The 57,671-nt window shown below is 44.0% G+C and carries 40 protein-coding genes and 1 tRNA gene (1 of these 41 cut by a window edge); 26 read left to right on the top strand and 15 right to left on the bottom strand.

All coding sequences use genetic code 11. The features are described from left to right. From L976_RS03075 to L976_RS03040, 8 genes are all read left to right on the top strand, one after another. Positions 1-245, top strand: partial view of a tetratricopeptide repeat protein gene (locus tag L976_RS03075; RefSeq protein ID WP_047534057.1) — the 3' portion only. It extends 376 nt beyond the left edge of the window; only the last 245 of its 621 coding nucleotides appear in the window; the start codon falls outside the window, past its left edge; the stop codon is at positions 243-245. An 11-nt stretch (positions 246-256) separates the two neighbouring features. After that, complete coding sequence (gene bamB, locus L976_RS03070) at positions 257-1,444, top strand: outer membrane protein assembly factor BamB (RefSeq protein WP_037424915.1); 1,188 nt, start codon at positions 257-259, stop codon at positions 1,442-1,444. Positions 1,445-1,523: 79 nt separating this feature from the next. Then, positions 1,524-2,990 (top strand): ribosome biogenesis GTPase Der, encoded by a 1,467-nt coding sequence (gene der, locus L976_RS03065; RefSeq protein WP_037420678.1) that lies wholly within the window; start codon positions 1,524-1,526, stop codon positions 2,988-2,990. Positions 2,991-3,504: 514 nt separating this feature from the next. Further along, positions 3,505-5,019: a flavocytochrome c gene (locus L976_RS03060; RefSeq protein ID WP_231570468.1), complete on the top strand. Its 1,515-nt coding sequence runs from the start codon at positions 3,505-3,507 to the stop codon at positions 5,017-5,019. 12 nt (positions 5,020-5,031) lie between these two features. After that, positions 5,032-5,403 carry a cytochrome c3 family protein gene (locus tag L976_RS22205; protein WP_231570467.1) on the top strand — a complete coding sequence of 124 codons (372 nt, stop codon included), beginning with the start codon at positions 5,032-5,034 and terminating at the stop codon, positions 5,401-5,403. 96 nt (positions 5,404-5,499) lie between these two features. Next, positions 5,500-7,149: an HAL/PAL/TAL family ammonia-lyase gene (locus L976_RS03050; protein WP_047534051.1), complete on the top strand. Its 1,650-nt coding sequence runs from the start codon at positions 5,500-5,502 to the stop codon at positions 7,147-7,149. A 139-nt stretch (positions 7,150-7,288) separates the two neighbouring features. Further along, positions 7,289-8,413: a hypothetical protein gene (locus L976_RS03045; RefSeq protein ID WP_144344735.1), complete on the top strand. Its 1,125-nt coding sequence runs from the start codon at positions 7,289-7,291 to the stop codon at positions 8,411-8,413. Between the two features lie 122 nt (positions 8,414-8,535). Further along, complete coding sequence (locus L976_RS03040) at positions 8,536-9,381, top strand: LysR family transcriptional regulator (protein WP_047534045.1); 846 nt, start codon at positions 8,536-8,538, stop codon at positions 9,379-9,381. Between the two features lie 162 nt (positions 9,382-9,543). On the opposite strand, the gene xseA is transcribed toward L976_RS03040, so the two are convergent. Next, a complete protein-coding gene (xseA, locus tag L976_RS03035; RefSeq protein WP_047534042.1) occupies positions 9,544-10,881 on the bottom strand; it encodes an exodeoxyribonuclease VII large subunit in 1,338 nt (445 codons plus the stop codon). A 122-nt stretch (positions 10,882-11,003) separates the two neighbouring features. On the opposite strand from xseA, the gene guaB reads away from it, so the two are divergent. From guaB to tadA, 4 genes are all read left to right on the top strand, one after another. Further along, positions 11,004-12,470, top strand: coding sequence for an IMP dehydrogenase (gene guaB, locus L976_RS03030; protein WP_037420671.1), 1,467 nt, complete (start codon positions 11,004-11,006; stop codon positions 12,468-12,470). A gap of 116 nt (positions 12,471-12,586) precedes the next feature. Then, on the top strand, positions 12,587-14,164 hold the full coding sequence (gene guaA / locus L976_RS03025; protein WP_047534040.1) for a glutamine-hydrolyzing GMP synthase: 1,578 nt from the start codon (positions 12,587-12,589) through the stop codon (positions 14,162-14,164). Positions 14,165-14,536: 372 nt separating this feature from the next. Next, the gene (locus L976_RS03020; protein ID WP_047534038.1) at positions 14,537-18,385 is read left to right on the top strand and encodes a hypothetical protein; all 3,849 of its coding nucleotides are present in this window, start codon (positions 14,537-14,539) and stop codon (positions 18,383-18,385) included. Positions 18,386-18,666: 281 nt separating this feature from the next. After that, on the top strand, positions 18,667-19,194 hold the full coding sequence (gene tadA / locus L976_RS03015; protein ID WP_081990946.1) for a tRNA adenosine(34) deaminase TadA: 528 nt from the start codon (positions 18,667-18,669) through the stop codon (positions 19,192-19,194). A gap of 453 nt (positions 19,195-19,647) precedes the next feature. Here the strand turns inward: tadA and mltF are convergent, their stop codons facing one another. Next, the gene (mltF, locus tag L976_RS03010) at positions 19,648-21,084 is read right to left on the bottom strand and encodes a membrane-bound lytic murein transglycosylase MltF (protein WP_037420663.1); all 1,437 of its coding nucleotides are present in this window, start codon (positions 21,082-21,084) and stop codon (positions 19,648-19,650) included. A 278-nt stretch (positions 21,085-21,362) separates the two neighbouring features. Here mltF and purL point away from each other — a divergent pair, with 278 nt between their 5' ends. The 4 genes from purL (at position 21,363) to cydX (ending at position 29,329) form a co-directional block, all read left to right on the top strand. Then, a complete protein-coding gene (purL, locus tag L976_RS03005) occupies positions 21,363-25,244 on the top strand; it encodes a phosphoribosylformylglycinamidine synthase (RefSeq protein WP_047534036.1) in 3,882 nt (1,293 codons plus the stop codon). Positions 25,245-26,482: 1,238 nt separating this feature from the next. Continuing rightward, positions 26,483-28,039: a cytochrome ubiquinol oxidase subunit I gene (locus L976_RS03000; RefSeq protein ID WP_037420657.1), complete on the top strand. Its 1,557-nt coding sequence runs from the start codon at positions 26,483-26,485 to the stop codon at positions 28,037-28,039. Positions 28,040-28,054: 15 nt separating this feature from the next. Then, a complete protein-coding gene (cydB, locus tag L976_RS02995) occupies positions 28,055-29,194 on the top strand; it encodes a cytochrome d ubiquinol oxidase subunit II (protein WP_037420654.1) in 1,140 nt (379 codons plus the stop codon). 18 nt (positions 29,195-29,212) lie between these two features. Further along, complete coding sequence (gene cydX, locus L976_RS02990) at positions 29,213-29,329, top strand: cytochrome bd-I oxidase subunit CydX (RefSeq protein ID WP_011622029.1); 117 nt, start codon at positions 29,213-29,215, stop codon at positions 29,327-29,329. Positions 29,330-29,876: 547 nt separating this feature from the next. Here the strand turns inward: cydX and L976_RS02985 are convergent. Then, positions 29,877-31,880, bottom strand: a complete 2,004-nt coding sequence (locus L976_RS02985) for a methyl-accepting chemotaxis protein (protein WP_047534031.1) — start codon at positions 31,878-31,880, stop codon at positions 29,877-29,879. A 270-nt stretch (positions 31,881-32,150) separates the two neighbouring features. Between L976_RS02985 and L976_RS02980 the strand changes: the two genes are divergently transcribed. Beyond that, complete coding sequence (locus L976_RS02980; RefSeq protein ID WP_047534029.1) at positions 32,151-32,396, top strand: YdcH family protein; 246 nt, start codon at positions 32,151-32,153, stop codon at positions 32,394-32,396. Here the strand turns inward: L976_RS02980 and L976_RS02975 are convergent. Together L976_RS02975 and L976_RS02970 are read right to left on the bottom strand one after the other, a co-directional pair. After that, complete coding sequence (locus L976_RS02975) at positions 32,381-35,461, bottom strand: efflux RND transporter permease subunit (protein WP_047534027.1); 3,081 nt, start codon at positions 35,459-35,461, stop codon at positions 32,381-32,383. The two genes, L976_RS02980 and L976_RS02975, sit on opposite strands and share 16 nt — an antisense overlap. A 2-nt stretch (positions 35,462-35,463) precedes the next feature. Further along, on the bottom strand, positions 35,464-36,591 hold the full coding sequence (locus L976_RS02970) for an efflux RND transporter periplasmic adaptor subunit (protein WP_047534025.1): 1,128 nt from the start codon (positions 36,589-36,591) through the stop codon (positions 35,464-35,466). Positions 36,592-36,728: 137 nt separating this feature from the next. On the opposite strand from L976_RS02970, the gene L976_RS02965 reads away from it, so the two are divergent. Next, positions 36,729-37,349, top strand: a complete 621-nt coding sequence (locus tag L976_RS02965; protein WP_037420637.1) for a TetR/AcrR family transcriptional regulator — start codon at positions 36,729-36,731, stop codon at positions 37,347-37,349. Positions 37,350-37,465: 116 nt separating this feature from the next. After that, positions 37,466-38,401 (top strand): DUF6268 family outer membrane beta-barrel protein, encoded by a 936-nt coding sequence (locus L976_RS02960; RefSeq protein WP_047534023.1) that lies wholly within the window; start codon positions 37,466-37,468, stop codon positions 38,399-38,401. Here the strand turns inward: L976_RS02960 and L976_RS02955 are convergent, their stop codons facing one another. From L976_RS02955 to L976_RS02945, 3 genes are all read right to left on the bottom strand, one after another. Next, a complete protein-coding gene (locus L976_RS02955; RefSeq protein WP_037424887.1) occupies positions 38,402-38,962 on the bottom strand; it encodes a chalcone isomerase family protein in 561 nt (186 codons plus the stop codon). A gap of 244 nt (positions 38,963-39,206) precedes the next feature. Then, the gene (locus tag L976_RS02950) at positions 39,207-39,686 is read right to left on the bottom strand and encodes a DUF2947 domain-containing protein (protein ID WP_037420630.1); all 480 of its coding nucleotides are present in this window, start codon (positions 39,684-39,686) and stop codon (positions 39,207-39,209) included. A 104-nt stretch (positions 39,687-39,790) separates the two neighbouring features. Beyond that, the gene (locus L976_RS02945) at positions 39,791-42,259 is read right to left on the bottom strand and encodes a motility associated factor glycosyltransferase family protein (protein WP_047534020.1); all 2,469 of its coding nucleotides are present in this window, start codon (positions 42,257-42,259) and stop codon (positions 39,791-39,793) included. A gap of 378 nt (positions 42,260-42,637) precedes the next feature. Between L976_RS02945 and pseB the strand changes: the two genes are divergently transcribed. Then, positions 42,638-43,633, top strand: a complete 996-nt coding sequence (pseB, locus tag L976_RS02940; RefSeq protein ID WP_047534019.1) for a UDP-N-acetylglucosamine 4,6-dehydratase (inverting) — start codon at positions 42,638-42,640, stop codon at positions 43,631-43,633. Next, complete coding sequence (pseC, locus tag L976_RS02935) at positions 43,630-44,775, top strand: UDP-4-amino-4,6-dideoxy-N-acetyl-beta-L-altrosamine transaminase (protein ID WP_047534017.1); 1,146 nt, start codon at positions 43,630-43,632, stop codon at positions 44,773-44,775. The genes pseB and pseC overlap by 4 nt, the downstream gene beginning before the upstream one ends. 15 nt (positions 44,776-44,790) lie before the next feature. On the opposite strand, the gene L976_RS02930 is transcribed toward pseC, so the two are convergent. After that, on the bottom strand, positions 44,791-46,515 hold the full coding sequence (locus tag L976_RS02930; RefSeq protein ID WP_047534015.1) for a glycosyltransferase family protein: 1,725 nt from the start codon (positions 46,513-46,515) through the stop codon (positions 44,791-44,793). Further along, positions 46,512-48,428 (bottom strand): glycoside hydrolase, encoded by a 1,917-nt coding sequence (locus tag L976_RS02925; protein ID WP_047534012.1) that lies wholly within the window; start codon positions 48,426-48,428, stop codon positions 46,512-46,514. Before L976_RS02925 ends, L976_RS02930 begins: the two co-directional genes overlap by 4 nt. 206 nt (positions 48,429-48,634) lie before the next feature. Here L976_RS02925 and L976_RS02920 point away from each other — a divergent pair, with 206 nt between their 5' ends. From L976_RS02920 to L976_RS02900, 5 genes are read left to right on the top strand one after another with little or no spacing between them, the layout of a single operon-like run. Then, positions 48,635-49,546, top strand: a complete 912-nt coding sequence (locus L976_RS02920; protein ID WP_047534010.1) for a class I SAM-dependent methyltransferase — start codon at positions 48,635-48,637, stop codon at positions 49,544-49,546. A 21-nt stretch (positions 49,547-49,567) separates the two neighbouring features. After that, positions 49,568-50,773, top strand: a complete 1,206-nt coding sequence (locus L976_RS02915) for a class I SAM-dependent methyltransferase (protein ID WP_047534008.1) — start codon at positions 49,568-49,570, stop codon at positions 50,771-50,773. A 15-nt stretch (positions 50,774-50,788) separates the two neighbouring features. Beyond that, positions 50,789-52,567, top strand: a complete 1,779-nt coding sequence (locus tag L976_RS02910; RefSeq protein WP_047534006.1) for a 1-deoxy-D-xylulose-5-phosphate synthase — start codon at positions 50,789-50,791, stop codon at positions 52,565-52,567. After that, positions 52,568-53,323 carry an SDR family NAD(P)-dependent oxidoreductase gene (locus L976_RS02905; protein ID WP_047534004.1) on the top strand — a complete coding sequence of 252 codons (756 nt, stop codon included), beginning with the start codon at positions 52,568-52,570 and terminating at the stop codon, positions 53,321-53,323. Continuing rightward, the gene (locus L976_RS02900; protein WP_052183957.1) at positions 53,313-54,530 is read left to right on the top strand and encodes an ATP-grasp domain-containing protein; all 1,218 of its coding nucleotides are present in this window, start codon (positions 53,313-53,315) and stop codon (positions 54,528-54,530) included. The genes L976_RS02905 and L976_RS02900 overlap by 11 nt, the downstream gene beginning before the upstream one ends. A 57-nt stretch (positions 54,531-54,587) precedes the next feature. On the opposite strand, the gene L976_RS02895 is transcribed toward L976_RS02900, so the two are convergent. From L976_RS02895 to L976_RS02875, 5 genes are all read right to left on the bottom strand, one after another. Then, positions 54,588-55,448 carry an N-acetylneuraminate synthase family protein gene (locus L976_RS02895; protein ID WP_047534002.1) on the bottom strand — a complete coding sequence of 287 codons (861 nt, stop codon included), beginning with the start codon at positions 55,446-55,448 and terminating at the stop codon, positions 54,588-54,590. A gap of 67 nt (positions 55,449-55,515) precedes the next feature. Next, positions 55,516-55,785: a hypothetical protein gene (locus tag L976_RS02890; protein ID WP_047534000.1), complete on the bottom strand. Its 270-nt coding sequence runs from the start codon at positions 55,783-55,785 to the stop codon at positions 55,516-55,518. Further along, positions 55,785-57,110 (bottom strand): motility associated factor glycosyltransferase family protein, encoded by a 1,326-nt coding sequence (locus tag L976_RS02885; RefSeq protein ID WP_047533998.1) that lies wholly within the window; start codon positions 57,108-57,110, stop codon positions 55,785-55,787. The genes L976_RS02890 and L976_RS02885 overlap by 1 nt, the downstream gene beginning before the upstream one ends. A gap of 47 nt (positions 57,111-57,157) precedes the next feature. Further along, positions 57,158-57,233, bottom strand: a tRNA-Arg gene (locus L976_RS02880). Between the two features lie 55 nt (positions 57,234-57,288). Continuing rightward, positions 57,289-57,671, bottom strand: a 383-nt coding sequence (locus tag L976_RS02875; protein ID WP_331377319.1) for a FlgT C-terminal domain-containing protein, incomplete at its 5' end; no start/stop codon positions are given.

Genomic DNA, 57,671 nt, shown 5'->3' with positions numbered 1-57,671 from the left:
TTGCAACATTGCGTTTAGCGCGTATTCAGGCTGAACAAGGTCAAGTTGACACTGCGTTAGCCACACTAGACCAAGTGACTGATAAAGCCTTTTTAGCACAACGTGAAGAACTGAAAGGTGACTTCTTTGTTCGTCAAGGCCAAGCCGATAAAGCGAAAACTGCTTATCAGGCAGCAATGGATAACGGCGGTGTTGTGACCAGCCCTGCACTTAAAATCAAACTTGATAACTTAAATCAAGCATAAGGGATCCCTTGATGAAGTCTTGGTGCAAGAACCTGCTAGCCGCTGGGTTAAGCCTAGCCATGTTATCCGCCTGTTCTTCTAGTGATGTAGAAGAAGAACCGGTAAGTGAGTTAACTGCGATTCAGGCGACAGTATTTCCTGAAGTAAGTTGGAGCGCCTCTGTAGGTGACGGTGTCGGGGATTACTATTCTCGTCTCACACCAGCAGTTCGTTACGGTAAAATTTTTGCGGCCGACCGTTATGGTGAAGTCGTTGCTTTTGATGAAGCAACGGGTGAACAGGTTTGGAAAAAAGATTTTAGTGAAGAGTTCCGTGATAACGCCTTAGCCAAAAACAAAGGCGCACGTTTGGCCGCTGGTGTAACAGCAGCACGTAATAAGCTCTTTATCGGCGGTGAGAGTGGCCTTTTGGCTGCGCTGAATGCAGAAGACGGCCAAGTATTATGGCATGTGATTGCGGGTGGCGAATTGTTATCTAAGCCAACCGTGGCTGACGACGTCGTGGTGGTGAGCACCAGTTCAGGTTCATTTGAAGCCTATAACGTTGATACTGGCGCAAAACTGTGGGTTTATAACATGCAGTTGCCTAACCTGACGCTCCGGGGAACGGGGTCAGCAGCTTATGAAGCGGGAGGTTTCTTTATTGGTACCGCCGATGGCAAAGTGGCTGTTGTCGTCAAAAACAACGGTCAAGCTGCGTGGGAGCAAGCCATCTATAATCCTACAGGTGGCAATGAGTTTACCCGTATGGCCGATGTGGATATGACACCGTTGATCCTCGGCGATAATTTATATGCGGTCAGCTACAACGGTAACTTGGTGTCAATGGAACTGCGCACCGGACGGATTATTTGGACTCGTAAGTACTCAAGCTTCAATGAGTTAGCTACGGCGGGTTTAAGTTTGTTCTTGGTTGATGACCACAGTCGTATCTATTCAGTAGATAGACGTAACGGTTTAGAGTTGTGGAGCAACTCTGAGCTGGTCAATCGCACACTCACTTCACCAGAGGTATATAAAGACTATTTGGTCGTGGGTGATTTTGAAGGTTATCTGCACTTTATCGACCGTAGCACAGGCAGTATTGTCGGTCGTATCCAAGTGGACAGCTCTGGATTATTCAGCCAGCCATTAGTGGTGGATGATAAAATCTACGTGCAAGGTCGCAGCGGAAAGTTAGCTGTTGTAACACTTCCTTAGTTAAAAGTGTTATCCTTGTAGAGCCCCTGGAAGTGTGTTCCGGGGGCTTTTTATTGAAAAGTTTTTTAGAGGCGAAATCATGATCCCTGTAGTGGCCCTTGTTGGTCGGCCGAACGTCGGTAAATCCACCTTATTTAACCGCCTTACGCGTACGCGTGATGCGCTGGTTGCTGACTTTCCTGGCCTAACACGTGACCGTAAATATGGTCGAGCATTCTTATCCGGCTATGAGTTTATCGTGGTGGATACCGGCGGTATCGACGGCACTGAAGAGGGGATCGAAACTAAGATGGCCGAGCAGTCCCTTGCCGCTATCGAAGAAGCCGATGTTGTCTTATTTATGACCGATGCGCGTGCTGGGTTAACCGCTGCGGATTTGTCTATCGCTCAGCATTTACGTAGCCGCCAAAAAACCACCTTTGTGGTGGCTAACAAGATTGACGGTATTGATGCCGACTCGGCCTGCGCCGAATTTTGGTCTTTGGGTTTAGGTGAAGTCTATCAAATGGCTGCCGCCCAAGGCCGCGGTGTAACCAATATGATTGAGTACGCCTTAACTCCTTACGCTGAAGCCATGGGCATTGAGCGCCAAGGCGAAGAGGAAGAAGTTGACGAGCGTCAGTACACTGAAGAAGAAGCTGAGGCTGAGCAAAAGCGTCTGCAGGACTTACCGATCAAACTCGCCATCATCGGTAAACCTAACGTGGGTAAATCGACTCTAACCAACCGTATCTTAGGTGAAGAGCGTGTGGTGGTTTATGACGAACCAGGCACCACTCGTGACAGTATTTACATTCCGATGGAACGCGATGGTCGCGAATACGTGATTATCGATACTGCTGGTGTACGTCGCCGCAGTAAAGTCCATGAAGTGATTGAAAAGTTCTCGGTGATTAAAACCCTCAAAGCGGTTGAAGATGCTAACGTGGTGTTACTTATCATCGACGCCCGTGAAGGCGTTGCCGAGCAAGATCTTGGCCTATTAGGGTTTGCCCTAAACGCAGGCCGCGCGTTAGTGATTGCCGTTAACAAGTGGGATGGCATCGACCAAGGCATTAAAGACCGTGTTAAGAGTGAACTCGACCGTCGTTTAGGCTTTATCGACTTTGCCCGTATTCACTTTATTTCGGCGCTGCATGGCACGGGTGTTGGCCATCTGTTTGAGTCGATTGAAGAAGCTTACGACAGTGCGACTCGCCGCGTGAGCACCTCAATGCTGACCCGCATTATGCAAATGTCGCAGGATGACCATCAGCCACCATTGGTGAACGGTCGCCGCGTGAAACTGAAATACGCCCACGCTGGTGGTTATAACCCGCCAATCGTGGTTATTCACGGTAACCAAGTCAGCAAGCTGCCGGATTCTTATAAGCGCTACATGATGAACTACTTCCGCCGTTCATTAAAAGTGGTCGGTACGCCAATCCAACTGCGTTTCCAAGAGGGTGATAACCCGTTTGAAAACAAAGTGGAAAAGCTGACCATGAGCCAAGAGCGTCGCCGTAAACGCGCCTTGAGTCATATTAAAGACCGCAAGGCAAAATAAGACTCAAACGAAAAACCGAGTCATTTATTTAAGTGAATCAATAGAAAAGGAACCCTAGGGTTCCTTTTTTTTTAACTGAGCTGTCATAAATAGCCTTAACACTTTCCAATAATTATTTGGAAATTAATATCAAATAATGTATTAGCTAATTCAGGAAATCTTTAAGTTACCCCTCTTGAACTGAAGACGTTATTTGCTGTTTACACTAAATTTTTGTCTGATGCTAAAAAGTTATTCATCAATATTTATCTCACGACTTTTCCTATAGATAGATCTAGATCACGCTCAGATTATAAGAAAAACTTATGGACATAAATGGCGGTCGTTAGTCACATTAACAAATGTTTAATAAAAATAATATGCTCATACATCGTGATAATTGTTAGCCTGTTTTAAATGTTGCTTACAAGATTATCGATTTTTTAATTAGCAGTAAAATTAATTCCAAAAATTAGATTTATTGCGATTTATTATTTCTATTAATTTGTTTTTTGATTATTAAATAGAATATTTAATGGGTGAGGGTATTATGGCCGGAAGAAGAGATTTCCTTAAGTTAGCAACAGGCGTCACCGCCGCTATGGCATTTCCAATTAAAGCATCGAACGATAATTATGGAAGAGCTTGGGATAAAGAATTTGATATTATCATTATCGGCAGTGGTTTTGCTGGCCTGTCGGCTGCTTATTCAGCTCATAAAGCAGGAATAAAAAATATCATAGTGCTAGAAAAAATGGAGGCATTTGGTGGTAACTCAGCTATATGTGGTGGCTTGATGTGTATGCCATTAACACCGATGCAGAAAAAATTAGGAATTAAAGACTCCGCAGAATTAATGATCAAAGATATGCTTAAAGCTGGGCGTGGTTTTAATCATCCTGAACTATGTCGCACTTTAGCTACAGAAGCGCACAAAGCCTACGATATGCTGATGGAATGTGGCGTAAAGTTTCAAGACAAGGTAATTCGTCTCGGTGGGCATAGTGCTCCACGTGCACATTTACCCGAAAGTGCATCCGGTGGTGGCATTGTCGTTCCTATGCATAACTACCTTCGTAAGGCTGGGATCATATTTCAAAATAGAACGAATGTTGAAGAAGTCATTCGTGGCGACAGTGGTGTGACAGGTATTGTCGTCAGTGAAAAATACGATTTTAAGAGTGGTTCCAATAGAGGTCAATTCGCTTATAAGGCTAAAAAAGGGGTAATTGTTGCTTCTGGTGGATGGGGACAAGATCACCAGTTTATTAAAACAACAATGCCTGCATATCAGGAACTTGAAAGCACTGCTCAGCCTGGCGCTTCAGCAACCATGATTAAGTCATTATTGTCTATTCGAGCCCTGCCGGTAATGTTAGACATGTACCAGTTAGGTCCTTGGGCTACACCAGATGAGAAGGGCGCAGGCCCTGCGAGTTTCTTTGCGGATTATGCTTTTGCAGAAGGGATCGCAATTGACCCTAAAACTGGCGCGAGATTCATGAATGAATTAGCAGACCGTCGAACTCGTGCGGATGCGCAGTTGGCAGTATTGGCCTCAGGTACGAAAGAAAAACCTAATATGCCATTTGTATTTTGTGGTGAAGCAACGGCAAATCATGCTGAAGGTTTTAAAGCGGCTTACCGTGATGGTGCAATTAAAAAGTCAGAAACGCTTGATGAATTAGCTAAACGTTATGATGTTGATATTGATGCATTAAAAAATTCAGTAAATGAATGGAATGAGATTGTTCAAGGTAAAGCAAAAGATCCGTTTAATAAACCTTTAGATGAGAAAACAATTTTAAAACCTCCATTTTATTCAATCCGATTGTCACCCAAGTTACATTATTGCATGGGGGGCGTTGCTATTACACCTAATGCAGAAGTTATTGATTCTAACACTTGTGAACCAATTTCAGGCTTATTTGCTGCTGGTGAAGTTACTGGTGGTACACATGGAATGGACCGATTAGGCGGTTGCTCTTCTATTGATGGTCTCGTGTTTGGACAAATTGCAGGAAATCAAGCTGCGATTAGAAAAGTGTAATAGGTGATAATGATGAAATATATACATAAATTAGGTTTGGTTAGTGCTTTATTAATGACATCTTTATCAGCCTACACAACGGAGAATACTTTAAGTGGAGTCCCCATTAAAGAACATCATTTTAAGTTGATGGGAAAAGGTGGCAGTTGTAAAACATGTCACGGTAGCGGTATCCCGAATGAAAGACCAGATTCAAGTTTTTGTATTCGATGCCATGGTACAATGGACGAAATTCCAACGAAAGAAAATAAATACGATAAATTACCCCATGACTCTGCTCACTATCGGAATACATTGGAGTGTACAGCTTGTCATTCAGAGCATAAACCATCACATGCTATATGTAGTGATTGCCATATAGTGGAGTTTCCAAATTTAAAGTAATTCCAATTTAATAGACTCTATTTGTTGATTCTTAATTAAGCTTGATTCGAAAAATAACTAGGTATTTTTATATTAAACTAATAATAGGACGTTGCCATGAAATTAAAAACTATACCGCTTGTAATAGCCGCTATATTACCTATGACATCAATCGCAGCAACTCATACGCTTGATGGTACTTCATTGACTGTAGATAAACTTTGGGAAATATCTAAGTCCGGTGAAGATGTTAACATTTCGAAAGAAGGTTGGGAGCGTATTCGAGCGTCTTATAAAGCACCTATTGATGCAGCTGAAGATGGGCGTTCTATTTATGGATTAACGGTTAATTATGGTGCGCTGAAAGACCAGCGTGTCGCGGGGTCTTCGGTCGAAAATGAGCCGAATCGTTCAGAGTCGATTAAATTTAATGAGCGGCAAATGCGAATTCAAGCAGCAGGGATGGAGCCATTTTTACCTGAAGCTGAATCTAAAATGGCGATGGTTATCCGTTTGAACCAGATGGCTGCTGGATTTACTGGGATGAGTGTTGAGGCTGCCAATGCCTACATGGAATATATCAACAATGATGTTTATCCATTAATTCCTTCACGAGGTTCAGAAGGTGCAAATGATTTGAGTATGGTGACACATGTCGGCTTAGCCTTAATGGGTGAGTGGGATGTCATGTACCAAGGAAAGCGTCGCTCTTCAGCTGAGGTACGTAAAGAGCTTGGATTGAAAAAATATCAGCCATTTGGGATGGATGGTATTTCAATTCTCTCAAATAGTAATGTAGCTGAAGCACAATCGGTTACGGCAGTGAAAAAAGTGGAGCATCTGCTCGATCTATCATCTGTGATAATTGCGTCTAGTTTAGAAGCGTTAAATGGTAACGTGTCTCCTTTTCTATGGCATACAGTCGATACAAAAGGGTGGCCACAGGGACATGAAGCGGCAGAATCTATTTTATCTCATTTAAAAGGTTCATATCTTTGGAGTGTTGATGCTAAGCGAAATTTACAGGACCCGTTAAGTTTTCGATCATCAGGTCAAATCTTAGCAGCAGCGAAAGAAGAATTACGCCAAGCAAAAGAGTTACTCAATACCGCAATCAACCATACGACAGATAATCCAATAGTGCATACAGATGCAAGAGATGATTTATGGTACAGCAATAGCGATTATGTTAATGGTTTACGGGTTGGTGGAAAAAATGTTTTTGTAAACTCAGGTTCTAATTTTGATAATACCCAGCTAGCAGTGCAGCTGGAGTCTTTGAGTCGTGCACTTGCTCAAGTGATTCATATTTCAGCCTGGCGTACTACCCAATTAGATGACGGTCACCGTACAAAATTAACAACATACTTAATTTCTAAGGAAAATGTCGGTGGTGATGGTTTTGCTAATATTGCACAGTCAATGTCCGGTCTTTATGCTGAAGCAATGTCTCTGACCAATAGTGCTGCAATTTATGGCGTACCAACATCTGTTGGTATTGAGGAAACTTTTAGTAACGTCAATTTAATTGCAAATCGCTTAGATAAAATTGCAGATATTGCTTATGAAATTTACTCTTATGAGGTGTTGCATACCACACAAGGTATGGATATCAGAACAAAAGAATATAGCCAAAAAATGGGGAATGGTACGAGTGAATTTCTTCATGAATACCGTAAATATGTTCCATTTGTATCTAAAGATAGAATTTACACTCCTGATATAAATAACGGTGTTAAATTTTTAAAAACCTATAGTACAAGATAGTTTTTGTTACTTTTTAAATGATGGTTATCGTGCAAGGCATTTTATATATGCTTTGCACGCTATAATTCGACCTAGTATAACTATTTCATTTTTCGATGAATAATATAATTCTATCAGTTTAATGTCTTTGGAGTAATTGATGAACATTAAGTTATTATGTAAGTTTATTTCTGTAATTGTTGGATTGTCTGCGTTTAGTATTTATGCGGATACGCCAGATGAAGGAATTAAATTTGGCGGTTCGGTTAGAGCGAACTATGCTTATAGAGATTATGACCAAGCTTCAAAAGATAAAGGGGGGGATTTTTATTTTGATGTTGCAACTTTAACGTTAAATGGAAAAATAGGAGACTGGGGGGTATCTGCAGATTATAGACTGTCATCAAAAACGAATTTCATTAAACATGGTTATGGTTTCTATGATGTAAATGATGATCTGCAAGTTCAAGTTGGTATTAATAAGGTTCCTTTTGGTAATCGAGAGTTAATATCAAATAGTTGGTGGTTTGGTTTGCCATATTACTTAGGGTTTGAAGATGACTCTGACGTAGGTGTTAAAGTGGTTTATGAAAACCAAGGTTGGCATACAGATGTCGCCTTTTATAAAAGTGCTGAGTATGGTGCGACCGAGAACAAGCGTTATTCGACCGATTTGTATACCGGTACCATCAATGGCACTGAGTATCACAATGAAGAGACTAACCAGTTAAACGTGCGACAAACTTATACAACAGAATACGAAGGCGGTTCGACTACCTTTGGTGGCTCTGTGCAGTATGGTCAAATCTACAACAGCGAGACGGGCAACAATGGCGATCGCTATGCCGTAGCATTGCATTTAGACAGCAGCTACAAAGGCTGGAATTTACAAATGCAAGCCATGCAATATGAATACGATGCTGCAGATGCTATTGACTCTAATAAAATTGGCGTGTCAGTAGTAAGCTGGCAGTATGAAATTGCTTCTAAGGGCCAAGCCTATAACATCAACATTGCCAAAACCGTGAACACAGATTGGGGTAGCATTAAGTTCTACAACGACTTTGGTTTAATGACGCCAGATGTTGATGACGATAGCTACGATAACAGTATGCAAAACGTCACTGGTATGGCGATTTCTGCAGGTCCTACCTACACAATGATCGACTTTATTATGGGTAAAAATATGACCTTCTCTACCGCCAATAATGATCATATAGGTTTACCTGAAGTAGGTGATGATTGGGATAAAAGAGTTAATATAAACTTTGGCTTCTATTTTTAATGGTAGATCTAGTTCACCATATTTTGATATTTGTTACTTTTGACACGTGTTGTGATATTTTTGTTGGGCAGAAGTAGGTTTTTGACTATATTGTCATTATTTTAAATCAAGGTTTTTAATCTATGATTAGCAGTGGCACTGTTCATGCTTTCTATTTTTCAGCAAAATATTCCAGCTTTTCACGGGCTGCGGAGATATTGGAGACAACGCAGCCTAATATAAGTGGACAAATAATAAAATTAGAAAAAGATCTTGATACAATACTATTTATTAGAAAGCAAGGCCGCGTTTCACTGTCTAAAGAAGGTGAGAAGCTGTATTTGGTTGCAGAAAAAATAGTCAATAGTTATAAAGAGTTTGATAGTGTTGTAGAATATTTTTTTGAAGAAGAACCAATAGTAATTGTTACTCAACCTAGGCTTTACACAAAGTATGTTGCACCTTATTTGACAGATGAGTTGATAAACAATAATTTATTTCATATTAAAACTGGCGAGTTGACAGCAATTAAAAGTTGGCTGGATAAGGAAGATGCTGACATAGTGATTACTGAAGGGTTATTTGATAGTCATTCTAGATATATTAATGAAGGTGTTATTGATGTATTAAAGTTTAGTTGGGCTAAAAAAGTTAATGAACAGTTTGATATCCCCTGTCCAACACTCGTTCATTCAAAAGTCTGGGATCATTGGCATGATTTATCATCAGCTTTAAATCGAAACAAAGAGTTTAAGCGTAAGTTAATTATTGATACGCCAGATTTTGCTGAGCGTTTGATTGAGTCTGGTGTTGGTATTGGACTGCTACCGAACATTATGATTAGTAATAATGCTAATTTAGAAGTATGTCATGGTCCAACTAGAAACAATGTTCTCGGGCCAATATGCCTTTATTCAAAGAAATATTCACAACATAAAAATTTAAGGTCATTGGTTAATATGTTTAAAAAGGAATCAAGTGACAGTTAGTCGTTTATATAAAGATAATATTTTTAGCCTTTAGGACTAAATCTTTAGTTTATTAACTGCACGTCATGCGTGGCAGCTAATGCTTGAAGAGTAAATGGCAGAAAGCCTATCACTTTTTGCCACATACTCCCCAATAAACTGCAAAATAATAAAGGCTTAATATTATGGGAGACGAGTAACGGTAGACATTAGACGCTCGTTGGACAGTTGAGTTGTAATTGTATCACCAAGACTGATTTGACTTGCAGATGTGATAACTTCACCGTTTTTGTCAGTTGTGATGCTATAGCCGCGACTTAAGGTGGCTAATGGACTGACAGTTTCCAGTTGATGGGCGGCATATTTAATTCGCTGCTCGCTTTGATTGAGTGTATCTTGCATTGCGTCCCGCAAACGCGTTGCTAAATAGCTCAAACGATTGGCCTCAAGTGCGAGTTTATGTTTTGGTGATTGTTGCTCGAGGCGACTTGCCAGTTGCTGCTGACGGCGACTTAAGCCATGCAGTTTGTTAGAAAGTGCGGCTTCGAGCCGTAATTGCATCTCATCGAAACGCTGCTCAAATTGCTGTAAGGTGCGTTTAGGGTCTAAGCGTTGCAGTCTGTGCTCGAGCAAACTTAAGCGTCTCTCTTGCTTGAGTTGATAGTGGCTTGCGCTTTGTTTAAGGCGGGCAAGTACTGTGGCTAAACGTTGGCTTTTATTGTCACTGTCCTGTGAGAGCAGCTCTGCACCTGCTGAGGGCGTGGGGGCACGCACATCGGCGACATAATCGCTTATTGTGGTATCGACTTCATGGCCCACGGCACTCACTATGGGCAGTGCGCTGTTATAAATGGTATGGGCGAGCGCTTCGCTGTTAAAACACCATAAATCTTCTAACGAGCCACCGCCGCGGGTAAGTAGTAATACATCCACCTCAAGCCGTTGATTGGCGATATTTATCGCTTGGCAGATATTCATATCCGCATTTTCACCCTGTACTTGTGTCGGATAAATAATCACTTCAATCGATGGATCACGGCGGGCAAGCACATGCAAGACATCACGGATCGCCGCGCCCGTGGGGGAGGTGATGACCCCGATGCGTTGAATATTTTTCGGTAACTGACGTTTAGTGTCGGCGGCAAATAATCCCTGCGCGGCGAGCTTCATTTTCAACGCTTCAAATTGTTGTGCCAGTAAGCCATCTCCTGCGGGGAGCATTGACTCAATCAATAATTGATAGTCGCCCCGCGGCTCGTAAACGCTAATCGCACCTTTTACGATCACCTGCTGGCCATTTACGGGTTTAAAGCTAACGCTTTGGTTGCGCCCCTTAAACATGGCACAGCGAATTTGTGAATAATGATCTTTAAGGGTTAAATACCAATGGCCTGAACTGGGGGCTGAAAAGTTGGAAATTTCCCCATTTAGCCAGATCTTACCCAGTTGCCCCTCAAGAATTTGTCTGACTTCACCATTGAGGCGTGAGACGGTATAAATATTATTTTTAGGGACTTGCATGTGTTTTCTCGCGCAAATGGGATTTTTTCACTATTTTCCATTTACCGCTCCCTAGATGCAAGGTATAATCCCGCCGCAATATTTCACCTCTAAAATCCTACTCAACTGGGGAGATGTTGCCTATGCTACGTTTAATTAAAGAAGCGCTAACTTTTGACGATGTGTTACTTGTTCCTGCGCATTCTACTGTACTCCCAAATACCGCCATTCTTAAAACTCGCCTGACCAATACCATTGAACTGAATATTCCGCTTGTGTCTGCCGCTATGGACACTGTGACCGAAGCGCGTCTTGCGATCGCCATGGCACAGGAAGGTGGCTTAGGTTTTATTCATAAAAACATGAGCATAGAAAAGCAGGCCGAAGAAGTTCGTAAAGTAAAAATTTACGAAGCAGGTGTAGTTCAACAACCTGTGACGGTAACGCCTTCAACCACGCTGGCTGATTTAAAAGTACTGACCGCCAAGAATGGTTTTGCGGGTTACCCTGTGGTCAACGAAGCCAATGAATTGGTGGGTATTATCACTGGCCGTGACGTACGTTTCGTGACTGATTGGAGCAAAACCGTAGAAGAAGTGATGACGCCTAAAGCGCGTTTAGTCACGGTTGCCGAAGGCACTAAGTTAGATGAAGTGCAAAAATTAATGCACTCAAACCGTATCGAAAAAGTGTTAGTTGTCGATGATAATTTCAAGCTGAAAGGCTTAATCACAGTTAAAGACTTCGAGAAAGCCGAGCGTAAACCTAACGCCTGTAAAGATGAGTTAGGTCGTTTACGTGTGGGCGCCGCTGTGGGTGCGGGTGCGGGTAACGAAGAACGTGTCGATGCGCTGGTGAAAGCCGGTGTCGACGTGCTACTGATTGACTCTTCCCATGGCCATTCTGAAGGCGTACTCCAACGTATCCGTGAAACCCGCGCTAAATACCCAGATTTACAAATTATCGGTGGTAACGTGGCGACAGCGGAAGGCGCATTGGCCTTAGTTGAAGCCGGCGTTAACGCAGTTAAAGTCGGTATTGGCCCTGGTTCTATCTGTACCACACGTATCGTGACGGGTGTGGGCGTGCCACAAATTACTGCGGTTTCTGATGCGGCCGAAGCCGTAAAAGGATTAGGTATCCCTGTTATCGCCGACGGCGGTGTGCGTTTCTCTGGCGACTTAGCCAAAGCGTTAGCGGCGGGTGCATCATGCATTATGGCGGGCTCAATGTTCGCAGGTACTGATGAAGCGCCGGGTGAAACCGAGCTTTATCAAGGTCGCGCCTATAAGTCATACCGCGGTATGGGTTCACTCGGTGCCATGTCTCAAGGTTCTTCCGATCGTTATTTCCAATCTGACAATGCTGCCGACAAGCTTGTGCCAGAAGGCATTGAAGGCCGTGTACCTTACAAAGGTAAGCTGAAGGAAATCATCCATCAGCATATGGGTGGTTTACGTTCATGCATGGGCTTAACAGGCTGTGCCACTATCCAAGAGCTGAATGAAAAAGCCCAGTTTGTGAAAGTAACTTCAGCGGGCATGGGCGAGTCCCACGTGCACGATGTGACTATCACTAAAGAAGCGCCGAACTATCGTTCAGGTTCTTAAGCGTTTGTAATACCGGGGCGGCAGTTAGCCGCCGCGGTATTAAGATCCGTATGCCCTCAAGATTGCACCTCTCGTCTTGAGCTAAGTTAAAACAATAGATGAAATAAAGGTTATCCATGAGCGATATTCATGAGCATAAGATACTGATCCTCGATTTTGGATCTCAGTACACCCAACTGATTGCCCGTCGTATCCGTGAAATTGGTGTTTACTGTGAGTTATGGGCATGGGATGTGACAGAAGCCCAAATTCGTGAGTTTGCCCCGAATGGCATTATCCTCGCGGGCGGCCCTGAAAGCGTGACTGCGGATAACTCTCCCCGCGCACCTGAATATGTGTTCAATGCTGGCGTACCTGTTCTTGGTATTTGCTATGGCATGCAAACCATGTCTGAACAGCTTGGCGGTAAAGTGATCCAAGGTGTGGGTGAAGGCGAATTTGGTTATGCCCAAATTGAAATGCTTACCGAATCTGCCCTGTTTAAAGGTATTGAAGATGCCGTTAGCAGCGAGGGCAAGTCCCTGCTGGATGTGTGGATGAGCCATGGCGATAAAGTGTCGGCGATCCCAGAAGGCTTTGTGGCCGTAGCTAAAACCGATACTTGCCCATTCGCGGCCATGTCTTGTGAGGAAAAACGTTTCTACGGCGTGCAGTTCCACCCTGAAGTAACCCATACCCGTCAAGGTATGCGTATGCTGTCGCACTTTGCCTTAGATATCTGTGGTTGTGCAGCCAACTGGAAACCTTCTTCAATCATCGAAGACGCTATTGAACGCTTGAAAAAGCAAGTAGGTGACGATGAAGTGATTTTAGGTCTGTCTGGCGGTGTGGATTCATCTGTCGTGGCCATGTTGCTGCACCGCGCAATTGGTAAGAAGCTGACCTGCGTATTTGTTGATAACGGCTTACTGCGTTTAAACGAAGCGAAGCAAGTGATGGAAATGTTTGGCGACCACTTCGGTCTCAATATTGTCCATGTGGATGCGGAAAACCGCTTCCTTGACGCGCTGAAAGGCGAAGCCGATCCAGAAGCGAAACGTAAAATTATCGGCCGCGTATTTGTGGAAATTTTCGATGAAGAAGCGAAAAAATGCGTTAACGCGAAATGGTTAGCCCAAGGTACTATCTATCCTGACGTGATTGAATCTGCAGGTAGCGCCACTGGTAAAGCACACGTGATCAAATCGCACCATAACGTTGGCGGTTTGCCAGATGATATGGAGCTAGGTCTGGTTGAGCCACTGCGTGAACTCTTTAAAGATGAAGTGCGTAAGATTGGTCTCGAGTTAGGTCTGCCATACAACATGCTTTACCGCCACCCGTTCCCTGGCCCAGGCTTAGGCGTACGAGTACTTGGCGAAGTGAAGAAAGAATACTGTGATTTGCTGCGCCGCGCTGATGCGATTTTCATCGAAGAACTGCACAAAGCTGATCTTTATAACAAAGTCAGCCAAGCATTTACTGTGTTCTTACCGGTTCGCTCTGTGGGTGTGATGGGCGATGGCCGTAAATACGATTGGGTGGTGTCACTGCGCGCCGTTGAAACCATCGACTTTATGACCGCGCATTGGGCACATTTGCCATATGATTTCCTTGGCCGCGTATCAAACCGCATCATCAACGAAATCGACGGTATTTCCCGCGTAGTTTACGATATTTCAGGTAAGCCACCTGCAACCATCGAATGGGAATAGCCCAAATATAAATAGCTAATAAAATACTATTTATGATTTATCTCAATGCCAGTCATTTTATTGACTGGCATTTTTATTGGGATGACGATATTTTTTCTAAAAAAAACAAGGTGATCCAAAAATCTGAAGCAGTCAGTATTGCTTCGGACGCAAATTGCAGTCCTTTAACTGAGTAATAATATAATACAGCACTTTCTTTCCAATGCGGTATTGTGTGCCACTATTTGAGTTAACACATCTCTTGATAAGGTTTTTCTCCTTAAACTTCTTTTTAATCATTAGGCTAAGAGCTGTTATTATCGAATTCTTGATTATCCGATAAAATTATCTTGCTCTAGATAGAGTTAACAAAATGTTCAGCTGAGGATTGCCGTGGCAATTTTTGATATTGAGAAAGACGAATTACTCCGACTCTCTGATACTCTGCTCGAAGAGTTGATTGCTCGCCTCGCCGAGGCTGAAATAGCGGCGCAGGGGCATAGCCCTGCCTATGTAAACTGGTCAGGTTCAATTAATGCTGCTGATGGTGGGATTGATATTCACGTTCAAGTACCTGTCGAACAGCTGAGCACAGGTTTTCTCGAAAGGCCGAACACAATTCTTCAGGCAAAAAAGCATTCGATGCCGAGGGCTGCAATTACCAAGGAAATGGTCACCGCGGGGAAACTGTCTTCGACCATCTCTGAACATGCTAAAAAAGGTGGGAGCTATATCATTGTCAGCTTAGGTGATGATTGCTCTCCTCTTAAGAAAAGGGACCGCATCAAAGCTATGCGAGATGCCGTAGCGGATGATCCTAATAGTGACAATCTTTACTTGGACTTCTACGACCGTTCTAAACTGGCTCAATGGGTACGGCAACATCCGTCAGTCATGCTCTGGACAAAAAGAAATCTCGGTCAGGGATATTCCGGTTGGCAGCCATACGGCGCATGGAGTAATCCACCAGAGGGGGCGCTGGACACCTTGATTTCAGCACCAGGGGTGACCGTCACTCTGCCGTCAGGCAGGGGGCAACAGCTCAGCATTAATGACGCCATTGCACCGATGCGAGATCTTATTCGCTCTACTAGAAAGGCGGTTCGCATCACTGGGTTATCTGGCGTTGGAAAGACCAGAATCGTACAGGCACTTTTCGATGAGACAGTTGGCACAGATGCGCTTGACCGGACTATCGCAGTCTATGTCGACACAGGTGAAAGCCCGGAGCCTTCTGCTATAGCAATGCTAGATAGGCTGATTGCAGAGGGGGAACGGGCTATTATGGTCCTTGATAATTGCCCTTCTGAATTGCACACCTTACTAGCCAGTAAAGTCTCTGCCAAAGGTACAAAGGTCAGCCTTAGCACGGTTGAATATGACATCAGAGACGATAAGCCTCAGACCACTGAGGTCATCCATATAGAAGCAGTAGGGCCTGAGGTGGCTGAACAGCTTCTGCTGCGCCGTTTCCCTAAAATCGGCCAGAATAACGCCCGCCGAATTGCCGCGTTTGCTGATGGTAATTCGAGGGTATCTCTGGCTATTGCCGAGAGGGTTGAGGAAGGTGAGAGTTTAGCTCAGCTTTCTGATATTCAGTTGTTTGATCGCTTGTTTGAGCAGCGTAAAGGCCCTGATGATAACCTGCGTGAGCACGCTGAAATTCTGTCTCTGGTATATTCATTCTCGGTAGCAACTGTTGGGAAAGGCCAAAACGAACTTGAGGTATTGGGTTCGAACTTTGGGTATTCCTCAAGCCAGTTGTCTCGGTCAGTCAACAAGTTATCAAACCGCCATATAGTACAGAAGAGGGCTTATTGGAGAGCTATTTTGCCCCATGCCATTGCCAATAAGTTGGCTATGTCGGCACTGAATAATATCCCAGTTGCTCAACTCAGAGAAACCTTTGAAGCCCCTGACCGTCAACGCTTACTCATGTCTTTCGCACATAGGCTAGGGTTGTTGCACGATCATCCTGTGGCGAAAGAGATCGTTGAAACTTGGCTTCAACCCGATGGATTGCTGGGGCGGATAACAGAATTAAACGATATATCGGCACGAATGCTGGATTATATCGCACCAGTAGCGCCTGAAGTTCTGCTCGACAGGATTGAAGCGGTACTTATCTCCTCTGATTTTGAGGGCATGAAACCGGGTTATAAATCTCGGCGAACGTCAATTATCAATCTTCTGCTATTGCTGGCGTATGAACCGAGCACCTTTGAACGGTGCATTAGATTGCTCATTCATCTGGCTGATTTAGAAGAGGAAAGTAATAATAATGCCTCGGTGCGAAACCAGATAACAAAGTTCTTCCAGGCATATCTCTCTGGCACCCACGCTACTTTAGAACAGCGCGTTGCGGTCATGAATGAATGTCTTTCATCAAGTGTTGCTGGACGTAGGTCGCTGGGTTTAAGGATGCTCTCTACTGCCTTAGAAGCGCGGTGGAGTGGGTCAGGGGGACATGAGTTTGGTGCTCGCCCAAGAGACTATGGATTTAAACCCAATAACGATCAGCTTGTGCAGTGGCGTAGCGCCTTTATCGACGTTGCTGTCAAACTGGGAACCTCTAGTGATTCGACTCTTGAATATCTCGCAAGACAGACGCTGGCGAAAGCATTTAGAGACATGTGGCGACAAGTTGCAATGAGGGAAAAACTCATTGATGCAGCGCGCAAGTTACATGCGCATTACCCTTGGGGTGAGGGGGGGAAAGCGGTGCGTTCAACGATCTATTTCGACCATACCAAGCGAGATGGTAAAGATAATATTGAGCCGCTGCCGGACAACCTTGCCGTATTGGAGAGGGAGTTGGAGCCTCATGACTTGATTCCGGCAATCCTTACTTATGTTTTTAGCAAGGGGCAAGATTATTGGGCTCTGGATACCAATTTTGATCGGCATGACACAAATAAATATTTTGAAGCTAGGAAACGGCTTGAAGCCAAGGCGCTTCAATTGGGTGAGGAGTTTGCGATATCAGGTCATAAACTTGATGAGCTGGGGTCAAACCTGTTTTCAAATGGTTGGATGCCTAATATCTATGCGTTCGGAAGAGGATTAGCTAAGGGGGTGAATGATTTACGAGCGGGTTGGCAGCAACTTGTCGAGCAACTGGAACCATTGCCCGGGGTAGGTATGGATGTTGCTGTCTTTGGCGGTTTCATCAAAGAGGTGGACTCTATAGATTCAGCTTTAACTCATGAGTTACTCGATCAGTGCGCGCAACATCCTAAGCTTCGACATGCCTTAGTTAATTTACACCCTTGGGGAAAATTTACAGAAACCGACCTAGATCGTTGCATGGTTATTCTGGATGACCCTGATATTCACCTTAGTATGTATGAACCAATCCTTTGGAGGGACGAGCATGCGCACTTGCCCATAAGCCGTGTTATCGATCTCGCACTGCGACTCCTTAATAAACCGGGCGGTGATGATGTGGTGTTGGGAGCACTAAGCATGAGGTTACATGACAAAAAGATGGATGTGGATTCGCTTGGCCCTACCTTGCGAAAAATAGGTCTAAGAGCTGCGATTTTTAACCTCCGAAAAAATTGCAACTATTCTGGTGGTGGCAGTGATTATCACATGGATCGTGTAATTAATGCTGCATTGCGCTTCGATGGAAACGAAGACGAAAAGCTGGAATGGCTGGACACAATCTTTGCTGTTGTCGATGACAACTATGGCTACATTTATTCATGCGCAAATTCCATTGCGACGACCGTTTTAATGATGCCAGAAGCATTTTTAAATCATGTTTTTGAGGGCACTGAAGAGCAACAGTATAAACGACAGATTTTTATTCGCCATGGTGGATTAGAATTGTCACCTCTAGCCAAAATTGATGTGGACGTGCTAATTGGGTGGTGTCGAGCGCGAAACGATATTGCTACATGGGAACTTGTCGCATCGGGTATTAGCTTGTGGGAACAGGATGAAAATCAGGGTGCAGTTATTATGTCAGAGTCAGCGCTCAGATTGCTGGAAGCATCTCCTAAACCTGAAGCTGTTCTGGAGACATTCGCGGAACGTGTTACTCCTTCATCTTGGTCTGGTAGCCGAGCAAATGCGATGCAACCTAGAGCGGATGCTATTAGAGGATTACTTGAACATGGGAATCTGAATATTGCGATGGCCGCTAAATCGGTGTCAGCAAAACTGGTTGAGTGGATCGAGTATGAGAAATTGCGTGAACAGCGGGATGATGAGGAACGCGAACAGCGGTTTGAATAAAGGCTACTCTATCCGAATTCTGCAGGTCCAATCCCGATAAAGATGAAAGCCTATTATCTACTCAAGCAACAATCGAGAGGGCTCAATCCTGATCCAGTGAAAGGCGCCAAGTGCGCCTTTTTTATTGGTTATAGGTATAATTGCCGTATTCAGTTGTGAGTGAATGTTTTTAGTGGGAAAAACGAGTGAAATTTAAACAAGCGGAATCTGAACAAGTACAATCGAAACAGGCTGAAATAGACGTCGTTTCGTTATCCTCTGTAGAAAAAGCGCCTGTCAGTTTGGACTCACCCCATTTTGACCAATCAAAAGTTGATGAACATTGGATGCGGGTCGCGATGGCCATGGCAGAAAAAGCCGAAGCCGAGGGCGAAGTGCCAGTCGGGGCAGTCTTAGTTAAAGATGGGCAGCAAATCGCGACTGGGTATAATTTGTCTATCAGTCAGCATGATCCCTGTGCCCATGCTGAGATCCTCTGTTTGCGTGCCGCAGGGCAAACTGTTGAAAATTATCGACTCCTTGATGCAACCTTATATGTGACTCTTGAGCCTTGCGCTATGTGTGCTGGCGCTATGGTGCATAGCCGTATTGCCAGAGTGGTATTTGGGGCTCGGGATGAAAAGACTGGCGCTGCGGGAACTGTGCTTAATCTCTTGCAACATCCCGCTTTTAATCATCAAGTTGAGGTAACATCTGGCGTGTTAGCGCAGGATTGTGCTGACCAATTGAGCCGCTTTTTTAAACGTCGTCGGGAGGAAAAGAAGGCTTTAAAACAGGCTCAAAAGGCGCAGCAGGAGAGGATTTCTTAAGGACTAAATTGAGTTATTGTTTTGATTTAGTCTTGCGCTTGCAGAAAGGTAAAAAATAGTTTGTGACGATTCAGCACTCGGCGATGGCGAATTTTAAGTAAAGTACGACGGCGAGACGCATTGTTATTGATGGTTTTTCTTCTCATATAGACCCCATTTCAATCTTGTTATTGTTTAAGTTAAGGCTACTTTGCTTGGGTTACCATTTTGGTTGAGAGACAATGGTTAACGCTGCAATCATTTTTGTCTTTATTTGTCATTACGACAGTATCAGTAGAGATCTCAGGCGGCAATCCCCCCAGGATGCATCTGCTCTATAAAGCAGCATTTTTACCTCAAAGCGGCATCACTTTAGCGCGTATTCACTTAATCTAAGATTAAAAGCTAAGGCTTATTCTGTTGGCGTTTCAACACTGTGGCGTAACTCAAACTATTTGGCAGATATTTGTTGGGCTACTTTGGCTTATCAGGGCTTAGGGTGCCAGATACTGGTGCGGGTGTATCTTCTGAAGCGAGATCGCTGGGTTCGACGTCATCACTATTTTGCTGTTGAGACTGATTATCTACCCAGACTAGGGTGTCGTAATAGCGGCGAATGCTGTCGACGTAATGCACGGCTTCGCTACCACGGGCATAGCCATAGCGGGTCTTTTGGTAGTATTTGCGCTTTTGTAGCAGTGGTAACACCTTTTTAAGATCTCGCCACGCGTTGGGATTTAACTCCATAGATTCAGCAAGTTTACGGGCGTCTTCCACATGGGCATAACCGATATTGTAAGATGCCAGTGCAAACCACATGCGTTGACTCTCGGGAATCGACTCGGGTAAACGGTTGATCATATCCCGTAAATAGGCAGCGCCGCCGCGGATACTTTCTTCCGCATCGAGTCGGTTGGTGATGCCAATTTCTTTGGCGGTCGGTTGTGTCAACATCATCATACCGCGCACACCCGTCGGTGAGCGGGCATTGGGATTCCAATGGGACTCTTGATAACTGGTTGCTGCTAATTTTCGCCAATCTAAGTCACCGGCGTGGGTTTCAAATAACTGGCGGTAGCGTGGTAACACGGTTTCGATAGCGCGTAGGAAGGCGCGGGTGTCGATATAATCGAAACGTTTAACATGGCCAAAATATTTTTCGTTTAGATGATCGAGTGTGCCAGCTAATTTTTCTTGGTGCCAAAATGCTAGCAGTTGACTCATCAAACCATCGCTATGATTGGCGGGTAATAACCAGACTACATCGAGCTTCTCTTCAAGTACTAATCCAGCGCGGAGATCGGGTAAGTAGCGGCGGTTTATTTGTACGCTACTGGAGTCGGCTATGGTGTAGTCAATTTCTTTATTGGCGATCATTGCCAGCAGTTCTTCGCTGTCTTTATCTGTCACTTGATCCCATACCAGCGTCGGATGGCGTTTCTGCAATTGAGTCAAGGTTTCGACAAATGCTGAGTCGGCAATAACAGTAATTTTACCTTTTAAATCAGTAATATCTTTGGGTGTAGGCATACCTTCACGGTAAACCAATACTTGATTAACCCGATAAAGTGGCGGGCCTAAACGGAATTGCTCGCGCCGTGTTGGGGTTTCTGTCATCCCTGCGGCGATGATATCAATCTCGTTTTTTTTCAGTGCTTCATAGAGCTCTACACGACTGGTATAGGGCACCATTTTTAAGGGGACATCGAGGTATTCGGCAAAGAGCACGGCCATATCATAATCGAAACCGCTGTTGCCTTGGCCCGAGGTCATATAAATTTGCGGGCCATAGAGCGTGCCAACTCTTAATTCGGTGAGTTTATGGGGGACGTATTCTGTTTCTTCCACGGTAACTTGCTGACAGGCAGTCAGTAAGAAACCCAAGATAGTCAAGAACAGAAATCGAGCCATTAAGTACACTTTATTAAATAAAATCAAAAAGATGAATAGTAGAAGGTCAGTGAGGTAACTAAGATAAACTAGCTGACATTGCTGTGATTATATCCGTTTGTCACCGATTACGTAAAAAAATCGTATCGAATGGTGTGCAAACCAAGAAAAAAGGTTTGCTTTTTATCTTATAGGAAACACTGTTTTGCGTAAGGTCACAGGTGATTTGTGACAGACATTTCCCTATAATAGCGCCATCTCTGACCCCTGCAATTATAAATATAAGGTGAATTGACGTGATGGAGATCATCCGCGGAGCCCCAGCACTCTCGACGTTTAGAGTGCAAAAGCTAATGGAGGCCTGCGTAAACGCTGCGCTTCCGGTACGCCAAATCTATGCTGAGTATGTTCATTTAGCGGATTTGAGCGAGTTGCTTGAGACTAATGAGCGCAAGCAACTTGAAAAAATTCTCACCTATGGACCTGCTATCGAAGCCCATACCCCCCAAGGTTCACTCCTGTTTGTTACTCCCCGCCCCGGCACAATTTCCCCATGGTCTTCAAAAGCTACTGATATCGCCCACAATTGTGGTCTAGGTAAGGTAAAGCGTTTGGAACGTGGTGTTGCCTATTATGTGGAGTCAGACACTTTGACTGCCGAGCAGCAACAAACCCTCAAAGGGTTATTGCACGACCGTATGGTTGAAGTGGTTCTGGACGATTTTGCAAAGGCCGATGTGCTGTTTAAACGCACTGAACCGGCGCCTTTCAAGAGTGTGAACGTGTTGGCTGAAGGTCGCCGAGCCCTTGAAGTGGCCAACGTCGAAATGGGTCTGGCGCTTGCTGAAGATGAAATCGATTATTTAGTCGAAAACTTTGTCCGTTTGAACCGCAATCCAAATGATATCGAACTGATGATGTTTGCTCAGGCTAACTCTGAGCACTGCCGTCACAAGATTTTTAACGCAGATTGGACAATTGATGGTGAGGCGCAGCCTAAGTCTCTGTTCAAAATGATTAAAAATACCTTTGAAACCACACCCGACCACGTGTTATCTGCCTATAAAGATAATGCTGCTGTGATGGAAGGTTCGGTTGCGGGACGTTTCTTCCCCGATCCAAACGGTGTTTATAGCTATCACACTGAACCAATGCACGTACTGATGAAAGTGGAAACCCACAACCATCCTACGGCAATCAGTCCATACCCTGGTGCGGCGACGGGTTCAGGTGGTGAGATCCGCGATGAAGGTGCAACCGGTCGTGGCTCTAAACCTAAAGCGGGTTTAACTGGCTTTAGCGTATCGAATTTAAAAATCCCAGGTTTTGTTCAACCCTGGGAAGGTAATTATGGTAAGCCGGATCGCATCGTTAGCGCTCTGGATATTATGACCGAAGGCCCATTAGGCGGCGCCGCGTTTAACAACGAGTTTGGTCGTCCAGCCCTGTTAGGTTACTTCCGTACCTATGAGCAAGAAGTCTCTAGCCACAATGGCGTAGAAGTGCGTGGTTATCATAAGCCTATTATGTTAGCGGGTGGTTTAGGTAATATTCGCGAAGAGCATGTACAAAAAGGCGAAATCACCGTCGGTGCTAAGCTGATCGTACTCGGTGGCCCTGCGATGAACATCGGTCTTGGCGGCGGCGCGGCTTCTTCGATGGCGTCAGGTCAATCGAGCGAAGATTTAGACTTTGCATCAGTACAGCGTGAAAACCCAGAAATGGAACGCCGCTGTCAGGAAGTGATCGACCGCTGCTGGCAGTTAGGCGATAAAAACCCAATCCAATTTATCCACGATGTGGGCGCGGGTGGTTTATCTAACGCTTTCCCTGAGTTAGTGAATGATGGCGGCCGTGGTGGTATCTTCAATCTGCGCAACGTGCCATCGGACGAGCCGGGCATGAGCCCGCTGGAGATCTGGTGTAACGAATCGCAGGAACGTTATGTACTTTCGGTTGCTGCCGAAGACTTGCCTTTATTTACTGCAATTTGTGAGCGTGAGCGCGCACCGTTTGCGGTAGTGGGCGAGGCGACGCAAGAGCAGCATTTAACCCTAGCCGACAGCCATTTCGATAACAATCCCATCGATTTACCACTCGAGGTGTTATTAGGTAAAGCGCCTAAGATGAGCCGTAATGTGGTGTCTAAAAAGGCGGTTTCACCTGCACTTGAGCAAAGCAATATCGATATTAAAGATGCGGTTAAACGCATTCTTAGCTTGCCAACAGTGGCGGACAAAACCTTCTTGATCACCATTGGTGACCGCACAGTAACGGGTCTAGTGAACCGTGACCAAATGGTTGGCCCATGGCAAGTACCCGTTGCAGATTGCGCGGTAACTGCGGCAAGCTTTGATACCTACGCCGGTGAAGCCATGTCACTGGGTGAACGTACGCCGCTGGCACTGCTCGATTTTGGCGCCTCTGCCCGTATGGCGGTGGCCGAATCGATTATGAACATCGCGGGTGCGGATATTGGTTCGTTCAAACGTATCAAACTGTCGGCTAACTGGATGTCGGCCGCAGGTCACCCTGGCGAAGATGCGGGTCTTTATGAAGCGGTTAAGGCCGTCGGTGAAGAGCTGTGTCCAGAACTTAGCCTGACCATTCCTGTCGGTAAAGACTCCATGTCGATGAAAACCGCATGGCAGCAAGATGGTGTGAATAAAACCGTGACATCACCAATGTCATTGGTTATCACGGCCTTTGGTGTGGTGCAGGATATTCGTAATACCGTGACGCCAGAGCTGCGCAGCGATAAAGGTGAAACCTCTTTATTGCTAGTTGATTTGGGCGCGGGCCAAAACCGCTTAGGCGGTTCTTGTTTAGCGCAGGTTTTCGGTGAGTTAGGCGATGTCGCACCAGACTTAGACGATGCTGCACTGTTACGTGGTTTCTTCGAAACCATGCAAAAGCTGGTGGCTAATAAGTTAGTGATTGCTTACCACGATCGTAGCGATGGTGGTTTATTCACGACCTTGGTGGAAATGGCCTTTGCGGGTAACACTGGCTTAGACATTGATATAGAAGATCTACAGGGCACTGATTTAGAAATACTCTTTAATGAAGAGCTTGGCGCTGTGCTACAAGTGAGCCGCGATAACGCTGCCAAAATCGCCGCTCAGTTTGCTATCGCAGGCGTTCCTTGCCATGTGATCGGCACATTAGCCGATGATCAACGCATCACCATTAAAGAGGGTGAGCGTGAAGTGTTCAGTGAAACCCGTGTTGCACTGCGTACCTTATGGTCTGAAACCACTTACCGTATGCAAGCACTGCGTGATAACCCAGCCTGTGCATTAGAAGAATTTAAGCTTAAGCAGGATGAAACTGACTTAGGTTTAACGGTTAAGTTAAGTTTTGACCCAAGTGAAGACGTTGCTGCGCCTTATATCCTTAAAGGTGCTGCACCTAAAATGGCAATCCTGCGTGAGCAGGGCGTAAACTCCCATGTGGAAATGGCTGCTGCGTTTGATCGCGCAGGGTTTGAAAGCCGCGACGTGCATATGTCTGACATTCTGTCAGGCCGCATTAGCCTTGAAGAGTTCCAAGGTCTAGTGGCCTGTGGTGGCTTCTCCTACGGTGACGTATTAGGTGCCGGTGAAGGTTGGGCTAAGTCGATTCTGTTTAACGAGCGTGCTCGCGATGAGTTTTCACGTTTCTTTGAACGTGACTCAAGCTTTGCGCTCGGCGTGTGTAACGGCTGTCAAATGCTGTCAAATCTGAAGGAAATTATTCCTGGTAGCGAGCATTGGCCACGTTTTGTACGTAACCGTTCAGAGCGTTTTGAAGCACGTTTCAGCTTAGTTGAAGTGCAACAAAGTCCGTCATTGTTCTTCCAAGGTATGGCGGGTTCACGTATGCCAATCGCTGTATCCCACGGTGAAGGACATGCTGAGTTTGCTAGTGCACAGGCGCTGGCCTTAGCAGAGGCTTCTGGCACCATTGCGCTGCGTTTTGTGAATGGTAAAGGTGAGATCGCCACCCAATACCCACAAAACCCGAACGGTTCGCCAAACGGGTTAACCGGTATCTGTACTACTGATGGCCGTGTGACCTTGATGATGCCACACCCTGAGCGTGTATTTAGAACGGTTGCGAACTCTTGGCACCCAGATAACTGGGGGGAAGACAGCCCATGGATGCGGATGTTCCGCAATGCGCGAGTCAACTTAGGCTAAGGTTTTTATTGATAAAACTATCACTTAAGTGACTAAAAAGGAGCGAAAATTTTCGCTCCTTTTTTATATATAAAACGCATCTTTTAAAAAAATAATATATTTTAATATGTTAGCTTTGCATGCGTTTATTCTAATGCAGTCAATTTGAAAAATACCGACTTAATCAGCTAAATACCTCTTAATAAGTAGTTCACACAAGTGAAACAAAACCTTATTGCCATTTTTTAACTGCTTTAATGCCAGCCATCTGCGGACAATAAAAATAAAAAGCCCCCAACTCATCGAGAAGGGGGCTCGTTTTGCGCTAACAAAACTTCAAATCAAATCAGTATTATTTCAGAGTAAGCGGTGAACGATTACAGCTCATGCGCTGTATAAAGTTCAACAAAAACACGCTTATAGCTGTTAACCAGACGTTCAAATAAGTTTGTCATATCTCTTTCTCCACACCAAAGTTAGACCTATGTGCGCGGAGTTGGGCTTGTCTGGGACACTTCACCAGTCGTACCAAACCGTCTCCTTAACACAGGAGATATATTAACCAATCTCACAGTCACTCTCAAACGAGAAAAAATACAATTAATCATTAAAAAAACTAATTAATTTTGGTTGGTTTATTTTTGGGTTAATCTTTTTTGTCTTATTAAATCGTTGTTTATATTGATTTATTTTGTGTATTTGCTTTTTTTATGATTATTGTTTTATTAGTGTTAATGTTGTTTTTTATTTGTTTTTTGTTGTTTTTGCTAGTTATGGTAGTAATTTGTTTTAAAGTGCTTAAAAGTTTATTTTTTAATTCTTTCAATCTTGTTCTCTACTTCATATTTGCTTTCCTGTCAACAGGGTGTCAAAGTGAAGTGTGTGCCCTGCCGCAAAACCCATCTAAACCCCTGAGTTTGATTGATTTGAATCAAAGGCGGGTGGTATAAAATACTCACAAATGAAAGCGATTAAATATCTTAACTATCTGATATTTATATCGATGGGATCATTTGTAGGATTGGGTGGTGAGGTGGAAGTCTCAAAGCCGAGCGATAGTGTGACTAGGGTCTCAGTATGCAAGGAAAAAGGGGATTTTTAGGCCTTGCTGCCTCGATGTAATGAAAAAGATGATATTTAACGGTTTATACTGGCTTCAGCTATAAACACAAAATGAAAACTCACTATCCTACAAAGGCACTTGCTATGAATGGCTCATGTTGTCGTAGCAATTGGACGCACCACGTAAGGAGTCACCGATGATTGTTGAAGAGGTTGTTGAGCTATCGCGGCTACAGTTTGCGCTGACAGCCATGTATCACTTCCTGTTTGTTCCCTTAACCTTGGGGTTGGCATTTTTGCTGGCTATCATGGAATCACTCTATGTGATGACTGATAAACAAATTTATAAAGATATGACTAAGTTCTGGGGTAAGTTGTTTGGTATCAACTTTGCCTTGGGTGTATCAACGGGTTTAGCGATGGAATTCCAGTTTGGTACTAACTGGTCTTACTATTCACACTATGTAGGTGACATCTTTGGTGCACCGCTGGCCATCGAAGGTTTAATGGCATTCTTCTTAGAATCGACCTTCGTAGGTATGTTCTTCTTCGGTTGGGATCGTTTCTCAAAACGTCAACATTTAGCGACAACTTGGTTGGTGGCTTTTGGTTCCAACTTCTCCGCTCTGTGGATTCTGGTAGCAAACGGTTGGATGCAAAACCCTGTGGGTAGCGTGTTCAATTACGAAACCATGCGTATGGAAATGACCAGCTTTGCTGATGTTATCTTCAACCCTGTTGCACAGGTGAAGTTTGTCCACACTGTGGCTTCTGGCTATGTAACAGGTGCAATGTTCGTATTAGCGATCAGCTCTTACTACATTCTGAAGAAACGTGACTTACCTTTTGCCCGTCGTTCATTTGCGATTGCCGCCAGCTTTGGTATGGCATCTATCCTGTCTGTTATCGTTCTGGGTGACGAATCAGGTTATAAAGTGGGTGAAGCGCAGCGCGTTAAGTTAGCGGCAATTGAAGCTGAGTGGCATACAGAGCCTGCTCCAGCGGCCTTTACTGCGGTTGGTTTCCCAAATCAAGAAACCATGCACACCGATTTCGCGGTGAAGATCCCTTACGCTATGGGTATCGTGGCAACACGTTCTTTAGATGAAGAAGTGACTGGTCTGCGTGACTTAGTGGCTGAACACGAAGTGCGTATTCGCAATGGTATGAAAGCCTATGAGATGCTGGTGAAACTGCGCGCTGGTGACAAGTCTCCAGAGCTACGTGAAGCGTTCGAAGCGGCGAAAGTTGACTTAGGTTACGGCTTATTGCTGAAGCGTTATACCGACAATGTTGTAGATGCGACAGAAGAGCAAATCAAAGCGGCTGCGAAGGATTCTATCCCGAACGTGGCACCGATTTTCTGGAGCTTCCGTGTGATGGTTGGCTTAGGTTTTGTGATGTTGATTGTGTTCGCGGCGGCCTTCTGGCAAAGCACACGTCATCAAATCGAAGAGAAAAAATGGGTTCTTAAAGCGGCGCTCTTTAGCTTGCCATTACCTTGGATTGCGATTGAGTGTGGTTGGTTTGTGGCTGAATATGGCCGTCAACCTTGGACCATCTCTGAGGTTCTGCCGACCTTTATGTCTGCTTCGAGTCTAACGACTGGGGATCTGTGGTTCAGTATTATTTCGATTTCACTGTTCTACACTGTGCTGCTGGTGATCGAGATATTCTTGATGCTTAAGTTTGCCCGTCTTGGCCCTAGCAGCTTAAAGACTGGTCGTTATCACTTCGAGAAACTAGAAGCCTAAGCAGAGGATTTCATTATGTTTGATTATGAAATATTGAGAGTTATCTGGTGGGCTCTGATCGGCGTACTGTTCATCGGATTTGCGGTCACTGACGGTTTTGACATGGGCGTGGGTGCACTATTACCGATTATCGGTAAAGACGATACTGAGCGCCGTATTATGGTCAACACTATTGCCCCCCATTGGGATGGTAACCAAGTATGGTTAATCACCGCAGGTGGTGCCTTATTTGCGGCATGGCCTATGGTATATGCAGTATCTTTCTCTGGCTTCTATGTGGCCATGATGTTAGTGCTGTTTGCCTTGTATACCCGTCCAGTTGGATTTGACTATCGCTCTAAGATTGAAAATCCAAAATGGCGTAAATCGTGGGACTGGGCGTTGTTCTGTGGTGGCTTTATTCCACCGCTGATCATCGGTGTGGCCTTCGGTAACTTACTCCAAGGCGTGCCATTCAATTTCGATGAGTTCCTGCGTGCGACTTATCACGGTGGTTTATTTGGCCTGTTGAACCCATTCGGTTTACTGGCGGGCTTAGTGAGCGTGAGCATGTTTATGATGCAAGGCGCTGCTTGGCTGCAAATGAAGACCGACGGTGAGCTGCGTGTACGTGCCGCGAATGCGACTCAGCTATGTGCACTGTTAGTGGCAGTATTATTTGCCGCTGCGGGTGTGTGGTTAGCCAATGGTATTGATGGTTATGTTATCACTTCAACCCTTGACCACCATGCATTGTCAAACCCAACGCTGAAAACCGTAGCCGTTGAGTCTGGTGCTTGGTTAGCTAACTACGATAAGTATCCTATTACTATGCTGTTCCCAGTATTAGGTGTGGCATTACCACTGTTAGTGATTGTGGTGAGTCGCTTAAATCGTTCAGGTTTCGCATTCTTATTTAGCTCGCTGACTGTGGCGATGGTGATCTTAACTTGTGGTGCAGCAATGTTCCCATTCGTTATGCCATCTTCATTAGATCCTAACGTGAGCTTAACCATGTGGGATGCGACTGCGAGTGAAATGACATTAACTGTGATGACTTGGGCGGCGATTATCTTCGTTCCAATCGTGTTAAGTTACACTGTATGGACTTACTTCAAGATGTTTGGTCGTTTAAACCGCAAACATATTGAAGATAACAAAGCCTCACTCTATTAGAATTAAGGAGCATCTACTATGTGGTATTTCACGTGGATATTAGGGGTTTTGTTAGCCTGTTCCTTCGGTGTTATCAATGCGCTTTGGCTTGAAAACACGGAGAATATGGACCGCTCAAGCGATGACGCTGAGTAATCGCTAAACTCCAACAGCGTAAATCATCTAAAACCCTGCATCTGCAGGGTTTTTTATTGGAATAAAAAAATACCAGTACGCTAATCCTAAACACGCTGCTTATTCGCATGCATAGACAATAAGCCTGTTTAAGGAGGGAAGATTATGACTGAAATTATCGATAGCAGGGATAAGTCTGTGCCGTTGAAAATGGTTAAATCAATCGTAACAACATGAGAGGCAAAGTTTCTATTGCGTGCTGATGTGTTAGGTGATCAGCGGTTGGAGGGATGCAAGGTAATGTCGGAGTTTGATGTTACCTAAACGAACGAGAATGCCGCAGAAACGCTAGTCAAACATTGCCCAAACAGGCGTCTGGTTCGTTCGCTATTTGTCACTTGCTGTGTGAGGAGAGTAACGGCACATTGCTGCGCGTTTTACGAGGTCGAAATGGCTAGAGCGAACAACATCTTGCCTCAATACATCAACTAAGCTTTGATAAAGTGATAAAAAATACCGCCCTGTTGGGCGGTATTTAAAGCGTGGAGCTTAATTTTAGCTGTATTGGTTAAGCCTTAAACTGGCTAATTTGCTGCTTAAGCGCGACGGCGAGGGAAGATAACTCATTTGCCGAGTTTACTGTTTCAGCCGCTCTATGCTCCCCTTCATTGGCAAGTTCACTAATTTGATGCAGATTATGGGTGATCTCTTGGGCAACACTGCTTTGTTGCTCAGTCGCAGAAGCAATATTGCGCGAGCTAATCGCAAGTTCTCCAATCCTGCGGGTAATTTCCTCAAGTTGTTTGCCTGTTTCTTCCCCTTGATTTGCCGATGCAATACCCAGTTGATGGCTTTGCGACATTTGGTTTGTTGTCGTTTTAACTTGGCTTTGAAGCTTATCGATTGTTTGACCAATTTCCAAAATCGATGATTGCGTCCGTTGAGCTAAAGTTCGAACTTCATCTGCGACCACGGCAAAACCACGCCCTTGTTCACCAGCTCTGGCCGCTTCAATGGCCGCGTTGAGAGCAAGTAGGTTGGTTTGCTCGGCAATACTGTTAATCACTTCTGTGACTTTGCTGATCGCTTCACTTTCTTGGCTAACTTTCTCTACGGCTTGGTGACTTTGACTAAGCTGTTGGCTTAATTTAAGTAGGTCTTGTACTAAGCGTACTTGTTGTTGTTGACCTTCTTTTGCGGCGATATCGACCTGTTGGCTTTGAGTTGCACCCTCTTGAGCGTGATTTGCTACATCGCGGATTGAAGTGGACATTTCCTCAATTGCCGTAGCAATTTGATCCGTTTGTTGCATCAACGCTTGAGCTTCTTCGCCATTTTGTTTGGCAATACGCTGCGCTTTTGATGCCTGCTGTTCAATACTCTGCACCGACGCTTGCAAGGCACTGATTAATTGACGCAGTTCCGATGACATAGTGGAAACACTTGTGGTGATCTTATCGACTTCGTTTTGACTATCTAAAGCTGATGCGGGGAGGTGGTGACTAAAGTCTCCTGAACCTAAGATTTCCATATGGTGTTGGAGTGTGTGCAAAGGCTTGAGTGAGCGCAGTAGCACTAAGGACAGTAGTACGGTAATTAACACTATGCCTGAGACGGCCACAATGGCATTGATCGTCAATAAGAGAAGGCTTTCTTCATTTAATTCATTTGCGTTAACTTGGCCAATCAGCATCCAGTTCCAACCGCTAACACTTTGGCTGTAAGCAAACATCGGTTGGTTTTTGCTGTTGCTATAACGCCATTCAGCTTGATCTTGGGTGGCTTGGCTGAGGGTTAAGCCATCAAGCATAGACTCCGTCACAGGTTCGCCAGTATTAAATTTGGGATGAGCGACGAGAACGTTGTCTATCTTACGCATTAAGAGGAAATGGCCAGTTTCTTCTAGAGTGATTTTATTCACCGCTTTTTGTAATTGGGTTAAGGATTGCGTGATTTCAAAACCGATATATAAGATCCCAATCACTTTTCCTTGCAGATCCTTAATGGGTCGATAGACGGTCATGTAGTCTTTACCAAAAAGTTTGGCGTAACCTTCATAAACCTCGCCCTTGATTAAGGTCGGATAACCTGGATGGGTTTTACCTAAAAAGGTACCTAAGGCGCGGCTGCCATCGGGTTTTTTAAGGGAGGTTGCAATACGAACAAAATCATCTCCAGCGAGAGCAAAGACCGTAGCGGTGCCACCTGTGAGGTTAGCAAAACGGTCAACTTTACTCTTTGAAGAGTTGATTTGTTCTTTTTCATGTAGCAATGCAGGCGTGTTTACGCCAAGTACATTGACCGTTTTATCCAAGATACTGAATTGACCAGGATACATTTCTTTAAATACATCGGCATTGCGTCTTGCTAGTTGCAACAAGCTATCGTATTGAAGCTCAAGCATATCGGATACAGCGTGCATTTCGGCTTTCATGGCACTAATGCCTTTGTCCTCGAGCACATTTGAAGCGGATTTATAGGAAAGAGTACTGAGTATACAGAAAATAATAAGGGTAAGGGCAAACGCGAGAGCACCGATCTGTTTTGCAATAGGCCAATTTTTATAGTTCATTCTGCGATCCTATAGGGTAAAGGTTAACGCTAATGTAACCTAACTTTTACGTCATGGTCTTGATATGGGTCTAAGATTTTCTATTATTTATAGATAGTTCGCTGACATATTGCCAATTCCTACCACGATAACCTTGCTTTATTTTAGCGGATAGGAATATAGCACTTTGCGATAGGGAATGCGGTCTAGAGTGATAAGTTTTGGGGTAAATGGATGACTTCCCATGGCTTATCGCAATCGAACCAATACAAGACGACAAGGAGTGACACTATGTTGGGTGAAAATCATGCGTTAATTTATGAGTTTCCAGATTTTGCTGACCATATTCATCATCTTAAAAAAAACAATGCAATTTTCGCGACCATGGCGCAGCGTTACCATGAGTTAGACCATAAAATTCGCGCTCTAGAGTTAACCAAAGTGCCCACCAATGATGAGCACTTTGTGGCCTTAAAATTAGAACGGCTTCACCTTAAAGATAAGTTGTATCAATATCTGGTTCATGATGCTATTTGAGGCGACAACGGCGATGTATCTGACCTATTGCGGTTTTTCATTAGTAGCAGATACATGGTTGGCACCCAAACGAGTGATAGCAAGGTTGTTAGCAAGGTGCCTCCCGCGATAGCGATGGCAAAGGGCGGCCAAAATCCGCCACCTGCAATAATCAGCGGAATAAATCCCCCCACCGTCGTGATTGTGGTTGAGCTGATATGCCGGCCACAGCCGCTGACAATATTGATAATTACAGCTTTATCTCCCGCTCTGCCATTCGGTGTATCTTCCAGCTCAGCCAAAATCACAATCGCCGCGTTGATCGCAAGCCCCATTAGGCCGAGTAGGGCGATGATCACAGGGAAGCCAAAGGGATAACCAAACACATAGACCGCAAGTAGCCCAAGCCCCGCCGACTGTAATGCACTCAGTAAAATAATCGCTGTTAGCCTAAAGGAGTTAAAGGACAAGACTACTGTAGCTAGTAATAAGGTAACCACTAAAATGATATTAGACAGTAGATTACCTACCGCTTCATTGCGTTTAGCACTTTCACCGCCAATTTCAATTCGATAACTTGCCGGTAGTTTGATTGCGGCCACTTTATCTTTTACATCATTTAAGACTTGGGCAGGTAATACCCCGCTGACGATATAGGCTTCGATCGTGTTGACGCGTTGACCATTACGCCTAGGGATCGCCCCGCGACTGACTTGCACCTCGTTGTGGGACAGCGCAGATAAAGGAACTGCAGTGCCCGAAGGGGTCATGAGCTGGATTTCCGCAATACGGCTCGCCTGCTCGCGGCTACTCTCACCTAGACGCACGCGTATAGGAAGTGACTCGCTTTGTTCTAACACGCTGCCGCCAATCACTCCAGTTGTAGACATTTGGACTTGTCTAGCAATATCCGTCAGGCTTAATCCGCTGATTAAACTCGCATCTTCATTGACCTGAAGCCATACCTTAGGTGCGCCAGCACTTAAGGTGGCGCGGGTGTGGATCACATCGGGCGTTGCAGCCAAAATATGACGGATTTCATCACCCAAGGTGCGTAATGTTTCCAGATTAGGGCCAAAAATCATCAACTCGACCGGGGCATTAAAGGGCGGGCCTTGCTCCAGTTTACGCACCAGCACCTGCGCTTCTGGAAAGTCTTTATCCAAGCTTTGCTGCAACTCTGGGATAAGGGCGTTGGCGCGCTCAAAGTCGCTGGCTTTCACCATAGCTTGAGCATAGTTAGTGGCTCCCTGTTGGCGCTGAGTTAAGTTGTAATAAAACGAAGGGGTATTGCCACCCACAACCCAATCGACTTGGCTGATGCCCTCGATTTGATGCAACAGCTTATCCATCAACTGCACTTGGTTTAAGGTGTTTTCGAGGCTGGCATGGGGTGCGAGATACAGCTCAATTTGGAACATATCCCGATCCGATGGCGGGAAAAACTGCTCAGTCATCTTGCCTGAAGCGTAAAAACCTAACAGCGGTATTATCCCGATAAGCGTAGCGCTCAGCAGTGGGCGATTGAGTGCAAACCTTAGGCTTGCTTGAAAGTAACCGCTTACTAAAGGCATATTGATGCCATGTTGATACCAGACAGGATGTTTACCTTCGAGGCTAAAGCGTCCCGCAAGGCCGGCGATCAAAGTATGGGATATTACATAGGAGCCAAAGAGTGCAAACATTACCGATATAGCGATGCCACTCACAAATTCTCCGGCTGCGCCTGGCATTAATACGATCGGCGCAAAGGCTAGAATAGTGGTAATCGTTGAGCCCGCCAAAGGCAACCACAGGTGATGTAAGGTCTCAGTCACAGCGTTTAAGCGACTCATACCCTGTTGGCGGCGCTGGGAAATGGCATCAACAATTACAATGGCATTGTCCACCATGATCCCAAGGGCGACGACTAGACCTGTGACCGACATTTGATGAATGGGTAAGCCGATATATTTCATGCAGGCTAAGGTAAATAGGGCGGTTAAGGGAAGCGACAGGGCAACGATAATCGCGTTTCTTAAGCCCAAGGTCAGCAGTAAGACGGTGAGAATAATCACAAACCCTTGTATTAGGTTGATAACGAGTCCGCCAAGCCGGTCACTGGTGTAACTGTTTTGCTCAAATAACCATTGCACTTTGATATTTGCGGGAAGCTCGTTGTTGAGCTCATCGACCAGTTGCTTGACTTGTCCTTGCCAGATATCAACACGGGTGTTATTCAACATTCGCGCTGCGACAAACACGCTTTGCTCGCCGTCAACGAGAGCGATGCTATCTGCTGGTTTTTTAGCTTGGCGGCTGATAGTCGCAATATCGCCCAGACGAATGATTTGCCCATCGTTATCGACTTTAAGTGGTACTTGGCGAATACGGTTCTGCGAATCGAGCTCACCTGAGACTTCGACAAGGGCGCGAAAGTGATTATTATTGATCTCACCAGCGGCAATTTTACTGTCGGCGCTGCTTAATATTTTCGCTATGGTACCCGGCGTTAATTGCAACTGGCTCATCTTATAGCCATCGAGCTGGACTAGGATTTCTTCCTCGGGTGCGCCGTAGAGTTTAACGAAATCGGTGCCGGATAAGAGTCTGAGCCTGCTTTGTAATTCCTTGGCATAGCGGTTGAGCATATCCACCCGTGGTTGACTGTTATCGTTCCACACTAGGCTTAAAATCGCGGTGTAGGCGTAGCCAACTTGATCGTCTAAGGTCGGCGTTTGTATGTCATCGGGGAGGGTGTTTCTGGCATCGGCCAGTAGATCTCTCGCCCTTGACCACACTGGCGCAGTATCTGTCACTGTGTCTTTGAGCTCTAACTGGATCACCGAGATACCGGGTCTTGAGGTGGATTGAATCAGCTTTATTTCCTCAAGGCGGCGTAATTGATTTTCTAATACTTCGGTGACAAGTGCCTCGACCCGCTCGGCGGATGCGCCGGGATAAGGAGTGATGACAGAGGCAAAGCGGTTGGTGATATGTGGATCTTCGGTGCGCGGTAAACTGGACATCGCGCCAAATCCCGCGACCAGCAGTAGGGCGATCACTAGGCTGACTAAGCGACCATTTTCGACGAAGGCTTTAATCATGATTACCTCGTCGTTGCTATTGTTGTGGAAACGGCTTGGCCAACGACTTGGCCAACGACTAATTTATGCAAACCTTGAGTCACATATTGTTCGTCGGCTTTAATCGCTCCTTGGATATAAGCCATATCCTGCGTGGTGTAGAGAATATCGACATCGCGACGCTCTATTTGAGTTGAAGCGCTATCAGCTGTTTGTTGCGCCGTAACATAGATATTCCAGCGTCCTCGAATACCATCAATCAGTGCTGAAATTGGCACCCAGTAGCCTGCTTGTTCAACGGTCTGTTGTTGATGTAAATAGGCTATTTCTCCATTTATCACCTTAGCCTGTGCCGGTAGGCTAATCCGCAGTTGTACCGTGCGGCTAATGGGGTTGACCTCGGCACTGATCCCTGCGACTTTAGCCATAAATAGTTGATTCTGGACACTAACCTTTACTTCTTGTCCGGTAGTGAATTGGTTAGCAATGGCAACTGGGACACCGATATAGGCCTCGGTATTGATGCTACCAACTAAGATAAAGACGGGGTTACCCGCTGCAACGACTTCCCCCAAATTATGTTGGCGCTGACTGATGATGCCATCAAAGGGGGCGAGTAAGTGTGATTTGTCGAGTTTGAGTTGATTGGCATGTTGCGAGGCGAGCAGGCGTTGTTTAGCCGCCTCTAGGCTGGTGAGTTGAGTTCGAGTTTCATCGAGCAATTGTTCAGAGACATAACCGGACTTCTTCAGTTCTAGATTCCGTTTGAGAGTGCTGGTGGCAAGGTCAACATCGGCTTGGGTTTGCGCTAAGCTTGCTTGGATTTCTTGGCGCTCGGCTTCAAGCAAGCGGGTATCCAGTTTGGCCAATACTTGCCCCTGAGTCACCTTAGCGCCGCTATCGACAGTTAACTCACTGAGCTTACCCGGTAATTCAAATCCGACGCCCGTGGTATTGCCCGCACGGATTGTGCCAGTGAATACTTGCTCACTCTGATAGCTAGTCGACAAGCGCAGCGGTGCCGTCGTCACGGTTTGTAATTGCGCAGTATTGGCATGCTCTGTCACTTCCTTTTGACAGGCCGTTAAGGTGGTGACGGCAATCACGCAAACGCAAAATACACGCCAAAAACATCGGGCCGCTTGATCCATTTGAATCCTTCCGTTGTAAGCTTAAGGTTAATTTTATGTAACTAGACTTGCTAGTCTAGTTGTGCGGAACTGGACTGTCTAGTCTATTTTATGCTTAACTAATACGAATTAATTATGTTGCTACCTTGAGTGAAGATATGACTCAGTCCACCGAGATCCCGATGAGCCGCAGTGAACAAAAGAAACAGCAAGTGCTAGTGGCGGCCATTGACTTGTTTTGCCGCCAGGGATTTCCCCATACCAGTATGGATGAAGTCGCTAAATTGGCGGGTGTTTCTAAGCAAACCGTTTATTCTCACTATGGCAGTAAAGATGACCTGTTTGTGGCAGCGATTGAGTCAAAATGCGTGGGTCACAATTTACATGACGACTTGCTGAGTGATCCAAGCCAACCCGAAGCTACTATCACCGAATTTGCGTTGCAATTTGGTGAAATGATTGTCAGCCCTGAGGCTATTACCGTCTTTAAAGCCTGTGTGGCGCAATCGGAAAGCCACCCTGAAGTCTCACGCTTATTTTTTGAGGCGGGCCCACAGCATATGCTTACGATGCTGACAAAATATTTAGTGGCGGTTGAGGCGCTTGGATTGTATCGATTTCCACAACCGCATCACTGTGCGGTTCGTTTATGTTTAATGCTGTTTGGTGAATTGAAGCTCAGGTTAGAGTTGGGGCTAGAAACCGAGAGTTTATTGGGGGAACGTGAGCAGTATATTCGGGGTTGTGCCGAGATGTTCCTAAAAGCTTATTGTGTTTAACTAAAGTGGCGTTAAGGTATCAGTTTGTATCACTCTTCGATTAAGAATGAACTTTTGTCTTGGGTAACGCGTATTATACGCAATACATTATTCAACCAGTAACGCAAGGAGCAGGCGTGGCTAAACCACTTCATTCACCAGTCAATATTAACCCCAGCATAGTGTTCATAGGGTTGATTCCTTTGTTGAGTTACTCCGTTTTCGCAGCAGAGCCTCGCCAAGAATATAAGCCTTTTAAGGTCAGCGTATCGCAAATTAGTACCCAGAGTGCCAACGTTGCCAATGGTGAAACAGAGTTGCAGCGGGATAGCCTGTTACTCAACGCTGGCGTGACTATGCCCTTGAGTCAACAATGGTCCGTTGGGATGAGACTTGGCTACGACAGACTTGACTACGATTGGCGTAATATTCGTTTAACAGGCGCCAATAATACGGCAGCATTGTTTAGTGATGCGGGTGAAACCTGGGAAAATATCGATCGCTACCGTGCGAGCCTATCTGTTAATTATCGGATGGATAAGCATTGGTCATTTATGCTTTCGCCACAAATCCAATATGCTTATGCCGATACCGCGTCCGCCAGTAATGCACAGAGTTATGGTGTGGTTGCCTCGGCCATGTATGCCTTTGAATCGGGAAACATGCTGGGCTTTGGTGTGGCCTACTTGAATGACATAGATGAAGTGCGTACTTTGCCTTACCTTGCCGTGAGCTGGCAGATTAATGATCGCTGGCGTCTAGCAAATCCTTTCCAAGCGGGCTTTAGTGGGCCAGCAGGATTGGAACTTAGTTATCAGTTCAATCCCGCTTGGAACGTGGGCTTGGGTAATTCGCGCCGCACGGAGCGATTTTTAATTGCCGATGATGAAACGGTAGTCGAAACCAATGAATGGGTGAGCTATCTGCGAGGTGGTTGGCGTGTGACGCCAGCAATCGCGTTAAATCTCTACGCGGGCTATTACTTTAACGGTGAATTAGAAGTGACCGATGAGGCCGCGCTTGATCTCGATAACCAAGGCGCAGCGGCCTTGGATCTCGAGTTTCGATTTTAATTACTGGCCCAGCATGGCTTCTTTGAGGCTTGTCTGGGCTGGTTTTTCACCTAACCAAATCTTGAGTAAGGCTTGACGGAACATTTCACCTTCAATCGTGGCTTGTTCTTGGCCATTTTTATAGGCGGTCACACCACGGCTTTTGTTGGCGACTAAGGTAAATTGGTCTCCTTGTTTAATTTCATCCTTAAATAGCGCCATAAACGCATCAATTTGTGGCTGAATATCAGTCGTATTATCGGCGGTTGCATGCTCAAAACCTTCGGTTATCGCATCACGCATTTTCTCAGACGTAATCATTCCAGACGTAATATTAAGGCGAATCGCGGCTATCGGAGCATTGATCACCTCGGCGGTGGTTTTGCTGGGAGTGGGCACGTACAGACTACCGACATACAAATCCATAAAGAATTTGCTGCGGACACCGGCGCCATTTAATTGCAGCGCCTGAGCATCGAGCGTAATGCTGTCGGCGACTTGAACACCTGACACTTCTTTAGCTTGGGTAAATAGTGGAAAAAGCAAAGCAGTAGTGAGCGTTAAGGTTGAGAGTAACTTCATTATACACCTCATATTTTTTAGTTATGGCCGTTGAGCGTATCAATCATCTGAGTGACTCGAACGGTGATTTATCTGTAGATTGCGAAGCGATACTAATCGAAACCCAAGAGGAGCGATAGCCTAATCTGTGCAAGCTATCGCTGGTGACTTAGGCAAAACAAGGCGACTTTCCCTTGTCGAGCTCATTAAAAAAGCGATATGTGTGAAGAAATATTCGACCTGTTTAGTTTATTAGCTGACAGGGTCAGCCACGAACGCCTAATTTATATTGGCCATTTTGCTCAAACATCACCGCTTGTTTTTGCTTAGGGGAGATCAGGATTGGGCCATCATCAAAAAACAGAAAGCACTTCCAATTGCGGACAAACACATCCCAACGAGTCTCAATCACTTGATATTTTTCGTAGCAAAAATAGACCTGAGTATCCTCTGGCCACTGAATAAACTCGGCCAACATCTCGGGTAGACTGTTATCTTCACTGTCCCACGCACTCTGCCAATGATCTGTTTTGACCCATGCGTTGGTTTTGGCGGCCCAATCCCCTTTAGTAAACTGTTCGGCGCGGCTACTTTTATTGCTAATCCACTGATTCCACACCAGCATGGCGCTTTTATCCGTTAGCGGCAGAATGACAGTCTTGTCCTCATCGCTCACAGGTAAGTCTTTGTGGTTAAAAATCCACTTACGGCGATAGGTGTCTAAAGGTATGTAGGTATGAGCCAAGCAATATCTCCTAGGAAATGGCAAGATTGAAACGGGCTCATTATAAGATGCTAAGCATGAATAATAAAATCGCCGAGTGGAGTTATTATCACTCGGCAACTGGCTTATTGTGCTTCAGTCATGATTCGGGTGAGTTCTGCCACATAATGTTGTGCTACCTGATTACTCGGATCGACATTGAGGGCATTGGTAAACGCAGTGTGTGCGCCTTCAGCTTGGCCAAGTTCAACCATGAATAAGCCAAGTTTTATCCAAGTCTGCGTATCTGAAGGATATTTTTCTAAGTAGTCTAGATAGACGTTGACTGACTCTTGGATTTTTCCGCGTAGCTTAAGGATATGCGCATACTGTGGCATATACTCGTCGCTATAGGCCAAAATTTTGACAAGGGTTGACTCGGCCAGCTCAAGTTTGCTCAATTTTAGCGCAAGCAGAATAATGTGTTTTAACTCCATTTCTGTATAGAGATCTTCGGGTAATGCTAATAGTGCATCTAAGGCTTGCTGATGTTGTTGCTCTAGGCTGAGTTGTAACGCGAGAGCCAAGTGATACAGCCTTTGCAATTCTGGATTGCCATCGACAAATGGCAGTAGATTTTCTACTGTTATCGATAGACCTTGATTGTTTCTCATTGCGTAAAGCGTCATGATTTTTGTGTAGATATTTTCCGCAGTAGACGCTTTATTTAATGCCTCAACATAGACTGGGCTTACTAGGGTAATATCCTGAGAAAATTGTTCTGTTAATTCATTCCATATCACCTGATCGGATTCAGATAATGTGGGATGTTTATGGTATTTATTCCAAATATAAATACGGCCTGATTGGTTTTTTTTTAACCAAATAGGTGCAAGCAGCGTTAATGAGGTGGAATTTAATTCGAGTTGTCGAAATTTAAGATTATCATAGGATTTTTTAGTGAGTTCCAAAATATCATGGCATATTGTATTGAAGGCTTCATAATAGTTTAGCGTCATTTCATTGATATGGGATTGTGTCCAACTATCGGTATTTCTTGAAGTGAGAAAATGTGAGAACTCATAATAACCGTAGGTTTTAATCAACCGAGACAGTGTGGCGTAGTGAAGATTAATCTCTTCTTCTATTTTGTTGATTTTATCCAACGTTAAGCAGGAATCCTGCGGATCCTCATTCAGTGTTTTGGCAAGCGTAAGTGCTTTTTTAGTTAGCTGCCTTAATGTTTCTAATTGGCTAATGGCTTTACTGCACTCTTGTATTGCGGAGTTTAAGTCATCCTCAGTATTGGGCGTTGCCTCGTTGATCACTTCAATGACGGATTTATCCGTAAATGATGAAAGCACTATTGCCGTTGTTGGCTCGTGAACAATACCCTCAATTTTAGCTGCATTAATTGATAGATTAATAAAGCTAATTTCGGGATAGGTCTTGGCTTCTTCAGCGAGAGACTCCATTGCATGAATAAGCTGAATTGGGGTTTCTGCTGGCAGTCCTGCGTAGGTTTCTACCCATTTATTATTACAGCCTAAACTTGGACCAATGCTGGCTTCAACCGTTCCTTTTGCATGGCTATAACCGGATTTTGAATAGCAATAATCGACGCCACTTAGCAATAGGGTAGTAAAGCCCATTTCGATAGCAAGGCGTATTGAGCTGTTGGTGACCGTTGGGCCGACGGTGATGATATTGTCATGATCATGCTTGCCACTCCAAGGATAGCGTTGACCCAAATAGGCTTTAGGGCCATTCCATTGGGAAAGGACTTTATGACTTACGTGATAGGAATTTACCAGCAAGGTTTTGTGGCTTAATTTAAACATGTCACGGCTTACGTCGAAACTAAAATCCTGAGGGTCGACACAAGTAATAATGTCTACGGATATGCCATTATCGGCTAGTTTTCCTGCGATGCGTGAGACGGCGATAATAAATAAATTGTCGTTATTATGTTTTATCCAATTGATATGTTCGTCAAGGGAAGGGCCACCTGCGATGATTAAGCAGGTTTTCCCGCTAAATGTATTCCGTAGTATTTGGGCTGGTACTTGATTATCGGCGATATTTTTAAGCTGGGTTTGAAAAAAGATTTTTTGGGTAAAACCGATCCTATGGGTGAAATAATCATCCTGAATCTTGGTCTCAATGCGATTGAATAAGGCAATATAGGCATCTAAGTGCTGGGATGCAACGCCTAAGGATTGATGAATTTCGTATTCGTCTTTGATGAGATAGATTTTAAATTCATCATGTTCCATTAACTCAATAAAACTGGCTTCATTAACAATGCTGATTGCAGATTGTTTGTCTGCGGGGATATCGATAACCAATAAGGGCATAACTTCATCTAATTCAACAAAAAGAAATTTAGCACCGAGGGGGAGATCCTGCTCCAACACGTAATTGGCTAGCAGCCCTGAATCCATTCCAACCACAATATGCAGCTTATCTTGTTGAGAAAACGATTGTCTGAAGCGACGATTATATAAGGTTTTAGAGTCAATCCCCTCAAAGGTGTGGCGGTTAATACTAGGCAAGTAGTATTCGTTAAAGCGACTGATCGCAAAGTTATTCAAAATGTGGGCTTGTAGTTGCATGTTTTCCTCGAGTAGAGCGAACAACTGAGCGATTACACGGATGATACGCCAGCATAATGTCACTTCATTCATTGTCTGAGCAAGTGTTACTAGGACTTTGCAAAATATGTTCCAGCAAAAAATTGACACTAATAGGCTGGTACCTTGCTTGAGCTGTAAAGCATTTGTTTGCTAGGCATCTAGCAATAAGTATATAAAAAATTTATATTTTATCGATATTTGCCTATAATGAAGTGGCTTGTATGTATAACATTTCAGATCATTTTATTCCGACGAGGATTTTTGGCGTGGATCTTGTAGGAGTTGGAGAGTTGACGAAATGGCTCATCGTTGTCACAAGTAGCTAATCGAAGGTTTAAATCGTGAGTGGGGAACTCTATGTTTGATAATAAAACAATTTTGATTACGGGTGGCACGGGGTCATTTGGACAAAAATACACCAAAACCATTCTCGAACGGTATAAACCGAAGCGATTGATCATTTTTTCTCGAGATGAATTAAAGCAGTATGAGATGCAGCAAGTGTTTAACGCGCCATGTATGCGTTATTTTATCGGTGATGTGCGTGATGGTGATCGCCTAAAGCAAGCCTTTAAAGATGTGGATTTTGTTATCCATGCCGCAGCACTTAAACAGGTTCCCGCTGCCGAATACAACCCGATGGAATGCATAAAAACCAATATCCATGGGGCCGAAAATGTGATCCGGGCCGCCATCAGTAATAATGTTAAGAAGGTTATCGCCCTCTCAACAGACAAAGCCGCGAGTCCTATTAACCTATATGGTGCGACTAAGTTGGCCTCCGATAAGCTGTTTGTTGCCGCCAATAACGTGGTTGGAGATGGCAAAACCCGATTTGCTGCTGTTCGCTATGGTAATGTTGTGGGGTCACGTGGCTCAGTCGTGCCTTTCTTTAAACAACTCATTGCCAATGGCGCGACTTCGCTGCCCATTACCCATCCCGATATGACACGTTTTTGGATTACTCTTCAGGATGGTGTTGATTTTGTTTTAAAAAACTTCTCCCGTATGCAGGGCGGGGAGATCTTCGTACCTAAAATACCTTCCATACGCATTACTGATCTTGCTGCAGCCTATGGGCCGAGTTTGGAGCAGCAGATTGTAGGTATTCGTCCCGGGGAAAAAATGCATGAGGTCATGTGTCCAGGGGATGACTCACATCACACGATCGAATTTGATGATCACTTTGTCATCACGCCAAGTATTCGTTTTTTTGGGCGTGAAACAGACTTTTGTACCAATGCTTTAGGAGAGAAGGGGCAGGCTGTGCCGATGGGATTTGAATATAATTCTGGCACTAATCCACATTTTTTAACACAGGCTGAAATTCTTAAACTGGATACCGTTGCATGATCCCCTATGGCCGACAAGACATCAATCAGGCTGATGTTGATGCTGTGATTGAAGTGCTTAATTCTGATTATTTGACTCAAGGGCCTAAGCTTCCTGCATTTGAGTCAGCAGTTGCTTCCTATTGTTCAGCTCGCTATGGCGTAGCAGTAAATAGTGCGACTTCTGCCTTACATATTGCATGTCTCGCTCTTGGGGTTGGGCCAAACGATATAGTATGGACTTCTCCAATTACCTTTGTCGCCTCGGCAAACTGCGCGCTTTACTGCGGAGCTGAGATTGATTTTGTCGATGTGGATCCTCTAACGGGTAATCTTTGTCCAAATGCATTGGCAATGAAATTAGAACAAGCTGCTCGGATAGGGAAGCTCCCTAAGGTTGTTATCCCTGTACATTTATGTGGTCATAGTTGTGATATGGCAGCGATCGCTGCTCTTGCTGAACAATATAGCTTTAACATCATTGAAGATGCCTCGCATGGGATTGGCGGGAGCTATCATGGATACCCTTTGGGTAGCTGCCAATACTCTGATATTACCGTTTTTAGCTTTCACCCCGTCAAAATTATCACCAGCGCCGAAGGCGGTATGGCCATGACAAACAGCTCAGAATTAGCTGAAAAAATGGCCCTTTACCGCAGCCACGGTATCACTAAAGCCCCCGATAAAATGTTAAGACCTGATGAAGGGGACTGGTATTACGAACAACACGCCTTGGGATTTAACTATAGGATGACTGAGTTGCAGGCAGCGCTTGGTTTGTCGCAAATCAGCAGACTTAGTGCTTTTGTGTTGAAACGCAATGAACTAGCCGCTATATATCGTAAAGAACTCATTGGATTACCCTTTTGCTGGGTTGAGCCTTTGTCAAATACTCAAAGTGCTAGACATTTACAAATTATCCGCCTAAATGACGCATCAAGAAGAAAGCAGCTATTCAACGATATGAGAGCTGCAAATGTACAAGTGCATGTGCATTATTTCCCCGTACATCTTCAACCTTACTATTTAAAACAAGGATTTAAAGAAGGTGATTTCCCACAAGCAGAGGCATTTTATCAACAGATATTGACCTTGCCACTCTATCCTTTGATGACTGATAAGGAACAAGCCTGCGTTATTAACACCTTGTTAGCTGTACTGTAAGAAAATTCAATAGTGTTAGTTTACCGCTCCCAATAAGTGGCGGATATCATCTATAAGCGCTTGTATTCCCAAGTGTGATTCAAAGACTCTTGTTGCTTGGTTCTGGAGAGACCTTCTTTGTTCGGGCTCTGTAAGCAGTTGTTGTAACATCATCTTTGCTTCTTCCAATGAATAGCTCACTAGACAACAGCGCTCTTGATTGAGGGCGATGAGTTCGGCTTCATCACAGAGATGTTGGGGGGGAAGAAGTAGGGTTGCTGCTTTCCCATAAATGGACTCAAATAGCGATAAGCCATAACAGCTTAAAATGATCTCTGATTGAGCGATTATCTCTTTAAGGTTGTCAGGATTTTGTTGAACCACTATGGCTGAATTGGGGGGCAGTTGGGGAGCTGGGGCCAGTGGGCCTTGAATCCATAAAATGGGCCAATCAGTACCAATGGAGTCCAGTATCGTTGGGAGTTCTCGGCCATAGCCCAACGCATCGCTACCCCCCGTGAGAACTAGAATTTGTGCTTGCTTAGCCGCTTGTGGAATTGTGCTAAAGAGATAATTTTTCCAGCCAGCGGATATTTTTGGATGATGGGCTGGACAATTGAAGCTTGGAATAAATAGCCAATCCAGTTCATCCAGTAATGGTGCCATTTTATCGATGCCAATCCGCTTTGCACCGTGCTTAGCTAACCCTGCTAGCCTATTGGCAAATGATTCTAAGTCGATAAAGTTAGGATGAAAATCAAGTAGTACTAATGGATTTTGGTCTTCGGTTAATGCGCTGAGCAATGCTTGCTCATCCTCATGCCACACTACTTTTGAGCTTGAGTCTAATCGTTGCCCAGCTTCGCTATAAGCGTGAATATTTACTCCTAGGCTTAAATGCTCCTGCAATGCATTGGCAATTAATTCTGAGCGCTTGAAATGTCCTAAACCTATTTGAGGCCCCAGATGACAATAGATACTAGCCTTAGCATAGTTTTTGTTAGCAGCTTTTTGTTGTACATGGGCATTTATGGCGAACAGAGCAGAATCTTTTAGTAACTCTTCTTGTACCCACTCTAAACTGACAACTGTTTCCGTTGGATTATTTACATACCATCGGCGATAGACTTCAACCATAAAGCGATAGTCAGCATGGGTATCTACTGAAATACGATGGGTAATTTTTCCATAATTACCGCTGTCATCGATATATAGTTTTGTTAATACAGGTCTTAATTTATCACCATATCCCACATGCTCCCGTGACATTACACAATCACTAACGGCCATCAACCTATTCCAGCCAGCTTTAGTATAAAACCCCATCCCTTCATGGAGTGAAATGATCCCTTCTTTGAGTGTGATAGTGTCTTTATCTGAGGCTTTCAGGGCTCGCAGAGCGTGATCGATAAAATTGGGGTCTATAAGTGGGCAATCACCACAGATATACACGATATAATCAGGCTGTTGTCGCTGGATGATCCTATCAAGCCTGCCCATCAGATCATTAACATCACCTTCAAAGGGGACACAGGCTAGCTGGTTTTCTTGTGCCCAATTGATTAGGGGTTGGTTGAACTCATCTGCAGTTGTGGCAAGTTCTATTGCACTAATTGTGCTACACGTCTTTAGGCGCCTTAAAATATGGCCAATAATAGGAAGAGTATTACCTGCGGCATCACAAGCAAGTGGTAGCAAATGTTTACCAGCTAAGCGACTAGAGTTAAGGCGTGCGCCAATGATGGCGAGTATTTTGGTCATAGATTAATACTCTCAGGGGTAATGCAGAGATTGAAATCGAGTAAATTGCCACCTTCCTTGAGTGTCTCATCGGCTTCTGCTAACGAAAACCATAATCGATTAAGGTATTTATCATCTATTTTTTTACTCGAAATCATGGGGAGTGCAGCACAATTGGCGGGATCCCAAGTTAATCGCACGCCACATTGGCCGCTGCCAAACCGAATTTGGCCAGCAGTAGCACCAATGGCGCTATTTGCCGAAACAATTGAAGATACAGGAGAACCTTGGTCCATATCCTCTTGTATTTGAAAAAACTCTTCCTGAACACCACCGAGATTGGTCTGGTACCAAGCTCTATTATCACAGCCGAGTAAGGTCAGATAACTGAGTCGGATTGAGGCTTCAGGGCGCTGCTTGTCCTCAAAAAAAAGGCCAGTGTGTAAAGATTCATGCTCGATACGGTACCATTTAATGATGGCGCCACTTTTTAATGATTGACGGCAATAAATCACTAAATTGCCCTCTGCGCAGCCCAATTCATAATTTACTCGATTGAGATCGGTGACACGATCACGTGCACGAAATCGTTCCATCAACAAATGATTCGAGTAGAAATCAGCACCATAACTAATATGGTCGAAGTAACCATGGGATAAGGTACCGAGGACAGGTTCAAAGTCGTGGGACTTAAAGGCTAATTTATCAATAGCCAATCCTCGGTTACCATTTAGGCTGAGGTGTACCTTAGGGGTACGAATATGCAAACGACGTCTTTGTGTATCGTACTCAATCCGAATATCTTCTTGTGCTTCCCAAGGCGCAAATACTGGCGCATTAGCAGGATTAGCAACCAAGTTAAGTTGCTGATAGCGTTTTGCGGTGAGATGGGTACGCAGATCGCTTGCCCACATACGGCATAAGTTTCGCCAGTCTTGCTCTGTTGCATGTGGATTATGTGCGAGTATGGTGAATCGTTGATAGCATAGACTGTTGAGTAGGAGGTCATTACGACCACTTAATCCCCAGCGGCTAACATTATATTTAGCTTGTTTTTTGACTGAAACCGGATGCTCTGCATTGGTGATTTCGACCGCATTTGATTCTTGCCAAAACTTAAGAATGTGTTGAGGCAATTGCCAACAATAGTTATCCATCTCTGCAAGAGTGTTAAAAAGGGTGGTAATCCGCTGCCATTCTCCTTCAACGTGATCCGTCTCAGTTTGATAGCGCCGGGGACGAAAGTCGAACACTTCGGCATCACTGCCATAAACAGGAAAGGCCAGCATGCCAGGTTTGAAGATTTTAACGAGATAGTGCAGATAATCTTCGAGTGTTAATTCACCATGAACATAACGCTGGAACTTTTGAAAAGCGATTGCGTGGTTCCAAATCACCTTAATTGTTCTACCACTTGCGGCTTGTAAACTCTGTGGCCTGTCTAACAGTGTGTTGGACCAGTTTGGATTATGGGAGTAGGGATTATCCCATTCCACCACTACAGCTTCAAAACCTTGGTCGATATAAACATCTAAGAGCCCTGCTGAAACGGCTTGCTCATTGATATAAGCAATTTGAGGATGCACCCCAAGCAAGCTGTGATAGGTATCCTGACCGAGACGGAGGTTAGCCTGATTGACTTTTGCAGGAACCAAAGGCCCAATAATTTGGCTATCACCGCTGGCGATAAGTTCGCACATTCCTTGTTGGAGCAATAGTTTGAATTCCTGTACCCACAGAGGGTCAACCTGTTGAACTGCTTCTAAGGTATAGGCCGTCATTTCAATTCCAACAGGAATACCTTTTTGCGCTATCTGTAGGAGTGGCCAATAGCATTTGCGAATGACTTCGGCATGTTGTTCATTTTCAATGGAGGAAAAGGCCAAGTTTAAATGGAACACTGTATATAGTGCGACGGGTTGAACCTTAGGCATTTTCGCATACACCTTAGTTATTAAATGGCTAAATGAGATAGTTAAGTTCAAAAATTACAAATGCAGTAGATGTATCACAAGTTACTGACCCACGGCTAAAATCTTAGCAGTTATCAGTAGGTTGTTACAACGTCATATTAATTGGCTTAAAATTTGCTATTCTTTGAAACGCCAACTTACTGACATTATCTATCTGAGGAACCGAGATGCATCAAAAAACATCTGAACAACATATGGGATATCTCGTTGACGAGAGCAATGGGTTCCAAGTGATTGAATGTCAAATGTGTGGATTTAAACACATCCATCCTCTGCCAACGTTAGCTGAGCTTGAAAAAATCTATCGGCATGAATACTACACTCTAGATAAACCTCTATTTCTCCAAGAAACAGAAGAGGATAAAAATTGGTGGAACGCAGTGTATTCCGACCGTTATGATACTTTTGAAGAGTATTTGCCTGCTACGGCGCGACGCATATTAGATGTAGGTTCTGGTCCTGGATATTTTGTGAGTTATGGTCAGAAGCGGGGTTGGAAATCGATGGGGGTTGAACCATCTGCTCAAGCCTGTGAACACGCAAGAGGTCTAGGGGTTGAAGTCGTTGAGAATTTCTTTAATCATAAGACCGCGATTTCTCTAGGGAAATTTGATGCAATTCATGCAAATGCCGTTCTTGAGCACATCCCTAATCCAATGGAAATGGTATCACTTTTTAGAGAGTCTCTGGTACAAGGTGGTATATTGTGTGTTGTTGTTCCAAATGACTACAATCCTTTTCAAGAAGCGCTGCGAACGTATGAGGGATATAGTCCTTGGTGGGTCGCTCCACCGCATCATCTTAATTATTTTAGCTTTGAGACCTTGGGCAAGTTGCTGATCTCTCAAGGGTTTGAGGTTGTGCTGCAGGAGACGACTTTTCCCATCGATATGTTTTTACTGATGGGGGATAATTATGTTGATTCCCCTCAGCTTGGACGTGCTTGCCATAAAAAGCGGATGAGATTTGATACTCAACTATTACGCTCTGGTAATAATCAGGTTAAGCGAAAGTTTTATCAGGCACTTGCTTCTGTAGGGATGGGACGTGAAGTCGTTCTGTTTGCAAAGAAAATCTAGAGAAAATAATTAGGGATATCTATGAGTAATGTTAAAATATTGATCCAAGCAAGCTCTCGTTCATGGGCTGGAGGACGGGATATTTGCATGGGGCTAGTGAATGGTGAAATCGCCGTTGTTAGAACAATTAGACATGCATTAGCCGCATTCCCTGATGCTCAATTATGCCTAGTTGCTCCAGAATTTGATCGTGATGGTGAGTTAAATAAGGTTGTGGAAATTATTGCTGATAAACGTTTGAAGGCATTTTACGGATTTGATGAAAGCCCACTTAAACGTATGATAGCAGCATCAATTGAGCTAACAGATGATGATTACATTGTTCGTGTGGACGGAATCCATTTCTGTTTTGATTTTAATCTTAGCCAACAAATGTTAACCATTGCACAACAAAAAAATCTCGATTGCATTAAGTTACCAGCTGATTTTCCTGTTCATTTTAGTTCTGAGATTTTTCGAGTCGGAGCTCTTCGTGAGCTTGCGAATCTTCTCACTACTCCTGAGTTGGCTAAATTTCATGTTCATCCTAAAACGTATTTTGAACTGAATCGTTATGATTATAAGTTTGAACACTTGAAAGTCTTGCCTCAATATTCTGATGAGTATTTAAATGAATGTAGGCAATTGGCGCAACCTATCTATGAGATCCCACGCCAAGAAGTTAATAGCCATCGGATTGCTAGTGGCGATAGACTAGGTTATCACTATCAAATAGCACTTAAATATCTTAAAAAGAACATGAGGGTTTTGGATATTGCTTGTGCTGATGGCTATGGTGTTCGCATGATGTCATCTTCAGTATCCTTGGTACATGGAGCTGATTTAGATGCGGAAAGTGTCAATTTTGCTAGGCAGAATTCATCTCAACAAAACGTAGAATTTTTTGTTGAAGATATAACTAATATGTCATTTGATGATAATAGTTATGATGGTGTTACATGTTTTGAAACATTGGAACATGTACCAGAAGACGCTTGTCTCAAAGAGTTGCTACGTATCATCAAGCCTGGTGGTATGTTAATTCTCAGTACACCACAAAATAGTTATGGTCATATTCCAGTTAATTCCTGTCACTTAGTTGAGTATAATTTAGATTATCTCCTTAAATTGACGGGGCAGTATTTTCACGTTATTAAGGTAATTGGTATTAAGGCTGGCATTATACATGATGATGCAGATCCTTATGGTACTAATACTGTTTTGGTTTGTATAAAACCTATTCGTTAAATTTAAGGATTTTTTATGCTAGTTAATGATGAACTTAAATTTATAAACTCGACTATTGAGCTTAAAAATTTACCAATTAAGGCTCTTGATTTAGAAGCAGATAAAATCCGCCGTTTTTTAATTGACAAGATTTCCACTACTGGAGGACATATTGGAGCAAATCTGTCCGTCATTGAGTTGACTATTGCAATCCATTATGTATTTGACTCGCCTGTTGACAAAATTATTTTTGATACTGGTCATCAAGGGTATACTCATAAATTGATTACTGGTCGGAGAAAAAAGTTCGAATCTTTAAATACCTATAAGGGAATGAGTCGTTTTATTGCAAGAGAGGAAAGCGAGCACGATATCATTGATGCCTCGCATGCTGGAACCTCAATATCATTAGCAACAGGTATTGCTGCGGCATTAAAAACTAAAAAAACAGATCATTATACAGTTGTCATTATTGGTGACGGTTCTTTGGTTGAAGGCATGGCATTTGAAGCTCTCAACTTTGGTAGCGTAGATAAGAACTCTAAACTTGTGATAGTTGTAAATGATAATGAGATGGCTATCGCACCATCAATTGGCGGATTAAGGCAGCTTACCACTGGTGTTGATTGGCATAAGAAATCTCAACATTTTTTTGAAAGTCTAGGTTACAACTATATTGGCGTTCAAAATGGTCATTGTTCAGAAGATGTTGTTTTTGCGCTTAATCATGCCAAGTCACTAGGTCAGCCAACAGTTGTACATGTTAAAACCGAGAAAGGTAAAGGTTTAGCCTGTGCTGCAACTCATCCTTATAAAATGCATTTTTCAATGCCTTTCGATGCAGTATCTGGACTGGGGGCATCACCAACCATTTCGGGTAAGACTTTTGCTGTGGTTTTGGCCGAAAAATTAGCAGAATTAATGACATTAGATACTAAAATTAATGTTATTACACCTGCCACACCTTATGCATCGTCTTTAGATTATTTGTCTATGCAGTTTCCTGATCGCGTAATTGATGTTGGAATGGCAGAGCAACACGCTGTTGGAATGGCTTGTGGTATGGCTCTGGAAGGGTTAAAACCCGTGGTATGTATGCAAACCACTTTTATGCAAAGAGCATTTGACCAGTTATTACACGATGCTTGTTATATGAATTTACCTATTACAGTGTTAGGTGTTAGGGCTGGCTTTGCTGGTTATGATGGTTCCACTCATCATGGAGTGTATGATATTCCATACTTAAAATCATTCCCGAATATGCAACTGGAATATCCTATAAATAGTGCAGAAGCTCAAAGGTTGTTAGAAAAACGATTAGAGAACCCAATGGGACCTATGGTTATTTTACATCCTTATGAGCCTTTAATTATACCTGAGCCGCTGTCTGGAGTCCTTCAGCGCGGCCTGTCTGTGGCTGCTATGGGAGAAGATGGCTTTGTTATTTGTCTTGGAAATACATTAGCTAAAGCTTGGGAGTTAAAATCACGTTTAGCTAAATTGGGTAGGACATTTGGTATTATCTGTGTACAGACTATTAAGCCGTTTCCTTCAAATGAGATTCTTGAATTATTAGTTTCTGGTATGGACATCATCACTCTCGAAGAGAGTATATTAGCGGGTGGGTTTGGCTCCTTATTACTTGAAAGTTTCAGTGATTCTGATGTCAATTTCCGAGTCTTTAGAAGTGGCATTATTGATCGTTTTATTCGCCCTGGAAGTAAGCAAGAATGTAGTGATGAAGCGGGTATAACTGCTCAACAAATAATTATGCAAATCCAGCAGCGTTGGACAGAATATCAAGAGGATAAATGAGTGGGCAGACTCACAGGAAAAGTAGCACTTATCACGGGCGCTTCAAGAGGAATCGGTGCTGGTATTGCGGAAGCGTTTGCGAAAGAAGGTGCTGACGTCATCATTAATTATAATACCAATAGTGAAGCTGCAACGAACGTTGTTAATAAGCTTAAAAACTTTGGATGTAAAGTTATCGCTATTCGTGCAGATATTACAAAGCGTGATGAGATTCAATATCTAATACAGAAATCACAACTTGAATTTGGTCGTATCGATATTTTGGTAAATAATGCTGGCATTAATCAAAGAGGTTGGTTTGATGAAATAACGGATGAAGCTTGGGATATGATAATGGGTACTAATCTAAAAGGTCCTTTTATGTGTTGCCAAGAGATTTTTCCACTAATGAAAGCCGCTGGTGGTGGCCGGATTATCAACATATCCTCTGTAGCAGGCCAGTATCATGGTCCTAAGACAGTGCATTATGCTGTATCAAAGGCAGGTTTAAATAGTTTAACTAAAATACTTGCTCGTTATGGAGCAGAACACAATATTCTTGTTAATGCTGTTGCTCCTGGACTAATTCGTACTGATCAGACCGCTGATGAAATTGATTCGCCTGCAGGAGTTAAGGTCATAGATATGACTTTGCTAAAAAGAGCCGGAAGAATTGAAGATATTTCAGATGCTTGTGTATTTTTGGCCTCGGATGAGCAACAGTATATGACAGGGCAAATACTGGCAGTGAGTGGAGGAGCAATTCTTGATAACTAAAGCCAAGAATCTATTGCTTTTAGGCGCTAGCTCAGATCAAATCTTTGCAATCAAAACGGCAAAGGCGATGGGGCATCATGTTATCGTTGTTGATGGTAACCCTAAGTCCCCAGGCTTTTTAATGGCTGATCAATATGCCGTCGTTAGTACAAGGGATTTACCTGCACTAAAAGCATTTGTCGATGAGTTAAATATCCCTGTGCATGGTGTTGCTGTAATGGGAAGTGATATTTCGCAATATGTTTCCGCTCTTGCAGAATATCTGTCTGTTCCTTGTATTCCGCTAAAGGCTGCCAAGATTGCAACCAATAAACTATTGATGAAGGAATGTTTTGCTGAAAAGGGTATTGCGATTCCTTGGTTTTCTGCAGTGGATAGCTTTGAGCATCTGTGTGAGTTAGTTGTCGAACGAGGGTTTCCACTCGTTCTTAAACCAGTTGATCGCTCCGGAGCCAGAGGTGTGTTCTTGTTAAAGGAGGGGGTTGATTTAGAAACTTTATACCGATGTTCTCTTCAAGAGTCATTTAGTGGTCAGCTCATCATTGAAGAATATCTAGAAGGTCCACAGATCAGTACTGAAACCTTATTTTATCAAGGGAAAGGACATACTATTGGATTTGTTGACCGTAATTATGAAATGTTGGATGTTTTTGCTCCATATATTATTGAAAATGGTGGTTGGCAACCGAGTCGTTTATCGCAACAGCAGCGAAGTGAGATTGAGCGATTAATTGGTGATGTTGCCAAAGCATTAGAAATTAGAAGTGGTGTGATAAAAGGAGATATTGTTTATACCTCTTCGGGGCCAAAAGTTATTGAAGTCGCTACTAGATTAAGCGGAGGTGATTTTTCAGAAAGTCTTGTTCCGTTAGGTTTAGGCGTGAACTATGTTCAAACAGCGCTAGAAATTGCGTTAGATATACCGCCTAATTTTGATACATTAGTACCAAAGCAAAACCAATTTGTTGCCAACCGTTACTTTTTCCCTAAGGAAGGTCAACTGGTCGCTATTCACGGGATTGAACAAGTTAAATCTCAGAACTTCGTCAAAAAGTTAGAGTTTTTTGTCAATTTTGATGAAATAATAAGACCAATTTGCAGTCATTCGGATAGGGCTGGTGTATTTATTGTAATTGCAGATTCTTTTGAAGAGTTAGAGATGCGAATAGCTTGGGTTTACAAAACGATTGTATTTGAAGTTTGTTAACCATGTGATGAATAACACAGGATTTCATATCCAGTGTTATTCGATACTACAACATTTCTAAAAATGTGAGCGAATATGCTTTAATGGTCGTAACCCATCTATTGGATCTGCACGCCAATCTCGATCAGGTGCTTCACTGGGCGCTAATACTTTATCCGGTCTGCCATCAAGTAGTTGCGCTTCTCTGCATTCATTTATGACAAGTTGCATTTGTTCTGGTAACCAACAGTGGCCTGCAGCATATTCTGCGCCCTGTTTGTCTAGGTCAATATGGAACTCAATACAATCAGCTAACCAACGATTAACGGCGCGGCGAATCACAGCCGATGAAACAGAGTGATCAGACCAACCCACTTTAATGTTGTAGCGTTCACGGAAACGCCCAAGCACAGCTAAGTTACAATCTGCTTTTGGCGTCGGATAGGCTGATACACAGTGTAATAATGTAATATCCTGACAGCCAGCATTTTGTAACACATTAATCGCATGATCAATTTCCTCAAAATTAGCCATGCCCGCTGAAATCACAATTGGTTTTCCTGTTTTCGCGCAGGCCGCGAGTAGGTCGTCCCAAAGTAATTCATAGGATGCGATCTTGTAGAAATCCACAAAGGGTTCAAGCTCAGCTACTGCGTCGAGATAAAACGGGGTACAAGAAAACTGAATACCGTATTCTTCGCAGGATTGCTTGAGTTGGGGCAGAAAACTGACTGGTAACTCCCATTGTTTACGTTTACGATGCATTTCACTCTTAGATAGAATCTCAGGTGCAAACAGTTCTTCAATTTTAAACAGTTGAAACTTAACGGCATCACAACCTATTTCAGCGGCTGTTTTGATAAATTCTATGCAACGCTGTAAGTCTCTATGATGGTTACTAGAAACTTCGGCGATAAAGACTGGGGAATGTTTAGTCATAGTGGCTCACACAATGGTGTTGATAACGTATTAACGGCAAATGACAGGGAAGCTTTAAATTAGGGTTTTAGCGACTGACAAGGGCAATGAGCTCATACTCTAAGTAATCAGCAAGATTAAGCCAATCGTGTTGCTCCTGAGCTTGTAGCATTGGCGCCAGCATTTGCTGAAACGAGAGTAATTGCATCAGCTCGGGGTGATGTTTCTCAATTGAATCGAGGCATAAACGAAATTCCACTGAGGCTTGAGCTTCTTTGCCTAAACGGAAGGAGTGAGCCGCTTGGCAAAGCATGTCTTCAAGGGACTGTTTTGGTGAATTATGTGATTTGAACGACATTAAATTAGCTCCTTATATTGCGAACCGCGGATCTTCGCGCCCGATAAACTGGCTTGGTAAAATTTCACCTGTGGATGTTTAGCAATATAGCGCTCTAAATGTCGTAAATAGGCTCGAAGATTTAGATCTGTAGCAATTCGTTGACCTTTACCATTAATCAACCAATGTTTTGCTTCTTTCACCTTTTGCATCACAGCTTCAACCCATATTTTTTCAGATTTGTCCTTGCTTTCAAATGGATAATCATTCCAAAAAGCATGACTTTTATTATTGCAGTAACAAAAGTCACAGCCTAATAGTGTGATTTCCTTAGCGTGTAACTTAACGGCTAAATCAATTGCTGGGTGAATCACACTGCCATTTGTAAACAGCCTCAGCTTGGGGTTTAGCAGGGCCATGCTGTCGTAAATTTTACTCGTGCCATAAGCCACAAATCTTGGCCCTAGCCAATGGGCTAATACTTCTGAGGCTACCCGAGGAAAATACACAAGATTGATTTCTTGGGTTTCTGACAAAGGCAAATGATAGGAGGATATTAAACCGTCAATACAGACGACAATATCAGGCTTAATCTGATGATGAAGTAAGCCACGTAAAGCCGTATCCGCAGCAATCAACAAGGGTTTCGATGGGCTTACACTCAACTGCTTAAGATAAGCATAATGTTCTTCTAAAGACGGACCTGAGCCTATAACAATTGCTTTGTATGGATTGTAGCTTTTCGTTAAATGGGCAGCATCGGGATCATTAGTAATAAACACCTGATTATCGGCAAAGCGCTTAAGGATCTCAGGATCATCAATTTGATGGTGTCGATTGGTGAAATCACGATTAAGCTCCATCACCAAGAGATCCCTCAGTGTGGCATTGTCATCACTGACGAGATTAAGATCTGGGGTAATGGCAACATTCGGAAATTGCAGCGTGGCACTGGGCATCGCATTTAATACCACATTGGGATGACTTAGCCATTCCCGCTGATCGGTGTAACAAAGCAGTAATGCGAATACGGCTAAGTTTAAAATGCAAATTTCGATTTTTTGATATTGCGGATTATCCGTTAATAGACTCGGCACATCACCCATACCCACGCCATAAACCGTGACTTGGTGAACATTTGAGGGAAGGGTACTAATAAACAGCTGTGCTTCAGCGATGCGGTCATGGCGACTGCTGAGCTGAATACCATTAACACTGATAGTTTGGTTTTGGCCTTGAACTAAGTGCGCATCAAGATGGTCAATTGATTGGCTTTTTATCGCTGCAGCCACAATTGGCCAGCGTTTAGCGATAATATTCAGATTAGTGGCAAATAGTTCAGTCATTCCGTTTCCTCGGAAGCTTTCGTGTTGATATTACCGACATCACTATCTGGTCTCTCCACAGGGACTCGAACCCCGATCGGCCGCTTAGGAGGCGGCTGCTCTATCCTGTTGAGCTATGAAGAGACGCTGGTGATTATACTGGTTTTATCTTTGATTAAAAGGCTTATGATTTAGTTGCTTAAATCTTAAGCGCGATGTCGTTTATCTGTACATTGTAAACCGCATTTTGGTCAACGAGTATGGCTGTTGCACTTTCTTCACTCACTTGTTCAATTTGCACTGTTGCTCGGCTTTTGGTAGCAATGGCACGCATTTCATTGAGTCTATCCGGTAAATTGCGTTGTAACACCACTTGGAACTTATCGCCAACTCGAATGCCATGTTTTCGGCCTAGGTTGAGAATAATCCGGTCTCCTTGACGACTGACTACTTGCCCAAGTAGTGGCCTACAGTTGAGCGTGTTATCAATATCGCGAGTCGCTTCTTGCAGCAGTTGGCTGATATTTTTGCCGTAGGATGAACGCCAAAATCTATCACTATTGGGGGCAACAATGGCTTGTT

This window comes from Shewanella sp. ZOR0012 (assembly GCF_000798835.1).
Classification (GTDB): domain Bacteria; phylum Pseudomonadota; class Gammaproteobacteria; order Enterobacterales; family Shewanellaceae; genus Shewanella; species Shewanella xiamenensis.
Note: the sequence above shows the minus strand (reverse complement) of the source record. Positions and strands in the feature narration are given on the sequence as shown.

What these genes read in the sequence shown, in the direction of transcription:
- bamB (WP_037424915.1), top strand. Translation starts at nt 257, where the DNA reads ATGAAGTCTTGGTGCAAGAACCTGCTAGCCGCTGGGTTAAGCCTAGCC.
- der (WP_037420678.1), top strand. Translation starts at nt 1,524, where the DNA reads ATGATCCCTGTAGTGGCCCTTGTTGGTCGGCCGAACGTCGGTAAATCC.
- L976_RS03060 (WP_231570468.1), top strand. Translation starts at nt 3,505, where the DNA reads ATGGGTGAGGGTATTATGGCCGGAAGAAGAGATTTCCTTAAGTTAGCA.
- L976_RS22205 (WP_231570467.1), top strand. Translation starts at nt 5,032, where the DNA reads ATGAAATATATACATAAATTAGGTTTGGTTAGTGCTTTATTAATGACA.
- L976_RS03050 (WP_047534051.1), top strand. Translation starts at nt 5,500, where the DNA reads ATGAAATTAAAAACTATACCGCTTGTAATAGCCGCTATATTACCTATG.
- L976_RS03045 (WP_144344735.1), top strand. Translation starts at nt 7,289, where the DNA reads ATGAACATTAAGTTATTATGTAAGTTTATTTCTGTAATTGTTGGATTG.
- L976_RS03040 (WP_047534045.1), top strand. Translation starts at nt 8,536, where the DNA reads ATGATTAGCAGTGGCACTGTTCATGCTTTCTATTTTTCAGCAAAATAT.
- xseA (WP_047534042.1), bottom strand. Translation starts at nt 10,881, where the DNA reads ATGCAAGTCCCTAAAAATAATATTTATACCGTCTCACGCCTCAATGGT.
- guaB (WP_037420671.1), top strand. Translation starts at nt 11,004, where the DNA reads ATGCTACGTTTAATTAAAGAAGCGCTAACTTTTGACGATGTGTTACTT.
- guaA (WP_047534040.1), top strand. Translation starts at nt 12,587, where the DNA reads ATGAGCGATATTCATGAGCATAAGATACTGATCCTCGATTTTGGATCT.
- mltF (WP_037420663.1), bottom strand. Translation starts at nt 21,084, where the DNA reads ATGGCTCGATTTCTGTTCTTGACTATCTTGGGTTTCTTACTGACTGCC.
- purL (WP_047534036.1), top strand. Translation starts at nt 21,363, where the DNA reads ATGGAGATCATCCGCGGAGCCCCAGCACTCTCGACGTTTAGAGTGCAA.
- L976_RS03000 (WP_037420657.1), top strand. Translation starts at nt 26,483, where the DNA reads ATGATTGTTGAAGAGGTTGTTGAGCTATCGCGGCTACAGTTTGCGCTG.
- cydB (WP_037420654.1), top strand. Translation starts at nt 28,055, where the DNA reads ATGTTTGATTATGAAATATTGAGAGTTATCTGGTGGGCTCTGATCGGC.
- cydX (WP_011622029.1), top strand. Translation starts at nt 29,213, where the DNA reads ATGTGGTATTTCACGTGGATATTAGGGGTTTTGTTAGCCTGTTCCTTC.
- L976_RS02985 (WP_047534031.1), bottom strand. Translation starts at nt 31,880, where the DNA reads ATGAACTATAAAAATTGGCCTATTGCAAAACAGATCGGTGCTCTCGCG.
- L976_RS02980 (WP_047534029.1), top strand. Translation starts at nt 32,151, where the DNA reads ATGTTGGGTGAAAATCATGCGTTAATTTATGAGTTTCCAGATTTTGCT.
- L976_RS02975 (WP_047534027.1), bottom strand. Translation starts at nt 35,461, where the DNA reads ATGATTAAAGCCTTCGTCGAAAATGGTCGCTTAGTCAGCCTAGTGATC.
- L976_RS02970 (WP_047534025.1), bottom strand. Translation starts at nt 36,591, where the DNA reads ATGGATCAAGCGGCCCGATGTTTTTGGCGTGTATTTTGCGTTTGCGTG.
- L976_RS02965 (WP_037420637.1), top strand. Translation starts at nt 36,729, where the DNA reads ATGACTCAGTCCACCGAGATCCCGATGAGCCGCAGTGAACAAAAGAAA.
- L976_RS02955 (WP_037424887.1), bottom strand. Translation starts at nt 38,962, where the DNA reads ATGAAGTTACTCTCAACCTTAACGCTCACTACTGCTTTGCTTTTTCCA.
- L976_RS02945 (WP_047534020.1), bottom strand. Translation starts at nt 42,259, where the DNA reads ATGCAACTACAAGCCCACATTTTGAATAACTTTGCGATCAGTCGCTTT.
- pseB (WP_047534019.1), top strand. Translation starts at nt 42,638, where the DNA reads ATGTTTGATAATAAAACAATTTTGATTACGGGTGGCACGGGGTCATTT.
- pseC (WP_047534017.1), top strand. Translation starts at nt 43,630, where the DNA reads ATGATCCCCTATGGCCGACAAGACATCAATCAGGCTGATGTTGATGCT.
- L976_RS02930 (WP_047534015.1), bottom strand. Translation starts at nt 46,515, where the DNA reads ATGACCAAAATACTCGCCATCATTGGCGCACGCCTTAACTCTAGTCGC.
- L976_RS02925 (WP_047534012.1), bottom strand. Translation starts at nt 48,428, where the DNA reads ATGCCTAAGGTTCAACCCGTCGCACTATATACAGTGTTCCATTTAAAC.
- L976_RS02920 (WP_047534010.1), top strand. Translation starts at nt 48,635, where the DNA reads ATGCATCAAAAAACATCTGAACAACATATGGGATATCTCGTTGACGAG.
- L976_RS02915 (WP_047534008.1), top strand. Translation starts at nt 49,568, where the DNA reads ATGAGTAATGTTAAAATATTGATCCAAGCAAGCTCTCGTTCATGGGCT.
- L976_RS02910 (WP_047534006.1), top strand. Translation starts at nt 50,789, where the DNA reads ATGCTAGTTAATGATGAACTTAAATTTATAAACTCGACTATTGAGCTT.
- L976_RS02895 (WP_047534002.1), bottom strand. Translation starts at nt 55,448, where the DNA reads ATGACTAAACATTCCCCAGTCTTTATCGCCGAAGTTTCTAGTAACCAT.
- L976_RS02890 (WP_047534000.1), bottom strand. Translation starts at nt 55,785, where the DNA reads ATGTCGTTCAAATCACATAATTCACCAAAACAGTCCCTTGAAGACATG.
- L976_RS02885 (WP_047533998.1), bottom strand. Translation starts at nt 57,110, where the DNA reads ATGACTGAACTATTTGCCACTAATCTGAATATTATCGCTAAACGCTGG.